The organism is Agrobacterium sp. LY4 (assembly GCF_001526585.1).
GTDB classification, from domain to species: Bacteria; Pseudomonadota; Alphaproteobacteria; order Rhizobiales; family Rhizobiaceae; genus Agrobacterium; species Agrobacterium leguminum.
The window spans coordinates 1-57,671 of the sequence record NZ_ASYA01000018.1; the positions used below are offsets into that span (position 1 = coordinate 1).

At 62.2% G+C, this 57,671-nt stretch carries 41 protein-coding genes and 1 pseudogene (1 of these 42 running past the window's edge); 25 read left to right on the forward strand and 17 right to left on the reverse strand.

The annotated features are described in order from the left end of the window. The 3 genes from L904_RS16275 to L904_RS16285 all read left to right on the forward strand — a co-directional run. On the forward strand, positions 1-4,185 hold a 4,185-nt coding region (locus L904_RS16275; RefSeq protein ID WP_156428579.1), incomplete at its 5' end, for a calcium-binding protein. A 106-nt stretch (positions 4,186-4,291) separates the two neighbouring features. Further along, positions 4,292-6,043 carry a type I secretion system permease/ATPase gene (locus L904_RS16280; RefSeq protein WP_059762598.1) on the forward strand — a complete coding sequence of 584 codons (1,752 nt, stop codon included), beginning with the start codon at positions 4,292-4,294 and terminating at the stop codon, positions 6,041-6,043. Between the two features lie 2 nt (positions 6,044-6,045). Then, the gene (locus L904_RS16285; protein WP_035260440.1) at positions 6,046-7,350 is read left to right on the forward strand and encodes an HlyD family type I secretion periplasmic adaptor subunit; all 1,305 of its coding nucleotides are present in this window, start codon (positions 6,046-6,048) and stop codon (positions 7,348-7,350) included. A 238-nt stretch (positions 7,351-7,588) separates the two neighbouring features. Here the strand turns inward: L904_RS16285 and L904_RS16290 are convergent, their stop codons facing one another. The 6 genes from L904_RS16290 to L904_RS27825 all read right to left on the reverse strand — a co-directional run bounded on the left by L904_RS16290 (position 7,589) and on the right by L904_RS27825 (position 14,981). Then, entirely contained in the window at positions 7,589-9,502 is a 1,914-nt protein-coding gene (locus L904_RS16290; protein WP_020811045.1) for a PhoX family phosphatase, read from the reverse strand. A 127-nt stretch (positions 9,503-9,629) separates the two neighbouring features. Next, a complete protein-coding gene (locus L904_RS16295; RefSeq protein WP_020811044.1) occupies positions 9,630-10,343 on the reverse strand; it encodes a 4'-phosphopantetheinyl transferase in 714 nt (237 codons plus the stop codon). Between the two features lie 84 nt (positions 10,344-10,427). Next, on the reverse strand, positions 10,428-11,183 hold the full coding sequence (gene dhbA / locus L904_RS16300) for a 2,3-dihydro-2,3-dihydroxybenzoate dehydrogenase (protein ID WP_020811043.1): 756 nt from the start codon (positions 11,181-11,183) through the stop codon (positions 10,428-10,430). Between the two features lie 13 nt (positions 11,184-11,196). Next, positions 11,197-12,066 carry an isochorismatase gene (locus tag L904_RS16305; protein ID WP_020811042.1) on the reverse strand — a complete coding sequence of 290 codons (870 nt, stop codon included), beginning with the start codon at positions 12,064-12,066 and terminating at the stop codon, positions 11,197-11,199. Positions 12,067-12,161: 95 nt separating this feature from the next. Beyond that, complete coding sequence (locus L904_RS16310; RefSeq protein WP_020811041.1) at positions 12,162-13,787, reverse strand: (2,3-dihydroxybenzoyl)adenylate synthase; 1,626 nt, start codon at positions 13,785-13,787, stop codon at positions 12,162-12,164. A gap of 18 nt (positions 13,788-13,805) precedes the next feature. Beyond that, a complete protein-coding gene (locus tag L904_RS27825) occupies positions 13,806-14,981 on the reverse strand; it encodes an isochorismate synthase MenF (protein WP_020811040.1) in 1,176 nt (391 codons plus the stop codon). A 99-nt stretch (positions 14,982-15,080) separates the two neighbouring features. Here L904_RS27825 and L904_RS16320 point away from each other — a divergent pair, with 99 nt between their 5' ends. Beyond that, complete coding sequence (locus L904_RS16320; protein WP_031234039.1) at positions 15,081-19,511, forward strand: amino acid adenylation domain-containing protein; 4,431 nt, start codon at positions 15,081-15,083, stop codon at positions 19,509-19,511. 60 nt (positions 19,512-19,571) lie between these two features. Further along, positions 19,572-20,918 (forward strand): condensation domain-containing protein, encoded by a 1,347-nt coding sequence (locus L904_RS16325; protein WP_020811038.1) that lies wholly within the window; start codon positions 19,572-19,574, stop codon positions 20,916-20,918. A gap of 201 nt (positions 20,919-21,119) precedes the next feature. Here L904_RS16325 and L904_RS16330 read toward each other — a convergent pair whose 3' ends face one another. The 7 genes from L904_RS16330 to L904_RS16360 form a co-directional block, all read right to left on the reverse strand. Further along, positions 21,120-23,957: a condensation domain-containing protein gene (locus L904_RS16330; RefSeq protein WP_020811037.1), complete on the reverse strand. Its 2,838-nt coding sequence runs from the start codon at positions 23,955-23,957 to the stop codon at positions 21,120-21,122. A gap of 62 nt (positions 23,958-24,019) precedes the next feature. Next, positions 24,020-24,298 carry a phosphopantetheine-binding protein gene (locus L904_RS16335; protein ID WP_020811036.1) on the reverse strand — a complete coding sequence of 93 codons (279 nt, stop codon included), beginning with the start codon at positions 24,296-24,298 and terminating at the stop codon, positions 24,020-24,022. Next, a complete protein-coding gene (locus tag L904_RS16340) occupies positions 24,291-25,130 on the reverse strand; it encodes a siderophore-interacting protein (RefSeq protein WP_020811035.1) in 840 nt (279 codons plus the stop codon). The genes L904_RS16335 and L904_RS16340 overlap by 8 nt, the downstream gene beginning before the upstream one ends. Positions 25,131-25,365: 235 nt before the next feature. Beyond that, a complete protein-coding gene (locus L904_RS16345; protein WP_020811034.1) occupies positions 25,366-26,319 on the reverse strand; it encodes an ABC transporter substrate-binding protein in 954 nt (317 codons plus the stop codon). 23 nt (positions 26,320-26,342) lie between these two features. Next, positions 26,343-27,407 carry an iron ABC transporter permease gene (locus L904_RS16350; protein WP_031234038.1) on the reverse strand — a complete coding sequence of 355 codons (1,065 nt, stop codon included), beginning with the start codon at positions 27,405-27,407 and terminating at the stop codon, positions 26,343-26,345. An 11-nt stretch (positions 27,408-27,418) separates the two neighbouring features. After that, entirely contained in the window at positions 27,419-28,432 is a 1,014-nt protein-coding gene (locus L904_RS16355; RefSeq protein ID WP_020811032.1) for an iron ABC transporter permease, read from the reverse strand. Beyond that, on the reverse strand, positions 28,429-29,229 hold the full coding sequence (locus tag L904_RS16360) for an ABC transporter ATP-binding protein (protein WP_020811031.1): 801 nt from the start codon (positions 29,227-29,229) through the stop codon (positions 28,429-28,431). The genes L904_RS16355 and L904_RS16360 overlap by 4 nt, the downstream gene beginning before the upstream one ends. Positions 29,230-29,443: 214 nt before the next feature. Between L904_RS16360 and L904_RS16365 the strand changes: the two genes are divergently transcribed. Further along, a complete protein-coding gene (locus L904_RS16365; protein WP_020811030.1) occupies positions 29,444-30,745 on the forward strand; it encodes an NtaA/DmoA family FMN-dependent monooxygenase in 1,302 nt (433 codons plus the stop codon). Positions 30,746-30,747: 2 nt separating this feature from the next. Here L904_RS16365 and L904_RS16370 read toward each other — a convergent pair whose 3' ends face one another. Continuing rightward, positions 30,748-31,524 (reverse strand): IclR family transcriptional regulator, encoded by a 777-nt coding sequence (locus tag L904_RS16370; RefSeq protein ID WP_031234037.1) that lies wholly within the window; start codon positions 31,522-31,524, stop codon positions 30,748-30,750. Positions 31,525-31,795: 271 nt separating this feature from the next. On the opposite strand from L904_RS16370, the pseudogene L904_RS16375 reads away from it, so the two are divergent. Beyond that, positions 31,796-33,888: pseudogene (locus L904_RS16375) on the forward strand (TonB-dependent receptor). A gap of 82 nt (positions 33,889-33,970) precedes the next feature. Here the strand turns inward: L904_RS16375 and L904_RS16380 are convergent. Beyond that, positions 33,971-35,086 carry an acyl-CoA dehydrogenase gene (locus tag L904_RS16380; protein ID WP_245267331.1) on the reverse strand — a complete coding sequence of 372 codons (1,116 nt, stop codon included), beginning with the start codon at positions 35,084-35,086 and terminating at the stop codon, positions 33,971-33,973. A gap of 168 nt (positions 35,087-35,254) precedes the next feature. On the opposite strand from L904_RS16380, the gene L904_RS16385 reads away from it, so the two are divergent. The 8 genes from L904_RS16385 to L904_RS16420 all read left to right on the forward strand — a co-directional run bounded on the left by L904_RS16385 (position 35,255) and on the right by L904_RS16420 (position 44,106). Next, positions 35,255-36,181 carry a LysR family transcriptional regulator gene (locus L904_RS16385; RefSeq protein WP_020811026.1) on the forward strand — a complete coding sequence of 309 codons (927 nt, stop codon included), beginning with the start codon at positions 35,255-35,257 and terminating at the stop codon, positions 36,179-36,181. 127 nt (positions 36,182-36,308) lie between these two features. After that, complete coding sequence (locus L904_RS16390; protein ID WP_020811025.1) at positions 36,309-37,370, forward strand: LacI family DNA-binding transcriptional regulator; 1,062 nt, start codon at positions 36,309-36,311, stop codon at positions 37,368-37,370. Further along, the gene (locus L904_RS16395; RefSeq protein WP_035263347.1) at positions 37,367-38,389 is read left to right on the forward strand and encodes an ABC transporter substrate-binding protein; all 1,023 of its coding nucleotides are present in this window, start codon (positions 37,367-37,369) and stop codon (positions 38,387-38,389) included. The genes L904_RS16390 and L904_RS16395 overlap by 4 nt, the downstream gene beginning before the upstream one ends. A 382-nt stretch (positions 38,390-38,771) precedes the next feature. Then, entirely contained in the window at positions 38,772-39,599 is an 828-nt protein-coding gene (locus tag L904_RS16400; RefSeq protein ID WP_020812117.1) for an ABC transporter permease, read from the forward strand. Next, on the forward strand, positions 39,596-40,375 hold the full coding sequence (locus L904_RS16405; RefSeq protein ID WP_003520907.1) for an ABC transporter permease: 780 nt from the start codon (positions 39,596-39,598) through the stop codon (positions 40,373-40,375). The genes L904_RS16400 and L904_RS16405 overlap by 4 nt, the downstream gene beginning before the upstream one ends. Then, a complete protein-coding gene (locus tag L904_RS16410) occupies positions 40,368-41,393 on the forward strand; it encodes an ABC transporter ATP-binding protein (RefSeq protein ID WP_035263349.1) in 1,026 nt (341 codons plus the stop codon). The genes L904_RS16405 and L904_RS16410 overlap by 8 nt, the downstream gene beginning before the upstream one ends. A 2-nt stretch (positions 41,394-41,395) precedes the next feature. Next, positions 41,396-42,316, forward strand: a complete 921-nt coding sequence (locus tag L904_RS16415) for a nucleoside hydrolase (RefSeq protein WP_020810832.1) — start codon at positions 41,396-41,398, stop codon at positions 42,314-42,316. Further along, positions 42,313-44,106: an adenine deaminase gene (locus tag L904_RS16420; protein ID WP_020810833.1), complete on the forward strand. Its 1,794-nt coding sequence runs from the start codon at positions 42,313-42,315 to the stop codon at positions 44,104-44,106. The genes L904_RS16415 and L904_RS16420 overlap by 4 nt, the downstream gene beginning before the upstream one ends. 26 nt (positions 44,107-44,132) lie before the next feature. Here L904_RS16420 and L904_RS16425 read toward each other — a convergent pair whose 3' ends face one another. Next, positions 44,133-45,056: a LysR family transcriptional regulator gene (locus L904_RS16425; RefSeq protein ID WP_020810834.1), complete on the reverse strand. Its 924-nt coding sequence runs from the start codon at positions 45,054-45,056 to the stop codon at positions 44,133-44,135. A 92-nt stretch (positions 45,057-45,148) separates the two neighbouring features. On the opposite strand from L904_RS16425, the gene L904_RS16430 reads away from it, so the two are divergent. Beyond that, entirely contained in the window at positions 45,149-46,396 is a 1,248-nt protein-coding gene (locus L904_RS16430; RefSeq protein ID WP_003520902.1) for an MFS transporter, read from the forward strand. Between the two features lie 24 nt (positions 46,397-46,420). Here the strand turns inward: L904_RS16430 and L904_RS16435 are convergent, their stop codons facing one another. Next, positions 46,421-47,593 carry a M20 aminoacylase family protein gene (locus L904_RS16435; RefSeq protein WP_031234004.1) on the reverse strand — a complete coding sequence of 391 codons (1,173 nt, stop codon included), beginning with the start codon at positions 47,591-47,593 and terminating at the stop codon, positions 46,421-46,423. Between the two features lie 311 nt (positions 47,594-47,904). Here L904_RS16435 and L904_RS16440 point away from each other — a divergent pair, with 311 nt between their 5' ends. From L904_RS16440 to L904_RS16480, 9 genes are all read left to right on the forward strand, one after another. After that, positions 47,905-48,612 carry a phosphoribosyltransferase gene (locus L904_RS16440; RefSeq protein WP_020810836.1) on the forward strand — a complete coding sequence of 236 codons (708 nt, stop codon included), beginning with the start codon at positions 47,905-47,907 and terminating at the stop codon, positions 48,610-48,612. A gap of 207 nt (positions 48,613-48,819) precedes the next feature. Continuing rightward, positions 48,820-49,875, forward strand: coding sequence for a dipeptidase (locus L904_RS16445; RefSeq protein WP_035263351.1), 1,056 nt, complete (start codon positions 48,820-48,822; stop codon positions 49,873-49,875). A gap of 49 nt (positions 49,876-49,924) precedes the next feature. Beyond that, positions 49,925-51,565 carry an ABC transporter substrate-binding protein gene (locus tag L904_RS16450; protein ID WP_020813227.1) on the forward strand — a complete coding sequence of 547 codons (1,641 nt, stop codon included), beginning with the start codon at positions 49,925-49,927 and terminating at the stop codon, positions 51,563-51,565. 18 nt (positions 51,566-51,583) lie between these two features. Then, a complete protein-coding gene (locus L904_RS16455; protein WP_020813226.1) occupies positions 51,584-52,651 on the forward strand; it encodes an ABC transporter permease in 1,068 nt (355 codons plus the stop codon). After that, entirely contained in the window at positions 52,648-53,580 is a 933-nt protein-coding gene (locus tag L904_RS16460) for an ABC transporter permease (protein WP_003523147.1), read from the forward strand. Before L904_RS16455 ends, L904_RS16460 begins: the two co-directional genes overlap by 4 nt. Next, positions 53,577-54,413 (forward strand): ABC transporter ATP-binding protein, encoded by an 837-nt coding sequence (locus tag L904_RS16465; RefSeq protein WP_020813225.1) that lies wholly within the window; start codon positions 53,577-53,579, stop codon positions 54,411-54,413. Before L904_RS16460 ends, L904_RS16465 begins: the two co-directional genes overlap by 4 nt. Next, positions 54,410-55,159: an ABC transporter ATP-binding protein gene (locus L904_RS16470; RefSeq protein ID WP_031234518.1), complete on the forward strand. Its 750-nt coding sequence runs from the start codon at positions 54,410-54,412 to the stop codon at positions 55,157-55,159. Before L904_RS16465 ends, L904_RS16470 begins: the two co-directional genes overlap by 4 nt. A gap of 177 nt (positions 55,160-55,336) precedes the next feature. Further along, positions 55,337-56,239, forward strand: a complete 903-nt coding sequence (locus tag L904_RS16475; RefSeq protein ID WP_020813223.1) for a LysR family transcriptional regulator — start codon at positions 55,337-55,339, stop codon at positions 56,237-56,239. 180 nt (positions 56,240-56,419) lie between these two features. Then, positions 56,420-57,671, forward strand: partial view of an ABC transporter substrate-binding protein gene (locus tag L904_RS16480; protein WP_031234517.1) — the 5' portion only. 284 nt of this gene lie beyond the right edge of the window; the window shows 1,252 of its 1,536 coding nt (coding positions 1-1,252); its start codon is at positions 56,420-56,422; the stop codon falls past the right edge of the window.

Consider the following 57,671-nt stretch of genomic DNA (forward strand, 5'->3'; position numbering starts at 1 on the left):
CACAAATATGCCGACGGCAAGCTGATGGGCAGCCAGCCCGTCGGCGCGACCTATGATATCGGTTCGGCCGGCTTCCTGCTGTTTGCCGATAACGACAAGGAAACGGCGCCCTTCTCGCTGTCTTCCGTGGCGTTTCTCGAAAAAACGCTGTCTTCCGCCGAAGTGGCGGCACTTGGAACCGTCACGCCCAAGGGGCCGTTCCAGTCCACGCTTTCCGGCGTCAACATGGTTCAGTTCGATTTTTCCAACGGCACCTTCGCGCCAAGCTTCGGCTCGGGGTCCTTGTCCCAGAAGATCGGAACGGAATCCTCCGTTCAGCTGACGGGAGCCTATCGCGAGCATCAGGAAACCATCACCGGCGTCCATCTCGGAAAGCCGGACATTCAGTTCGTCGCCCGCGCCGGCAACGACCAGACCGTGACGGCGGCGACCGGCCTGCAAAAGATCAAGCTCGTCGCGGCCAATATCGACAAGCTCGGCCAGATTGCCAGCGTCGAGTGGCTGAATGAAAATGGCGAGATCGTCGGTCGCGGAACCAATGTCGAGGTCGAACTCGGCGGCGGTGTCCACCGGATGACGCTCGTTGCACGCTCCGACAAGGGCGTCGTCAGCACCGACGACGTCAAGATCGCCGTCAAGACCTCCGCCACGCTGCTTCACGACAATTTCGACGATGGCAATGCGAATGGCTGGTCCGATGCCGGTGCGAAATGGCAGGTCGTCGGCTCGGCGACGGGCAGGCAGGCTCAGGCAAATGCGACCATCGCCGCACCGGAAGGCGCTCTGCGCGCCTATCGCGATGCGGACGGCATCAAGCTGTGGCAGGGTGAAGGCTCGCGCGGCTGGAGCGGATATACGGTATCGGCGACGATCCTGTCGGAAGACAACAAGCCTTTCGGTCTGGTTGCCTATTACACCGACGCAAATAATTACTACCTGCTGTCCTTCGACATCGCATCGAACAGGCGCGAGCTTGTCAAGATGCGCGATGGCGTGAGAACGGTGCTGGCGAGCGAGCAGGCCGGTGCGCCCTTCGACCGCGATGGCGTGGTGAAACTGGCAATCGATGGCGGCCGTCTTTTTGCATCGCTCGACGGCGAGGTTCTGTTCGGCGGCGTCGTTGAAGACAAGGCCTCGCCGCTTGCGGGCGGAAGCATCGGTCTCTGGGCCAATCAAACCAAGCAGGTCTTCTTTGACGATATTTTTGTCGAGAAGGGTGCATTCGCCGTCGATGCCGGCCGTTCGATACGGCTGGTCGACAGCGATGGCGATGGCAAGGTCGCCGTCGACCTCGTTGCATCGGCAAAAATCGGTGCAAGCGAGGCGGCGCGATTCGTCTGGTCTGAACAGGGCGTAAAGCTCGCCGATGGCGCAAAGAGCCGCGTTGAGCTAAGCCAGGGCACGCATCTGGTTCGCGTCGATATGACCGATGCCGGCCGCAAGGCATCCGATACCGTCACGGTCGAAATCATCGCCGCGAAGAATGTCCTTCTCAGCACCTCTTTCGCCGATGGCAAGGCGGCAAACTTCCGCTTCGTGGATGAAGGAGAGCTGGGCGCTGCCGCAAAGTGGGCCGTCGTCAACGGCGCCCTTGTGCAGAGCGCCAACCGCTACAGCCGTGAACTCGGCGGCAATGGCGATACCGCGCCGACGGCTGAATGGAACCTCAGCTGGAGCGCACTGGGTGACGGCATCTATGCCCTGCGCAAGGGAACCTACGCACTTTACGAGGGCGCGGGTTCCGACGAGTGGAGCGACTATTCCGTTCAGACCGGCTTCACGACGCAGTCCGGCGCGGTGGGTCTTCTGCTGCATTACCGTAACGATGGAAACTACATCAAGTTCGAGTTGGACAACCGCACCGGCCTGTCGCAGCTGTTTTCGATGAAGGACGGTATCGAACAGACCCTCTGGCAGGGGCCTGCCGTCTACAAGGTTGCGGCTGCGAATACGCTGCGTGCCGATATGGTGGATGATCGTCTGCAGGTCTGGCTGAATGGCGAGGCCCTGTTCACCAAGGCGATCGGCATCGACGGTCCGGGCAAGGGCACCTTCGGCCTCTATAACTGGCGCGCCGGTCAGGGCGTCGCCTTTGACGATGTTCTGGTAACCTTGCCGGGCGGCAAGGCGGTGACGATACCGGACGCGAGCGAGATCACCGGCACGCCCGGCCACGACCTTCTGGCCGGCACTGCCGCGGACGATATGATTGTCGGCCACGGCGGCAATGACGAGCTTCAGGGTTTCGGCGGCAACGACCGTCTGGATGGCGGCGAGGGTGACGATGCGCTCTCGGGCGGTACGGGCAATGACGCGTTGTCCGGCGGCGCCGGCAATGACGAACTGTGGGGCGATGCCGGCAACGATATGATCTCCGGCGGCTTCGGCGACGATTTCATCGAGGGCGGCAAGGGCAATGACCTCTTGATCGGCGGCGATGGTTCGGACAGATATCGTTATGGATGCGGCGACGGTTCCGACGAGATCCTGGAAACCGCCTCGGCCTCCGGCGCGGTTGACCGGCTGTCGCTGCACGATATCGCCAGAAGCGAGGTGGTGCTGCGCAAATACGGCCAGTCCGTGGAAATCGAGCTGGCGGATGGCGAGAAGCTGACTTTGCGCAATCAGCTCGCCGATGGCGGCATCGAAAGGCTGTCTTTCGCAGATGGCAAGGTTTTGAACCGCGACGACATCGTCAAGGCTCTCGTCAATCGCGGCCCGGCGGCAGCGAATGACCGGCTGGCGGCGGTGAACGAGGACGCGCCGTCCTTCGTCATCTCCTTCGCCACCCTGCTCGGTAACGACCGCGACGCCGATCTCGACGGCCTGACGGTCACCGGCGTCTCAGCGCCGGTCGGCGGCACGGCGGTGCTGGAGGAAAACGGCATCCGCTTCACGCTTTCGGCCGATTTTAACGGCGAGGCGAGCTTCCGCTACAGTATCGCCGATGGCCGCGGCGGCTCCAGCGAAGCGACGGCCGCCTTCACGGTCAAGCCGGTCAACGATGCGCCCGTGGTCGCGTCGGTCGCTGTCGTAACGGATGAGGACAAGGCCGTCAGCGGCAAGCTCGTCGCCACCGATATTGACGGCGACAGGCTCACCTTTGCCCTGAAGGGCGATGCCGTCAACGGCGCCGCCCGGATCGACGCGGAAACCGGCGCATGGACCTATACGCCCAAGGAAAATGTCAACGGAACCGGCAGCTTCACCGTTGTCGTTTCCGATGGCAAGGGCGGGGTGACGGAGAGCACCGTCACCGTCACCATCAAGCCGGTCAACGACGCGCCGGTTACGGTCGCCGATGCGGTTCGCGTGGGAGAAAAGGATCGCGGCGTCTTCGATCTCGTGGCCAATGACACCGATATCGAGGGCGACCGTCTGACGCTGGTCGGCTTCGCGGTGACGGCCGTGGCCGGTCTCGCTTTGACGAAGGAGCAGGCGGCGGCAGCCTTCTCCGTGGTCGACGGCAAACTCGTGGTCGATCCCTCTTCGGCCTTTGCAAAGCTGGAAGACGATCAGCAGGCGACCGTCTCGCTCACCTATCTCGTGCGCGACGCCAATGGCGGTGAATCGACCGGTACCACCACCGTCACCGTGGATGGTTATACCGAATATAACATTGTCGAAGGCGGCGATGGCGATGACGTGCTGATCGCAACCGGCGGCAAGGATATGATCGACGGCGGCGCCGGCGATGACCGGCTGTCCGCCGGCGGCGGCAATGACATGGTGGATGCCGGCGCCGGCAATGACCGGGTTATCGCCGGCGAAGGCAATGACGATGTTGACGGCGGCGCCGGCAACGACGTGCTGATGGGCGGCGCTGGCAATGACCTGCTTTACGGCGGCGCGGGCAATGACGAGCTGAGCGGCGGGTCTGGCAACGACGTGCTGGCCGGCGGCTCGGGCAACGATGTGCTGACCGGCGGCAGCGGCGCGGATACCTTCGTCTTTACGGCCGGCACCGGCCGGGATGTGGTGACGGACTTCCAGGCCGGCGCAGACGGCAAGGATGTCGTCATGCTCTCCAAGGATGTCTTTGCCGACTATCAGTCGCTGATCGCCTCCGGCGCCTTCACCGACGGTGAAAACGGCGCGCAGATCGCCTTCAAGGACGGCTCGACCGTCACCTTCGATGGCGTGAAGACCGAGCAGTTCGTCATCGACGACTTCCGCTTCGCCTGAACCATGAAGGCGCATCCTCCGGGATGCGCCTTTTTCTCGTTCGCGGGTGGTTGTCACGGGCGTGTCATCGCCGGTTGCCGCCGCCACGATCTCAACGGATAGTAAAATGCGTTATCGTTCCGCCAATAATAATGCTCGCCAGATCAAAGGCGTTTTCGCCGGCTGCGCCGGTGCTTTCATCGGCATCGGCCTGATGAGCGCTCTGGTCAATATTCTTTATCTCACCGGCTCGCTGTTCATGATGGAGGTCTATGACCGCGTCCTGCCGAGCCGCAGCCTGCCGACACTGGTGGCGCTGTTCGCCATCGTGGTGGTGCTTTATGCGTTTCAGGGGCTTTTCGATGCGGTGCGCGGGCGTTTGCTGGTGCGCATCGCCGATCGGCTCGATCAGCTTTTGTCCTTCCGGGTTTACGATGCGGTGATCGGCCTGCAACTGCGCATGCCGGTGAGCGGCCGCCAGGCGCAGCCGCTACGCGATCTCGACACGATCCGCTCCTTCCTGTCGGGAAGCGGGCCGACCGCGCTGTTCGATCTGCCCTGGCTGCCTTTTTACATCGCCATCTGTTTCGCTTTTCATTTCTGGCTCGGCGTCACGGCGCTTGCCGGGGCCGCCGTCCTCACCGTGTTCACGCTGATGACGGAGCTGGTCTCCAAGCGTCCCGTGGAAGAGGCCGCACAACATGCTTCCCGGCGCAACAGGCTGATCGAAGCCACCCGCCGCAACGCCGATATCATCGCCGTCATGGGCATGGGCGCGCCGCTACGGGATCGCTGGCAGACGGACAATCGCGCTTATGTGCGTGAGCAGCGCTCCGCAAGCGATATCGCTTCCGGCTTCGGCGTGGCGAGCAAAGTGCTGCGCATGGTTCTGCAATCCGGCATTCTGGCCGTCGGGGCCTGGTTGGTCATTAACGAGCAGGCGACGCCCGGCATCATCATCGCCGGCTCCATCCTGTCGGCGCGGGCGCTTGCGCCGGTCGATCTCGCCATCGCCAACTGGAAAGGTTTCATCGCCGCCCGGCAAAGCCGCCGCCGGCTTGAAAAAACTTTGACGCTGCTGCCGGAGGCCGCGATGCGCATGGACCTGCCCGCGCCGCAGGCGCTGCTGTCGGTCGAGCGCGTCAGCGCCATTCCGCCGGAGACGGCGGAGCCGGTTCTGCAGGATATCGCCTTCACGCTTTCGGCCGGCAGCGGCCTTGGCGTGATCGGGGCGAGCGGTTCCGGCAAGAGTTCGCTGGCGCGCCTGCTTGTCGGCCTGTGGCGGCCGCTCAAAGGCTCCGTCCGGCTGGACGGTGCGACGTTGGAGCAATGGCCGGCCGAGGCGCTGGCGCGCCACATCGGTTATATGCCGCAGGCGATCGAATTGCTGGACGGCACCATTGCCGAAAACATCGCCTCCTTCGACCGGCAGGCGAGTTCGGACAAGATCATCGCGGCGGCGCGCGCGGCGCGCATTCACGATCTCGTCGTCAGCCTGCCGGATGGTTATTCCACCGAAGTGGGCGAGACGGGGCGGCAATTATCGGCGGGGCAAAAGCAGAGGATCGCCCTTGCGCGGGCGCTCTATGGCGACCCCTTCCTCGTCGTGCTCGACGAGCCGAATTCCAACCTCGATTCCGAAGGTGAGGATGCGCTGACGGCGGCGATCCTCGGCATTCGCGAGCGCGGCGGCGTGGCCGTCATCATCGCCCACCGTCCGAGCGCGCTTCTGGCCGTGGACAAGGTGCTGATGCTCGCCGATGGCCGCCAGCAGGCTTTCGGTCCGAAGGAGGAGGTTCTCGCCAAGGTGCTGCGGCCGGTCGGCGGCGCGGCGGGCGCCCTCAAGGTCGTGCAGGCCGTGGAAACAGGAAAGGCATGAAGATGGACGAATGGCAGACACTCAAACGTTCGATCCGCAGCCACCTTCTCGTTGGCGGGCTCGGCTTTCTCACGCTGACGGGCCTGCTTGGCGGCTGGGCGGTTGGCACCGAGATCGTCGGCGCGGTCATCGCGCAGGGTTCGCTGGTGGTGGAAACCAGCCTGAAAAAGGTCCAGCATCCGGTCGGCGGCGTCGTCAGCGAATTGATGGTGCGCGATGGCGACCGGGTGAAGGCCGGGGATGTCGTCATGCGCATCGATGCGACGATGACGCGGGCCAATCTGGCCATCATCGTCAAAAGCCTCGATCAATTCATCGCCCGTAAGGCGCGGCTGGAGAGTGAGCGCGACCGGGCCGGCAAGGTGGTGTTCCCGCAGGTCTTGCTCGACCGGAGCGGCGATGCCGAGATCGTCGCGATGCTGGACGCAGAACAGCGTCTTTTCGAAACCCGCAGGGCTGTTCGCGAAAGCAAAAAACGCCAGCTCGAACAGCGTGTGCAGCAGCTTCGCGATGAGATCGCCGGCATGGAAGCCGAGCGCGCGGCGAATTTCCGCGAGCAGGGCATGGTGGATGAGGAGCTGATCCGCTTTCGCTCCCTGCATGAAAGAGGCTTGATGGAAAAAAGCCGGCTCAGCGCGCTGGAGCGTCAGGCGACGGATGTCGAAGGCGATATCGGCCGGCTGATGGCGGGCATTGCCGGGGTTGAGGCGAAGATCAGCGAAACCGCATTGCAGATCCTTCAGATCGACGAGCAATGGTCGGAGGAGGTTGGCACGGATATGCGTGAAATGGATGCCCGCATCGGCGAATATGTCGAGCGACGGGTGGCGGCCGAAGACCAGTTGAAACGTGTCGATATTCTCGCACCGCAGAATGGCGTCGTGCATCAGCTTTCAGTGCACACCGTCGGCGGCGTCGTGGCGCCGGGCGAGCAGATCATGATGATCGTGCCTGAAGTCGACAAGCTGGTGGTGGAGGCCAAGGTCGCGCCGCAGGATATCGACCAGATCTACTTCGGTCAGGCGACCAACCTGCGCTTTTCCGCCTTCAATCAGAAAACGACGCCGGAAATCACCGGAACGGTGGAGCGCATTTCGGCTGACGTGACGGTGGATCAAAAAACAGGCGCCAGCTATTACGTGGTGCGCGTTGCCACCTCGCCGGAGCAGATAAAGCGGCTGGGCGAATTCAGTCTCATGCCCGGCATGCCGGTGGAAGCCTTTATCACGACAGGCGAAAGAAGCGTGCTTTCCTATTTCCTCAAACCGCTGCTGGATCAGGCCAACCGCAGCTTCCGCGAGGTTTGAGGGCTTTCCCGCGTCGGGACTTATAGCCGGCGAAGGGGAAAGCCAGCTTGCCGGTTACCGAGGCCCGCCCTGTGGTTCAGGGCAGGCCGAAATGGATCACATAGAGGCCATAACGGCGTTTGAAGCAGCCGTCCGATTGTCGCAAAAGAAAACGCCGTGCGTCCTTGGGGTCGCACGGCGTTTCCATTTATTGTACCGAACCGCGGGTTTGCCGCGGCCCGGTTCGTTTCAGCATATGTCAGCCGATCTTCACATTGTCATCGCGCTTGATGGCGATGAGGGCCGAGCGCGGCAGTTTGCCTTCGCCATCCGGGAAGGGGGCGTCGGGGTGCTGGATGCCGACGAAGTGGGTGCGCTTGTCGCCGGACCATGTCTGGCCGGTGACTTCGGAACCCTTCGGCGCGGTGAGGAAACGCTCGATGCGGCCGGTGGCCGGGTCGCCCGCCAGCATCTGGTTGTTGCCCTGGCCGGCGAAGTTGCCTTCATTGGTGTCCTCGCCATCGGTCTGGATCCAGAGCAGACCGGTGCTATCGAACATCATGCCGTCAGGCGAGTTGAACATGTTGCCTTCGTTGATGTTCGAAGAACCCGCATAGGCGTCCTTGTGGACGGAAGGGTTGCCGGCCATGCAGAACAGGTCCCACTTGAACTTGCCGTCCGCATGGTCGTCGTTTTCCGGATACCAGCGCACGATCTGGCCGTATTCGTTCTTTTCGCGCGGGTTGGCGGCGTTGATTGCCATGGCGTCGCCGCCGGCATTGGCGCGCAGCTTGCCGTCCTTCATTTCGCCGCGGCGGCTGTTGTTGGTCAGCGCGCAATAGGCTTCGATGGCGACCGGGTTGATGGCGACCCATTCCGGGCGGTCCATGGTTGTTGCACCGACCTTGGAAGCGGCCTGACGGGTGAAGACGCAGATTTCGTCGATTTTCATGCCAGTGGTTTCAGGCGTCAGGGCGAGCCATTCGCCGGCGCCGTCATCGGAGAATTTCGCGACGTAAAGCGTGCCTTCGTCGAGCAGCTTCGAGGTGTCGCCGCCCGGCACGTAAATGCCGTTGGAGACGAATTTATAGAGGAACTCGCCACGCTCGTCGTCACCCATGTAAACGACCACACGGCCGTCACGGGCGATCACCACGGCGGCGTTTTCGTGCTTGATGCGGCCAAGCGCAGTGCGCTTGATCGGGGTGGAGGAGGCATCCGAAGGATCGATCTCGACCACGTAGCCTGCGCGGCGCGGCTCGTTGGGGTTCTTGGCAACGTCGAAACGCGCGTCGAATTTCTCATAGGCATAACGGGTCTCGGCGACGATGCCATAACGCTTGTAATCGTCAGGCAGCTTGAAGGCGGCGTCGGTGGTGCCGAAATAGCCGTTGAAATTTTCTTCGCAGGTGAGGTAGGTGCCCCAGGGCGTGCGGCCGGCGCCGCAATTGTTGAAGGTCCCGAGACAGTCGATGCCCTTCGGGTCAGCGGCAGTCTTGACGAGGTCGGAACCGGCGGCCGGGCCGGAAAGCTTCATCGGCGTATTGTGGTGGATACGGCGGTTGAAGGGGCTGTCGAGAACGATCTTCCAGCCGTCCTTGTCTTCCGCGACTTCCATGACGGTGACGCCCTGCATGTTCTGCAGGATTTTCACGTCGTCGGCCGTCTTCGGGTTGCCCTTGTCAGTGTGCGGAAGGTTGATTTCGGGGTTCACATATTCATGGTTGACGGCGATCAGCTGGTGGCTGCCGACCACAAAGAGTTCCATGCCGTCGGTGTTTTCACCGAAGACCTTGTCGGAGTTTTCAACGCTGACGCCCTTGGCGGGGTCGAGATCGGGAACGTTGGAGAACAGCGGCTGGCCCCATTTCGCCAGCGGTTTCCAGTTATAACCTTCCGGGACATGGATGGTGTTGTCGGTGGCGGCGGCAACCGGCTTGAAGGGGAAACGGCCGATGGCGGCTTCCTGCGCTTCGGCCGAAGTGCTGCTCATCAGGTTGCCGAGCGTGCCCATGGCGGCCGCGGCCGAACCGAAGGCAAGCACGCCGCCCAGAAAGCCGCGGCGGGAAATCGCGGTTTCGACAACGCAGTCGAAATCGGTTTCGGCCGGCGGCGGGTTCTGCAGTTCGTCCCACTCGTCCCAGGACAATTTGCTCGTATCGATGTCGGTCATAGTCTGTCTCCACCGTTGCTTGTTTGGAATCATTCCAGCAAGGTGCCTACCGTCCCAATATTTCATGCGGATGACGGAAAGAGCAGTATCGACGGTCATTTTCCCTGCGCCGGGGCCGCTTTTTTCGTCAGCGCCCGATCAGGATGCGGGTGACGAGAAAGCCGTCAAAGCGGCAGAAACGGAAGGGGATCTCCGTTCCTCTGCGCCATTCGCCGCCTATGTCGGCGGTCAGCCGCAGCGAGGCCGAGCCGTTGTCGTCGAAGCCGGATAATTCCGCCGCCTCGAAAAAGAAAAACCGTTTCACTGTCGGATAAAGCGCCTTGAACAGGCTTTCCTTGGCCGAAAAAATCAGACCGGTCATGAAGGGGTCTATGGCGTTGCCGAGGCTGTGGCGTTCATTCGCCGTCAGGGCCTGCGTGGCGATATCGCAGGCCTCCTCCTCGGTCAGGAGCCTTTCAATATCGATGCCGATGCCGCGGAACCGCCCGGAAGAGCCGGCAAGGGCAATCGCCCGCTCGTGGCTGTGGGAAATCGCGCCGATCACGCCTTCGGGCCAGAGGGGCGCGCGGTCCTCACCCATGCCGGGAAAGGTGGAGCGGCCGGTGAGGCGGCGGATGGCCTCGGCCGCGCATCTGCGCCCGGCGATGAATTCCGCCTTGCGTCTGGGCAGGGCGCGTAAAAGCTGCGGCGGCAAGGGAGGGACCTCGCCGCCGCAACCCTCATCGGCGCTGTAACGAAGGGTGACGCAATGGCAATCGTAGCTGTCGTCCGGCCAAGGCCAGATGGCCTCCGGTGGATCGCCGGAGACGGCTTTGCGATGAAACGCCGTTGCAATGGCCATGTCCGTCACCTTCATCCAGCAGCCTAGATCATGATGTGAGCGGGATGGCGAAACCGCTCACGCTTTTCGCCCTCCCGCTCCCGTTCAGGCCGCAAGCGTTGCGCCGCCATCGACGACGATCTGCTGCATCGTCACATGGCCTGCCTGATCGGAGGCGAGGAACAGCACCGTATCGGCGATATCGTCCGGCCTCGCGATCTTGCCGAGCGGAATGCCGAGCTTGAACTGCTCGGGCAGGCCGGCGACCAGCCGGTCCTTGCCGGAAGGATCGCTCAACATGCCGGCAAGCATCGGCGTATCGGTGGAGCCGGGGGAGACGACATTGCAGCGCACGCCATAGGGCGCAAGCTCAAGGGCGGCGCAATGGCTGAGGCTGACCAGCGCCGCCTTGGAAGCGCAATAGGCCATCATGCCGATGCGCGGCACAACGGCTGCGTTGGAGCCGACATTGACGATAGCGCCTCGCCTCTGCCGCTTGAAGGTGCTGCTCCATTGCCGCAGCATATAGAACGGCCCGGCGGCGTTGACATCCATGCAGGCTTTCCAGTCCGCCGGCGTCAGGCTCTCGCTGTCGCCGAGCCGTAAAATGCCGGCGGCATTGACCAGAATATCGAGCCCGCCCCATTCGCTCTCGATCGCCTTGCTGGTCGTCTCCACTGCCGCCGCGTCGGTGATGTCGAGCGCGATCTGGCGGAAGGGGGCCTCCACCGTGTCAGCCAGAAGGTCGACGCCGATGACCTCGGCCCCTTCCTCGATGAAACGTTCGGCGATGCGGCGGCCGATGCCCTGGGCCGTGCCCGTCACCAGCACGCGCCGTCCGGTAAATCTCTGTTGCGTCATCTTGTCCGTCCGCTCAGGCTGCGAGCCGCTTTTCTTCGATCAGCGTCCACCAGGCGGAAAGTGTTGGCACACGGGCCAGCTCATCGAAGCCGACGGTGACACCGCGCTCCTTCAATTCGCCGGCGAGCTTCATCACCTGCAGCGAATCCAGCCCGTAGAAGATCAGGTTTTCATCGGGGTCGATGTCGCTTTCATCCTCCACCATCTGCAGGACGCGGGCTTTCAGCCATTCGCGGGTGCCGGTGGCCTCGCTTGCGCCGACAAGGCTTGCGGTGTCGATCACCACGCCGCAACGCGTCGCCACATATTGCAGCGCCATGCGGTGTTCGGCCTCGGAAAAATCGGCGACGCCGTCACCGATCATGAAGGGCTGAATATCCTTCATGAAGGCTTCCACCGCCGTCATCATGCAGCCGATATGGGCGTAAACGCCACCGACGATGATCTGGTCGCGGCCCCAGCCTTTCATGCGCTCGGCAAGGTCGGAACGCTGGAAGGCGCTGTAGCGCCATTTGGTCAAAACCACGTCGTCGGGCGTCGGCGCGAGCTTGTCGACCACCTTCTGCAATTCGGGATCAACGACGGTGAGCCCCGGTCCCCACATGTCGTTCAGCAGCGCGCGGTCGCCGGGCGGCTGGTTATGCGGCTGGGCGGTATAGATGACGGGCACACCGTTCTGCACGGCCCATGCCTTCGCCTTGGCGAGATTGTCGATGAGGGTGGTCATCAGCTTGCCGTCGGCCTGGTAGAACCGCAGGAAATAACGCTGCATGTCGTGGATGAGAAGCACGGCGCGTTTCGCATCGGGCTGCCACTTTGTCTTGTTGGCCGGAAAGCTCGCGGCGACCGGCATCGGATAGTCGGAAATGGTGGGGATCGTCATGATGACCTCGGTTTTTTGCTGCGCCGGCTCGGGCGGCGCGTAATCTTTGGAATGGGGACGCCCTTTTGAGCGTCCCTTTCGGTTGGCGCTGCGTGTCAGGCGCTGATGGCGACGGGGGCTGTCAACAAATCGCGAAGGCGCTTCTTGTCGATCTTGCCGACGGCGGTGAGCGGCATGGCCTCGATGAAGCGCACGCGGTCCGGCAGCTTGTAATCCGCGACGCCAAGACCGGCGAGATGCTGGCGGATCGCCGGCGCCTTAAGCGCGGGATTGCGGGATACGACGAAGACGCAGCTTTTTTCGCCGAGAAGTTCGTCCTGCATCGCCACCAGCGCCGCATGGGTGACGTCCGGATGCCGAAGGATCAGGTTTTCCACCTCTTCCGAAGCGACCTTTTCGCCGCCGCGATTGATCTGGTCCTTCACCCGGCCAACGACCCGCAGATAACCTTCGGGCGTGCGCTGCACGACATCGCCGGAATAATAGAAGCCGTCCTTGTCGAAGACCCGGGCGCTGTGTTCGGGCGCGCGGTAATAGCCCCGGAACGTATAGGGGCCACGGGTCGCCAGCATGCCGGCTTCGCCCTCGGGCACGTCGTTGCCGTCCTCGTCAACGATGCGGATTTCGTCGTCCGGGCTGATCGGCCGGCCTTGCGTGGTGAAGACGATATGGTCGGGGTCACCGAAGCGGGTGTAGTTCACCAGACCTTCCGCCATGCCGAACACCTGCTGCAGGTCGCAGCCCAGCACCTCCGGCACCTGGCGGGCGAGCGCTTCGGCGAAGCTTGCGCCGCCGACCTGCAGGAGCTTGAGCGACTTCAGCCGTTCGCGATGGGCGGGAGCCGCCTGCAGCCATAGCGCCACCGCCGGCGGCACCAGCGGCACAATGTCGACGCCGTGTTTTTCGATCAGATCGAAGCAGGCAAGCGGCTCCGGATTGGCGGCCATGACCACGGCACCGCCGGCGTGGAACACACCGAGCGCGCCGGGCGAACTCATCGGGTAATTATGCGCCACCGGAATGGCGCATAGGAAACGGGTCTGCGGCGAAAGTTCGCAAATATCCGCGCTGGCCCGGGCGCTGTAGTCGTAGTCGTTATGCGTCCGGGGGATCAGTTTCGGCGTTCCGGTGCTGCCGCCGGAAAGCTGGAACAGCGCCACCTCATCGGCGGCGGAAGGGGCGTAAGCCGGTGGATTTTCGGCCGGGGCCGCCAGCTTCTGTTCCAGGCTGCGCTGCGGATCGGTTTCGCCGAGCAGCAGGGTCACGGCAAGCTTTGGAGAGGCCGCCTTCAGCGCCTCCACAAATGCGTCATCGGCGAAAAGCTCGTGCCTGCGCGAGGCGATCACCAGCTTCGGCGCGATCTGCTCCGCATAGGATGTCATTTCCAGCCGGCGATGGCTGAAAAGCGCGTTGACGGGGGCGGCGCCGATTTTGATGAGCGCGAAAAAGACGAGATAGAACTCGGCTATGTTCGGCAATTGCACCAGCGCCGTATCACCCCGGCCGATGCCTGCGGCGGAGAGATGTCCGGCCAGATTGGAGGATTGCCGGTCGAGATCGGCATAGCTGAAACGACGGTCGCCGCAGATCAGCGCTGTGGCGTCCGGCCGGCGCTCCACCTGTTCGGCGAGAATGCCGCTCAGCGGCCGGTCGATCCAGTAGCCGCGTTCGCGGTATCGGCGAACGAAATCCTCGGGCCAGCGTTGGAATTCGATTGTCATGGTTTGTCCCTGGAAAAATTAGGCCGCAAGACCGCAGGCGTTCAGCATGGTCTTGAGCTTGGTCTGCACCTCGGCCCATTCGGCTTCGGGCTCCGAGGCCTCCACGATGCCCGCGCCGGCGAAGAGCCGCACGGTTTCCCGCTGCACGGTGCCGCAACGGATCGTCACCACCCATTCGCCATTCCCTTGCGAATCCGTCCAGCCGACCATGCCGGTGAAGAGGCCGCGCTCGAAAGGCTCGACGAAGCGGATGAGGCGATGGGCGCGCTCGGTGGGGAAGCCGCAGACGGCTGGCGTCGGGTGCAGCAGGCAGGCAAGCTGCAGCGCATTGGTTTCCGGATCGGCGAGACGGCCTTCGATGCGGGTCGAAAGATGCCAGAGCGCCGCCGTGTTGATGAGGGAGGGTTTTTCGGGAACATCGAGTTCCGCGCAGACCGGCGAAAGCAGCGAGCGGATATCCTCGATGACGAGGCTATGCTCGTAATGGTCTTTTTCCGAAGCCGAGAGCCGATCCGCATTGGCCTTGTCCGCCGCCGGATCGACCACGCGTTTTGCCGATCCCGCCAGCGGGTTCGAGGTGATTTTCTCGCCCTGCTTGCAAATCAGAAGTTCCGGGCTGACGCCGATCAGGTCGCCGCCATCGGGCAGCGGAATGCGGAACTGGTAACCTTCGCGGTTCTGTTTGGCGAGGCTCGCCAGCAATCTTTCGACATTGACCTCGGAGGCGAAAGTCAGTTCACGCATGACGGAAAGCACCGCCTTGCGGACTTCGGAATGGCGGAAATTGACGATGGCATGTTCGACGGCATGCTTGAAACCGCTCTCGTCCGGCAGGCTGTTCTGGCCGACAAGTGCGGGCATGGCCGAATCGGCGACGATCGGTTCCGCATCCTTGGAATTCCATTCATAGTTGTATGGAATATACAGGCATGAAGGTTCGCTGACATCGAAGGGGATAGCGCCGATGGCGATGGGGTTCTCCTGTCCCTCCCGCTGCGCACACTCGAAGGCGCCGGCCAGTGCCTGCTGCAGCGGGCTGGCAATGTCTTCGCCGCCCCGGGCGGGAATCGCTATCTTTTCGCGAATGCCCTTGGCGCGCAATTGCCCGCTGCCGGAAGTAAACAGAAATTCTCTATTAAATTCAGTAATTTCGTCGGATTCGACGTCATTCGTCCTGAGTGCTCCCGTTTTCATGGGATGCCTCCTGTGCGAGTGGTTGACGATGGCTTATACTTGAGTATGCTAATCATGTTTTGTCAACCGGTTCAAATTCACATGCTAAATTTAACCCCCATGCAGGTGGCCTATTTGGTCGGCCGCGAGGCGGATGGAATACTCGGGAAAGTTACGCCGCATCTCTACCTCGAATTCGACGGGCAGGCGGTGGATACGGAAAAACTGGCCGTTGCCGTGGAAAGGCTCTGCCGGCGTCACCCCATGCTGAGCCTCAGGATCGATGTTGAAGGCCATCAGTCCGTCGATCCTGCCGGCCGGCCGCTCCGCCTCGATGTAGAGGACATGGCCGCGCTCGATTCGGAGGCGCTTGCACGCCGTCTTGAGGCGAAACGCGAGGAATGGAGCCATCGCCGGGCCGATCTTCGCGTTGCCGCACCGGCGGCGATCTCGCTCAGCCTGTTGCCGGGGGGGCGTTGCCGTCTGCATGTGGACACGGACATGCTGGCCGTCGATCCGGCCAGTGTGCGGATCGTGATGGAAGACCTTGCCCGTTTTTACGAGACGGCGTCAGGCGCAGACGAAACCCGGACTTTCGAATCGGTGACCCCGTCGTTTTTCGACTGGGCGGAACGTCTCATGTCCGATCCGGACTTGCGGGGCTTGCGCGAAAGGGACCGCCTGTGGTGGCGGCAACGGCTTGCCGATGTTCCGGACGCGCCGCCGCTGCCGTTTCTGTCCGATGACCCCTTGCGCGCCGTTCACACGGACCGGCTCGCCACGCTGCTTTCTGTGGCCGAGCGCGGCAGTCTGGAACAGACGGCGCGTCGTTTTTCCGTGACGACATCGACCCTTCTGCTCGGTGTTTTCGCACTGGCGCTGTCGCAGGCGTCGGGCGCGGAAAAATTCCGGCTTTCCGTGCCGGGTTTCTGGCGCGCGCCGCTGGTGCAAGGGGTCGATGAAATCGTCGGCGAGTTTTCCAACGTGCTCGTGCTCGGCGTCGATATCAGGCCTGAAGAAACGCTCGAGGCGCTGCTCGGCAGGCTGTTCGATGAGATGAACGGGCTTCTCGCACACCAGTCCTATCCGGGCGTCAGCGTCATGCGCGATCTCTCCCGCCAGCGCGGTGGATTGCAGACCTCACCGGTGGTTTTCACCGCAGGAGTCGATCTTCCGGGTGGGGAGCTGTTTTCGGAACGGGTGGGGCGAGTGTTCGGTCCGATGGTCCACACCGTCTCGCAGGGGCCGGGGGTGGCGCTGGATGCGCAGGTGGCGGCGGTGGATGGCGGTCTGCTGATCAACTGGGATGTGCGGCTCGATGCGCTGCGGGAACGCTGGCTGCGCGCCTTGTTCGAAACCTACGTCGCTCTTCTTCGCCGGATTGCCGAAAGCCCCGATCTCGCTTGCGAAAGCGTGGAGCGATTGGTCGCGCAGCGGCCGGAAACGGCAGCCGAGGCAAAAGGAAAACCCATGGAACGTCCCCTCTCACCCCTGCAACAGGCCTATCTGCTCGGGCGCGGCACCCATCTGCCGCTGAGCGGCGTGGCCATGCAGGAGTTTCGCGAATATCGCGGCGATATCGACCCGGAACTGCTGCGCTCGCGGCTTGCCGCGATGGTTGCGAGACATGAAAGCCTGCGCACCCGCATCGATGAGCGACGGCTGGTGCAGATGGTCTCCGATGAGCCGAAGATCAATCTCGATCTCGTCGATCTTTCGGCCCTGTCTCTTCCGCAAGCCGAGGCAAGGATCTACGCGGTGCGACGGGATTTCTCCCATGCACATTTCGATCTCGCAGTCTCGCCATGGCAGGTCACGGTGTTTCTTATGCCGGATGCAGGGCCGACGGGGCATAAGATCGTGGTCTTCCTGCGTTTCGACGCGCTTATCCTTGATGGGCGGGCCATTGCCAGCCTCGCGGCGGAACTCTTCGATGGTGCCGTGCCGCCGGAAGCCGCCGCAACGGCCGAAACGCCGAAGGAGGATATCTCGGCGGCCCGTGCCGGGGATGCCGCCTATTGGGCTGAAAAGTTGAAAGATGCCGAGGTGCCCTCGCAACTGCCGTGGAAAGCACCGCTCGAAACCATTCCGACCTCGCGTTACAGCCGCCAGAGCCTGACTGTCGAAAAACAGCGTTTCACGGCCTTTTCACGCATCGGTGCGAAAGAGCGGCTGTTCAAGAATTCGGCGCTGACGGCCGTTATTCTCGATGTGCTCTCGCTCTGGCTCAACGAAGGCGCGCTCGTCGTCGGCATTCCCGTCGCGCCGCAGGTGGAAGGCGCCTTCGCCAACCACTCCAGCTTCATCGCCCTTCAATGGGATGCGGCCAAGAATAGCTTTGCGGAGCGGGCGGCAGGCCTCCAGACGGATGTGCTGGAAGGGCTGAACCATCTCGCCTTTTCGGGTATCGATCTCAATCGTGTGCTTCTCAATGCCAATCCGGGTGGGCTCGCCTTGCCGGTGGTGATCACCAACGGTCTGACCTGGCCGACGCTTTCGTCCGAATCGACGATGCAATGGACCGGCGGGCTTACCCAGACGCCGCAAGTGGCGCTGGATTTCCGCTTTTCGCAGAATCCGCAGGGCGATCTCGTGCTCGATATCGACTATGCCGAGCAGGCGATCGATGCGGCGACGGTGGCGGATATTCTCGCCGCCATCGAGCGTGCGATTGTCGGGATCGCGGATAGAGGCGCTTTCTCCTTCAACGCACGCGATATTGTCGACCTGTCCCACTACCGGCTGAACGGCGACGAAGGAAACTTCGTCTGCCCGCCATTTCTGGAACGGATCGCCGGCCATCTTTTCGAGGGCGACCCGTCACGCACGGCGCTCGTCAGCGGCAAGCGGCGCATCGCCTATGGCGAACTCAGTCAGATGGTGGCAAGGGCGATGGCGGGCCTCAGGGCGCGCGGCATCGGCCGGGGCGATGTCGTGGCCGTGTGCCTGCCGCGCAGCCCGGAACATACGGCCATCACGCTCGCCGCAGCGCTGATGGGGGCTGTCTGGGTGCCGGTCGATGCCGGCTCGCCGGAAGATCGCCTGCGCTATCTGCTGACCAATTGCCGCCCGGCCGTCATCGTTGCCCGCAGCGTTCCGCAGGGTTTCGACGCTGTCGATCCGGCGGCGCTTCTGTCCGCGCCCGCAACGGTTGGCGCACCCGTTATCATGGCGGAGGTGGCGGCGCTCTCCCGAAGCGAGGAGCCTGCCTATTATCTCTACACGTCCGGCACGACAGGCAAACCGAAATGCGTCGTGCTTTCCAATCGCGCTACGGCCAATGTCATTGGCAGCACGCTTGCGGAATGGGCGGTGACGGATAGCGACGTGTTCATCTCCGTCACACCGCTGCATCACGACATGTCCGTCTTCGATGTTTTCGGCGCGCTCGTCGCGGGAGCGACCCTGGTGCTGCCGGAACCGGGCGAGGAAAAGGATGCGGTGCGCTGGAACGAGCTGGTGGCCGAGCATGGCGTTACGCTCTGGTGCTCGGTGCCGGCCATCCTCGAAATGCTTCTCTCCTGCCGCCGTGGCGACCAGCTTGCCTCGCTGCGGCTCGTCGCGCAGGGCGGCGATTACATCAAGCCGATGATCATCGAAGAGCTTCGCAGATTGAAGCCCGGCCTGCGGCTGATATCGCTTGGCGGGCCGACTGAAACGACGATCTGGAGCATCTGGCACGAGATCGTTGCCGAAGATGTGGCGGCCGTGCCCTATGGCCACCCGCTGCCCGCCAATCGATATTTCGTCCTCAACGATCAGGGCGGCCATTGCCCGGCCGGTGTCGTCGGCCGCATCCATACGGCCGGCGTGAATGTCGCCATCGGTTATCTAGAAGATGGCGCGATTACCCAGACGGATTTCGTGACGGTTGCCGATCCGGAAGGAAACCCCGTGCGCGCCTTCCGCACCGGAGACCGGGGCCGTTACCGGCCGGATGGCAAGATCATGTTTGCCAGCCGCGTCAATGGTTACGTCAAGGTGCGCGGCGTGCGCGTTTCGCTGCCGGATGTGGAAAACGAGCTTATCCGCCATCCTTCCATCCAGCGGGTTCTGGTGGTGGATTACGGCGTCGAACAAAAGGGCGAGGCGGCCATCGGCGTGCTGTACGTCGTTGCGCCGGGCCTTGAACTCTCGACCGCCGATCTGCGCAATTTTGCCCGCCAGCATCTGCCGGAATCGCATGTGCCCGGCCGGTTTCTCAAGGTCGACGATCTGCCGCTCTCGGCCAATGGCAAGCCGGATCGCCGTCGCGCCCGCGAATTGCTGACCGGTGCTGCGGAACCGGCAAAAATCTCCGCCCCTGCGGCTCCCGCCGTCGATCAGGGCGACCGCCGGGTGCTGGATATCTATCTCGGCGTGCTGGGTAAAAAACCGGCGAATGTGGATGCGAACAGCGACCTGCTGGCGCTCGGTCTTCTGCCTTCGCATCTGAAAACCGTCTCGGCTGAAATCCGCACTGCCTTCGGCGTGGAGCTCACACCGCAGCAGCTTTTGCGGTGCCGCAACGCCAGACAGGTGACTTCGCTCCTGGCCGCCCGGGCGGCGTGAACCCAATCATTTCGGGCGGCACTTCGCGCCCGATAACGGAAATTGTGCAAGGAAAAACAGATGGCGCATATCGATCCTGCCGGCGGCTGGCTTCCACTGACGCAGCCGCAACTCGATTTCTGGGAGGAGTTTTCCTTCCATCCCGACGAGCCGGTTTCCACCGTCGCCCATTACATCGATCTTTCGGGTGCGGTGAATGAAAGCGCGCTCATCGAGGCGATCAAACGCACCGTGCGCGAATCCGAAGTCCTGTCGATCCGTTTTCGCATCGGCGACGACGGCGAGACGCCGCAGCAATGCTGCGATCCAAGCCATGCCCCGGTGGTGGAGCTTGTCGATCTCCGTGGCGATTCCGCTCCTCTGGAAGAGGCGCTGCGGCGCATGAACGCGGATGTGGAAGCAAGGCTCGATCTCAGAACCGACAGGCTTTCGGCGCAGCTGCTCTACCGTATCGCCGACGATCGCTATCTCTGGTACATCCGCGCCCATCATATCGTCGTGGATGGTTATGGCCTGACGCTGGTTGAGCAGCGCTGCGGCCAGCTTTACGGGCACTATTGCGGCAAAGGTGAAGCGGGTCCGGATTTCCACCCCTTCGGCGATTTCCTTGCCGAAGAGGATGCCTATAAGCAAAGCCGGCGTTTTGAAAAGGACCGCGATTTCTGGGCGGCCTATCTTGCCGCACCCGCCGATCTGCCGGTGCTGGACAAGGATTGCGAGGATTATGGCGGCGGCGGCCTGCATACGGACGCGGCCTTGCCGCAGGGTTTCAGCACGCGGTTGCAACAGGTGGCGGGCGCAATGGAGATCGGCTGGCCGGACCTTCTGGTGCTGCTTTCCGGCCTTTATCTCCACCGTGTCCTGCCGCGGCCGGACCGCGATGTGCTGACCTTGTGGCTGCCCTTCATGAGCCGCTGGGGCAGCGTCGGCGCGCATATGCCGGCCATGCTCGTCAATATTTTGCCCTTCCATCTCACCATCGAGCCGGGAGAGAGCCTCGGCGCATTTCTGACGCGCAACGCCGCCAATCTGCGAAAGCAGCGCCTGCATGGCCGCTACCGCATCGAGCAGATCGCCGCCGACCGGGAAATCCCGAAGGGCCGGCGCTTCTTCTTCTCGCCGCTCATCAATGTCCTGCCTTTCAGCGCGCCGGTCTTTGCCGGGCTTACCGTTGTCAGGCACATCCTCGCCAACGGTCCCGGCGACGGGTTCAACCTGACCTTCCGTGGCGAGGATGACGGCAGCGAGCTGAACCTGCATATCGATGCGGATTCAGCGCTGACGCAAGCGGAGGATTTCGCCCGTTACCGCGAGGAGTTGCCATTGTTCCTCAATGCCATGCTACGCGAAGAGGCGCTGACGCTTGCGGCGGCTGAGGCGTCCACGGCATTCCGTCTGGCGGTTTGAGGGGAAGGCCGATAACGCTTACCCGATACTCTACATCATCCTCGGCCTTGTGCCGAGGATCTAATCACGTCCAATAAGTCGAGGCGCTGCAGATGCTCGGGACAGGCCCGAGCATGACGGAGGTGGGCTTTCAGGATTTTGCCAACAAATTGAACCCGGCTCCGCTAAGGCGAAGCCGGGTTTTTCTTGCCCAATTCCAGCTCAGGCGAGCGTTGTCAGCACGCGGCTCGAAGCGCCGGCTTCGGCAAAGCGGCTGAAGACGCCGCTGGTGGTGTTGCGCAGCCGCTCGACGTCCTGCGGTCCGTAGCGGTCCGAGCGGTAGCTCATCAGCACGCGAATGGAACGCTCGCCGCCGATCGTCTCTTCCATCACCTCGAATTGCAGCCCGAGCATGGATTCATGCTTGTCGGGATCGATCTGGCGGAACTCCACCGGCTTGCCATCCGGCCCGGCAAGGGTGCCGTTCAGCTTGTTCTTGGCGTGGATCTGGATGAAGACCTCGAACAGATGATCGCGGCCGGGCGTCATGCCCAGCGCTTCCTCGACGAGATCGATCGGGATTTCGCTGTGTTCCAGCGAGCCGTTGATGGTGTTCTTCACCGAAGAAATCAGGTCGCCGACGGTCATGGTCTCGCCGAAACGCACGCGATGGGCGACAACCGTGGTGAAATAACCGATCGTATCGAAATAACCGCTATCGGTGCGGCCCGAAGCCGAGGTGCCGACCACGAGATCGCTCAACCCGCCGAGATGGCGCAGCGATGCGGCAATGGCGGCGTAAACCACGTTGAACAGCGAGGCGCTGTTCTGCTTGGCAATGGCGTAAAGCCCGTCGCTGACATGTTTTTCGAGCTTGAACTCAATCCAGCCGCCTGCCGGTGCTTCGTCCTGCGATGCCTCGTGCGGCGTGCCGTCCTGTCCGTTGAGGGTAAGGCCTTTTGGCGCATCCCGCAGCATATCGGTCCAATAGGCAAGGTGGCCGGCATTGACGCCTGACGCGACCTGTTTTCTCGCAAATTCATGGAAGGGCGCCGGCTTGGTGGCAAAGACCGGAGCCTTGCCCGCCGCCCTTGCCCGATAGGCTTCGGTCAGCTCGTCCATCATCAGGTTCACCGACCATTCGTCGAGCACGATGTGATGGAAGAGGAAGGAAAGCACCTGGCGGCCGGTCTGCGCATCCTTAAGGAAGCGCAGCCGCATCGGCAGTTCACGCGCAAGATCGAACCGCCAGCCGGCCTCCGCGTGCCGGTCCACACCTTGGCTTTCTTCGCTGGTCCAGAACCATTTGTAACCGGGCAGATCGTGCATCGGCACGATCTTCTGCAGAACCGTATCGTCTTCGACGTAGAAATGGGTCCGCAGGCCGGGATGGCGCTCGATGATATCGAGGAAGGCGCATTCGAAGGCATTCTCATCCACCGGATCGAGGAAATCGAGCGCGAAGGGAATGTTGAAGATTTCGCCGAAACCGAAGGCGGCATAGGCCTTCCAGAGCGACATCTGCGCCAGCGAAAGCGGTGCGGTGAGCGAGCCGCTCGCGGTCGCCTCGGCCTGCGCGGGTGCTGCGGTTTCGAGCCGGGTCGCCTGTTTTGCGAGCGAGGCGGCGGTCGGGTAGCTGAACAGGTCGTTGAAGCGCAGCTCGATGCCGTGATTGCTGAGAAGTCGTCCGATGATGCGCGTCGCAATCAGCGAATGGCCGCCGAAATCGAAGAAATCGTCATCCGGCCCCATGTCGGGCGAGACGAGCGCTTCACGGAATTCCGCAAGGATCGTTGCGACGGTGTCGTCGTCGTTCTCACCGGAAGCAGCGGGCGAAAGGGCTGCCTGCTGCGGTGCTGTCGCGGCATTTTGAGGGACGATGCCGGAAAAATCCGCACCGCCTTCGAGATGGCTGACGAAGCGCTCCAGCAGGAAGGCTGTCGCATGCGGCGAGGTCTCCCTGCCGCCCGTCAGTTCGAGGCGGATGTCGCCGGCGGCTGTCGGACCGGCGGCAAGCGTCAGGCCGAGACCGGATTGCAGGGAGGCCAGGGGCAGGTGCTCAAACTGGAGCCCATGCTCCGATATGGCCTGAACGGGTGTCGCAAGCGCCTGCAGCGTGAAGGTGGCGGTTCCGCCCTCATTGTCGTTTCGCTGCTCCAGACCGGACAGCACGGCTTTTTCAGCCTGTTCGGGCGTTTGGTCGCGGGAGATCGCTACCCGTGCCGCAGCCTCGGCTGACATCGGCATTGAAGCGCCGACGCCGGGCTGCAGGCGGAGGGTTACGGTCTCGGGACCGCCGTTTTTCGCCAGGAAAAGGGCAAAACGCGATCCGGCGCGGGCCAGAAGCGCATTCGTCGCCGTGGAGCTGTTGAGGCCGAGCAGGGTGGCGGGAAGATCGACGCCGTGGCTGTGGCTCGCCGGCCTGTCGATCCCGTTTTGCCGCAGCGCCACGACGGTCGAGCCGGAGGCCGGACGTTGCAGCCATTGAAGCGGAAGCGGGTCGAGGCCGTCACTTTCGACCGCGCGCGGCGAAAGCGGTTTCGGTGTCTCACCGGCATAGGCCGCCGTAATGCCTTCCAGCAGGATTTGCGGCGAGAGGACTTCGCCGAGCAGGCCGTGGACCAGAAATGCCAGCAGGATTTCTCCTTCGCTTAAGAGCACGACGGCCTGAAACGGCGGGTCGGTCTCGGCATCGAAGGGCCTTGCCTGCAGGTCGTGCAGCAAGGTCAGGGCCTCGCCCGCCGATGGGACATGCAGCAGCTGCACGATGGATGCGGACGGGGCCTCGATGCTCTTGGCAAGCGTGCCGTCCTCGCCGAAGGCAAAGCGTGCACGAAGTTCGGGCCAGACCTCGCAAACCGTCTTCAGCGCCGAGGTCAGACGCAGCAGATCGCACTCTTCACCGATGCGATAGGCGAGAAGGGCCCGGAAGACCTGATCGGGATCCTGAAACTGCTCGAACCAGACCCGTTCTTCGTATTGGCTCGGCGGGGCTGCATCTCCCCTGTCGAAAGTTTCTTCGATGCGACGTGCGAGCATACGCGTATTGTCTGCTGCCATGGTCCTCTCCTTGGAAATATTCGGGAATCGCGCTCCGGCGCGAAAAGTGCTGTGTCGTGGGATCAATGTCCCGCGCGCGACCGTTCGATGAGCGCCTGCCAGGCGGCAAGCGTGGGCTGCCGGGCCAGATCGTCATAATCGAGCCGTGTCCCGGCAAGCTGGGAAAGCGGCGGCATCAGCCGCATGAGGGCAAGCGAATGAAGCCCGCGACCGAACAGGTTGTCCCCCGGTTCGATGTCGCGCACTTCATCGTCGAGAACCCTGGCGATAAGGGCCTTGAGTTCCGTCATCATCGTTTCCGCCTCCGGCATGGCGTCCGCCGCGATTGCCGGTTCATTCATCGAAATGATCGTGAACGCCGCTGGCGCCGCGCCGCCAGTAACCGGAAGCGCGAGTCCATTTGGGGTTGGCGCCGAATTCTTCGACCAGAAGGGCGCGAACCTCCTTTGCAGCCTTCGATTCGCAGGCGACCCAGCTGAAGAAATCGCCCTTCGGCAGGTCGAGCTTGCGCAGAGCGCCCACCAGCGCGTCGTGGTCGGTTCCGTTTTCCGTCTTCTGCGTCACCCAGACGATAGACGCATCCGCCTTCGTCGTGAGTTCCAGCCGGTCGGCATCCGTCTCGACCTCGATCAGCGCCACGACTCGGGTGCCCTCAGGCATTTCCTCCAGCCGCCGCGCCAGCGCGGGAAGGCCGGTATCGTCGGCAATCAGCAGGTGCCAGTCGTAGGTGAAGGGAACGGTGAAAGAGCCGCGCGGACCGGCGATCCACGCTTTGTCACCCGCTTTGGCGGCTTTCGCCCAGTTGCTGGCGGGGCCGTCGTGATGGGTGGCGAAATCGATGGCGAGCTCGCCTTTTTCGGCATCGAAGCTGCGCGGCGTGTAGTCACGGGCCAGCGGGCGCGGCGCGCCTTCCGGGAATTCAATGCCGTTCGGGCCGATCACCGGCAGGCTCGGTTCGGTTTCGCCGGGCTGGGCAAAGAACATCTTGACGTGGTCGTCGAAACCGAGGCTCGCAAAGCCCGCCAGTTCCGGCCCGGTCAGGACGATGCGGACCATGGACCGGCTGAGCTTTTCGATACGCGCGACATTGAGCGCGCGCAGCGCGACGGCGTGGCGATGGCGTTTGGGAGTGCGGTCCGGAATGGGGGAATCTATGGTTTCTGGCATGCTCATGCTGTTGTCTTTCCTGGGATATCGCCGACGGGTTCGGCGGTCTCGCTGTCCCGGGTCGGCGTGCCGGACGATCGCGCGTTGGGAATCTTAATCCGGCGCGATATTCCGGCGTCGTTGCGTCAAGATGCGCGAACCATAACAGGCGGTTTCGGCCCCGGCAATATAACTTTCTCCAAAAACTCAAGTTTATGCCCGGCACATAAATCGTGCCGGGATTGGCTTTGGATAACGCCGTTCAGCGGCGGCCTGCCCAGCTTTCCACCTCATTCAATGTGTGCAGGGCGCTCGGAATGGAAGGTGTCGTGACCCTGGTGGAATCGAGGAAAACGATCCTTTTCTCGCGCGCCGGTTTTACGAAACGCTCCCAGCCGGGAATGATCTTTTCAAGGGCGGCGCGCGTTCCGGCCTCGCCGCGGGCGGGGCTGGTATAGCTGTTCATCACCACCAGCAGATCGGGATTGAGCTTGCCGAAGGCATCGGCGCTCAGCGGCATCATCAGGGTCGAGCCCATTCCGCCCGAAGAGGCGGCGTTGTCGATCTTCAGGCGGGTATAACCCAGATCTTCCAATGCCTGCACCGCGCCGGACATGTCGCCCACCGCATTGATCTGGTCGGTCAGCAGGATCGCGAGATAGGTCTTGCCCTTGATATCGTCGCCCAGCGTCTTTTTGACGGCGGCGAGCTTCGTGTCATAGGTCTTCCGGCGCTCGGCAAAGACATCGCTTCGCCCGACCAGGGCGGCAAGGTTTTCTTCGACGCTGAAACCGTAGGCATGGCCGGTGCTGACTTTTTGCAGATAGACGGGGGCGACGGTGGAGAGTTGTTCGGCCTTGCCGCCATCCATTTCCGTGGCGACGATCAGGTCCGGTTGCAGCGCCCGCAGTTTTTCGAGGTCGATCTGGCCGACCGCGCCGAAACCCTTCGGTTTCGTGCGGCCCTCACCGAGAACGGTGTCGACGAAATCGACGGCGGTGGCGAATTTGCCGTCGCTGTTGCGGCCATAGGCGCCGACCACATTGGCGTCGAGATCCATCAGCGGCACGCCGAGCAGCGGCTCGTGCATGACGACGATGCGCTGCGGCTTTTCCGGAACGGAGACGGTGCGGCCGGCGGCATCGGTCACGCTGCGCTCGGCGGCGAGACTGGTTCCGGCGGCCAGAAGTGCGGCGATGAGGATGGCAATTCGCATGGCATTCCCTTTATTCGATGTCTTCAGTGGCTATTGGTTCTGCGCAGCGCCTGAAGGCGCAGCGTGAGGATGAAAAGCGGCACGCCGATCAGCGTCAGCGCAAGGCCGATCGGCATCGGCGTATCGGCCACCAGCCCGCGCGACAGCGTATCGGCGGTGACGACCAGAATGCCGCCGGTAAGCCCCGACAGGAAAAGCCTGGCGCGGCCGACGGCGGGCGAAACGAAGGTGGCCAGATGCGGGGCGATAACGCCGAGAAAGGTCAGCGGGCCGACGGCGGTAACCGAGGAGGCGCTGAGGATGACCGCAAAAACAATGACGAGCGGGCGCGAATGCCTGACGGTTTCACCGAGCGCCATGGCCATTTCATTGCCGAGATCGAAGACCGCGAGCGCCCGGCCGATGAGAAAAATACCCACGAGGCTTGCGCCAAAGAGGGGCGCGAAAACGAGGATGGTCGACCAGCTTGCCTGAAACAGCGAACCCGCCATCCAGTCGGCTAGCGACAGCGAGGTTTCGGCCGGCGTGTAGAGCAGAAGCACGGAGGAAACGGAGGAAAGCGCCGATTCAATTGCGATGCCCATCAGCAATATGGCAAGGCCGCTCGAGCGTTCCCGTCCGACGAGGGCGATGAGAAGGAAGGCGACAGCCAGACCGCCGCCGACGGCCGCAAGCGCCACCAGCGTCTTGGGTGCGGCCGGCACCAGCACCAGAAGCAGCATGATGGTGGTCATCGACCCCTGGCTCAGACCGAACAGGCCGGGATCGGCGAGCGGATTGCGGGCGACGGATTGCAGCATGGCGCCTGCCAGCGCCACGCTCCAGCCGGCCATGAAACCGAGCAGGATGCGCGGCAGCCGCACCGTCCACAGCGCATAGGCCTGATCGTCGCCGAGATGCCCGCCCACCAATCCGCGCAGGAGATCGGCGAGGCCCGTTTCGGTATTGCCGAGGCTGACGGACAGGGCGGCGAGCGCCAGCGCCAGCACCATCAGCGCAAGGCTGGCTTTCAGATTGCCGATGCCGATCTGCAGGCCGCTCGGCAGCCGCAGCACCGCTTTGCCGTCGGTGGCGAAATGCCGTTTCATGAAAGCCCCCTTCATGACAGCCCCCTCGCCGAAGGCGACAGGTAGAAGCGCTTGACGATGACGATGAAGACGAGGCCGCCGAGCAAGTCCATGAACAGCCCGGTATTGACCACATAGGGCGCAAACAGGGTTTGCGCGCCAAGATCGGCCAGCACGCAGAGGCCCGCGCCGACAAGCGCGGAGGCCGGCAGGGCAAGCGTGAAGTTCACGCCAACCAGCGGCCGGATCATATGCGGCACGATGAGGCCGACGAAGCCGATGGGGCCGCAGATCGCCACCGCCGAACCCGATGCCAGCATGGTGGCGAAGAGCGCGATGCGGGAAATGCGCGTGACATTCACACCGGCGGAGGCGGCCTTTTCCGCGCCCAGCAGAACCAGCGTCAGCGGCCGGGCGACCGCCCACAACATGACGAGCGCAATTGCGCCGATCCACCAGAAATCGAACAGGCGCTCGGCATAGACGTGGTTGATATTGCCGCCCACCCAGCTGAGGAACTCGGCCCGGCGTGTGGGATTGGAGAGAAGCAGGGCGTTGGTCACGCCGATCAGCAGCATGGAAACCAGCGCGCCGGAAAGGATGAGCGACAGGCCGCGCGGATCGTTCGCCCGCCCGGCGAGACGCGCGACGATGAAGCAGGCGGCAAAACCGAAGCCGGCGCCTGCGAGCGCGGCAAGGCCCTGTATTTCCGGAGAGAAATCGAACACCAGCGCGCCGGCAATCACAAAAAGCGTCGCACCGGCATTCAGCCCCAGGGTGGAGGGTGAGGCGAGGGGATTGCGCGCAAGCCCCTGCAGCACACAACCGCTGACGGCCGTAGTCGCCCCCACATAGATGGCAATCAGCGAGCGTGGGATTTGCTGATAGAGAAGCACCGACTGCTCATAGCTGTCGGCCTCGCCGCGCCAGAGCGTCGCCAGTATTTCGGCAGGCGGCATGTCGCCGGACATTACCAGCAGATTGATGGCGAGGATGGCGGCCAGCAGCAGCGCGGCGGCGAAAATCAGCGTTATTTTCGGGGTCATGCCGGAATGGCCTGTTCCTGCCGCTCCAGCCGGGGCACGCAGATGAGCCGCCCCTGCCGGGAGAAGATATCGGCTTCGAGATCGAAGACCTCGGCGACATTTTCGGGTGTGACCGCTTTGGCAACCGGCCCGGACGCCAGAACCCGCCCGGATTTCAGCATGATGACATCATCGGCGAAGGTGGAGGCAAGGTTGAGATCGTGCAGCACGACGATGACGGTCTTGCCATGCCTGTCGGTCAGTTCGCGCACGAGGCCGAGAACGGCATATTGATATTTCATGTCGAGATGATTGACCGGTTCGTCCATCAGGATCACGTCCGTATCCTGCGCCAGCACCATGGCGATGAAGGCGCGCTGGCGCTGGCCGCCGGAAAGCGTGTTGACCTGCGCTTTCGCCTTGTCTTCCAGCCCGACGGTCTTCAGCGCCTCGGCAAAAAGCGCGCGGTCGCGTTCGGTCGGGCCGCCCGCAAGGCCGTAACGGGCGTAACCGGCAAGCTCGATCAGCTCACCGAGCGTCATATAGTCAGGGCAATGGCACTCCTGCGGCAGATAGGCGATGCGCCGCGCCAGTTCGCGGCGTCCGATCTCGCCGATCGAACGCTCGCCGAGCCTTATTGCCCCCGATGACAAAGGCACGAAACCCATGATGGTCTTCAACAGCGTCGACTTGCCGCAGCCATTGGGGCCCACCAGCGCGGTGACGCGGCCTGATCTGAAACGGGCGGAAAGCCCCCGCAGGACGGGAACATGTCCATAGCTGGCGTGAAGGTCCGTGGCGTCAAGCACCGGATACAACTCCTGTTATTCATACACCCATGCGTCGAGACGCCGCACGGTCGTTATAAGTATTTGAATTTAAATATCGAACCCGTGGAAAAAGCATTTCTTTCCGGCAGGCGCGACGGTGTGGTCTTGAAGCGACACTAAACTATAGTAAAACTCTCCACAAATCGAAATTTGCCGATTCAACGTGCGGATTTCCTGCCGGTTATTTCAGTCGAGGTGCATCATGTCAGTCGCAGCCAAGCTTCATGTCGGCATGTCGCTGGCCCCAACCTGGCTCAGCGGCGAGGCATGGCGGCGCGCGGACAGCGATATAAACGGGGTGTTTTCCAGCGATTATTTCGTCGATCTGGCGCAGCGCGCGGAAGCTGCCCATGTGGATTTCGTGTTTCGGCCGGATACGCTTTTTCTGCGCACCGAGGGGCTGGAGACCGGCGGCGGATTTGCCAGCATGGATCCGACCATGCTTCTTGCGGCCATTGCGCGGGAAACCAGCCATGTCGGGCTGTTGTCCACCGTTTCGACCACATTTCTGCCGCCCTATGTGGTGGCCCGCCAGATACAGTCGCTGAACTGGCTGAGCAACGGCAGGGCGGGGTGGAATATCGTCACGGCGCTTGAGGGGCACGAAAATTTCGGCCTGAAAGAGATGCCTTCGCCGCAGGAACGCTACGAGCGCGCCGCCGAATTCACGCAGGTGGTGAAAGCGCTATGGGCGAGTTTTCCGAACGAAGCCATCAAACTCGACCGGGAAAGCGGGCGGTTCGCCGATTCCTCGCTGGTGCGGCCGGTGGCGCATGAGGGCAGGCACTTCAGCGTCAAAGGCCCGCTCAACCTGCCGTCCCATGCCAGCCGCATTCCGCTGGTGCAGGCGGGCGCCTCTCCAGAGGGGCGTGATTTCGCTTCGTCGGTGGCCGACGCCGTCTTTGCCTCGACGCCGGATATGCAGGCGGCCATCGAACTCAGGGCGGATTTGCGGCGGCGTGCCGAGGGGCATGGCCGAGACCCCAACGGCGTGAAGCTGATGCCGGGCCTCAGCCTCTATCTCGCGGAGACCGGCAGGGAGGCGCTGGAACTCTTCGCGGAGACCCATGCCCGCGCCAACCGCGCCCGCGCCTTTGCCTCCATTCGCGATATGACGGGTCTTGATCTCACGGACTGGCCGCTCACGCGGATCGTCACCGCCTCCGACCTGCCGCCGCCGCCGGAGACACCGAGAAGCCGCACCCATGCCGGCCTGCTACGCCGGCTGATCGAGCGGGAGACGCTGAGTGTTGCGGAATTATTGCGACGTCCGGAAGTGATGGGGTCGGGCCATTGGCAGATCATCGGCACCGTTGAAGATGCCCTTGAGGCCATCCGCGAATGGGCGGCTGCCGGTGCGATCGACGGTTTCGTCGCGGTGCCCGGCGGTTCGGTGGCGTCCATGCGGCTGGTGCTGGAGCGGCTGTTGCCGAAGCTCGCCGATGCCGGGCTTTTCCGCACGGCCTATTCCGGCCGCACCTTTGCGGAGCATCTGGCCGAATAGGCTTACGCTCCGCCGGACTCGGCCGTCGCCTGTCCGGCTGCTTCGATCAGCCGGGAAAAATGCCGTTCGGTCTCGGCGGTGGCCACGAAGGATACGGTGGTGACGACACAACAGAGTTCACCCTGGGCGTCGAAAACCGGCGCGGCCTTACCTGTCAGGGCGGAGAACAGATGTTCATTGAGTTCCGCGCCACCCGCTTCGCGGATGGTTTCCAGAATGCCGGCATCGGGACGGGAGCCGCGAAAGGCGGCCGGTTGCAGCCTGCGCACGGCGGCTATCCTGTCCGGCGGCAGGTAGGCCTGAAAAACCAGCCCGCAGGCGCTGTTGTCCAGCGGCAGAACATCGCCGAGCGCCACGGTGCTGATGGAAAAGCTGGCGCTTCTCGCCCACCGCACCACGGTCGGGCCGCGTTCGGTCCAGATCGCCACGCCGCAGCTGGCGCCGATCCTGGAGGCAAGCGCATTCATCTGGCGGCCGGCGGTTTCGACCGGATTGATTCGCCTGAGCGCGCTGATGCCTATTCCGAGCGCCGCGGGTCCGAGATCGTAACTGCCGCTTGCGGGGTCCTGTATCACCAGCCCCTCCCGCACGAGGCTTTGCATGTAGCGATGCGCGGTGGAGCGGCCGGTGCCGGCGCGTTTGGCCAGTTCGCCAAGTGCCAGCGCGCTGTCCGATCTGGCGAGAAGATTGAGGAAACGCGCCGCGATCGACACCGACTGAATGAGGGCAGAGCGCTTTTCGCCCTCGTTTTCCGGCAGATTGTCCGAATCGTCATCCATGGCGTTCAAGCGCGTGCCCCCCGTTTTGTTGAGCATGCCTAACGCATCGGGCCGGAAATCGGAATCGATTTCTGCGGACGGAACCATGCTGTTCCCTTTCGAAACGCTGCGGGTGAGCAAGCGGCGGTCGGTAAACTTTGTTGTAAATATGGCACATCCCGTTACGGAAGCCTTTTTGTCCGCAATACAGAACGCATTCTCTATTGCGAAACGGATAACGCTTCCGTTACTTGAATATGACTTTAATATTCATGTTTATTAGGGGTGTGTGATGGGGTTTAGCTCTAACGGTCGTTTGATGAGCGGGGTCAGCGCTCTGACGCTGGCGACATTGTTTGTGACGCCGGTTCTCGGTCAGGATCAGCAGGCGACGACGGCGGGCACCACCGTCCTGAAGCCGATCGTCGTGACCGGTGAAAAAGTGGCGCGCGACATGAAGAACACGGCGTCGTCCGTTTCGGTCATATCCGGGGATAAAATCAAGAAGGAAAAGACCGGTGACCCGACCGTATCGGAAGCGATCAAGGATATTCCGAACGTCGTTTACACCGACAATGTCAGCGCCCCGATCATTCGCGGACAGGATACGCAGGGACCGAATACCGGCTCCATCGCCTTCTTCACCGGCACGGTGCCGCGCGCGACGATCAATGTCGACGGCCATTATCTCGGTTATAACGAGTTCATCTATGGCGCGAGCTCCATCTGGGATGTCGAAAGCATCGAGGTGTTCCGCGGCCCGCAGACCACCTCGCAGGGCGCCAACGCCATTGCCGGCGCGATCCTCGTCAACACCAAGGACCCGACCTTTACGCCCGAAGCCAGCTATCAGGCGGAAATCGGCAATTATCACCAGAAGCGCGGTTCCTTCGCCTTTTCCGGTCCGCTGATCGAGGATGAGCTTGCGGCGCGTATGGCGATCGATTATTCCGGCCGCGATACCTTCATCGACTACATCAATTCCGCCTTCGCCCATGAGGGAACGGACCAGAACTTCAAGGAGTTCAACGGTCGCTTCAAGCTTCTGTGGGAGCCTTCTGAAATACCTGGCCTTTCGACAAAGCTGACCTATTCCTACAATGCCTCCAACCGGCCGAGCCAGGAAGCGGCTTCGCGCCCATTCGAGGACCTGAACCACGTCACCACGACGATGCCGAATTTCAGCCAGTACACCAATACCGGCATTCTCGACATCAATTACGATTTCGAAAACGGCGTGAAACTGTTCAACCAGAGCAGTTCTCCTCGTCCATTGCCAAGCGCCGGGTCGGCATTGCGAATACGGGTGATGCCGATATCGACCTGAAGAACACGTCCCACGAAACACGCGTGACCTTCGGTGATCAGGAAGACGTGCTGAGCGGTGTCGCGGGTATTTATTACGCACATACGAAAGCCGACGAGGTGCTTTATCTGCGTGGAACCTCGCGTTTCAACGATACCAAGGACAATCTCGGCCTCTTCAGCGAGTTGAGCTATCGCCTGACCGATCAATGGACCCTGACGGGTGGTCTGCGCTACCAGCAGGACCAGATTCAGCGCGCCGGTTACCGGACGCTGAGCGCCACCAGCAGAAGCTCGGTCAATTATGACGAAACCTTCTCGGAAATCCTGCCCAAGGCGTCGCTGGCCTACGCCATCAATGACGACTGGACGGTGGGCGGTCTGATCAGCCGCGGTTACAATCCCGGCGGCGTCGCATTCGACCTGACGACCAGCAAATGGCGCACCTTCGACAAGGAAACCATCTGGAACTACGAGCTGTTCACCCGCGCCAGCCTGCTGGACGATACGCTGACGGTAAACGGCAACCTGTTCTACATGGACATGAAGAACGCCCAGTTTAACGTGCCGGTGGTTGTCTCCACGGGCATCAGCGAGTCCTACACCGTCAATGCCGAGGAGGCCCATGCCTACGGTCTGGAAATCGGCGTGGATTATCAGGTCCTCGACAATCTGACGCTGAAGGCCAGCGCCGGTCTGCTGAAGACGAAGATCGACGAGATTTCCAGCAATGCCGCCTATGTCGGCAAGGAATTCGCCAAGTCGCCGGGTTACAGCTTCACCGTCGGCGCTAGCTGGGACGTGACGGATAAATTCACCGTTTCGGGGCAGGTGCGCCATCTCGACGGCTATTATTCCGACACGGATAACAAGGCCGTTTACGCGATCGATCCCTATACGATCGCGGATGTGCGGGCGAGCTACAAGTTCCAGGAGGAGCTTGAATTCTACGCCTACGTCAAGAACGTCTTCGATGAGCGCGCACCGACGCTGATGAAGGAAAACCGCGGAATTGGCGGCATCGAGGCGAGCATGACTGAACCGCGCATGTTTGGCGTCGGTATTCGCGGCACGTTCTAAGCGATTGCCGGATTTGAACAGCAAAAAGGCCTTCGAAGTGATCTTCGAAGGCCTTTTTTTGATGAACGACGCGGATAAAGCCTCAGAAAAACGCCTGAATGCCCGTCTGCGCCCGGCCGAGGATCAGCGCATGGACATCATGCGTGCCCTCATAGGTGTTGACCGTCTCAAGGTTCTGGGCGTGGCGCATGACGTGATATTCGATCTGAATGCCGTTGCCGCCATGCATGTCGCGGGCCTGGCGGGCGATATCCAGCGCCTTGCCGCAATTGTTGCGCTTGATGATGGAGATCATTTCCGGCGCCATTCTGTGTTCGTCCATCAGCCGGCCGACGCGGAGCGATGCCTGAAGGCCGAGCGCGATTTCGGTTTGCATGTCGGCGAGCTTCTTCTGGTAAAGCTGCATGCCGGCGAGCGGCTTGCCGAACTGCTTGCGGTCGAGACCATATTGCCGGGCGCGGAACCAGCAATCTTCTGCCGCTCCCATCACACCCCAGGAAATGCCGTAACGGGCGCGGTTGAGGCAGCCGAACGGGCCTTTCAGGCCGGAAACATTGGGCAGCAGCGCGTCTTCGCCCACTTCCACACCGTCCAGAACGATCTCGCCCGTAATGGAGGCGCGCAGCGACAGCTTGCCGCCGATCTTGGGGGCGGAGAGGCCCTTCATGCCCTTTTCCAGCACGAAGCCCCTGATCTGGTTGTCATGGGCTTCCGATTTCGCCCAGACGACGAAGACATCGGCGATTGGCGCATTGGAAATCCACATTTTCGAACCGCGCAGGCGATAGCCTCCGGCGACCTTTTCGGCGCGGGTCTTCATGCCGCCGGGATCGGAGCCGGCATCCGGCTCGGTCAGGCCGAAACAGCCGATCAACTCGCCCGAGACGAGGCCGGGCAGGTATTTCTTCTTCTGCTCGTCCGAGCCATAGGCGAAGATCGGATGGATGACGAGCGAGGACTGCACGCTCATCATCGAGCGGTAACCGCTGTCGATCCGCTCCACCTCGCGGGCGACGAGGCCGTAAGCCACATAGCTGGCATTGGCCGCGCCATATTCTTCCGGCAGGGTGACGCCGAGCAGGCCGGTGCGGCCCATCAGGCGGAACAGTTCCGGTTCGGTGGTCTCGGAAAGATAGGCTTCGGAGACACGCGGCAAGAGTTCCGATTTGCCGAAGGCGGCGGCGGCGTCGCGGATCATCCGCTCGTCGTCGTTCAGTTGGTCTTCGAGCAGAAAAGGGTCCTGCCAATTGAATGCTGCGTGTTCGCTCACGTGATGCCTCCGGATTTGCTGGCCGGATTATTGGTATTCGAGCCAGTCGGCACAAGCCATGTTTACTCATTTTTGCATTACATATAGTAATGGCTCATGACGTCTCTCAGCCGCAAACTCCTGCCATCCACCAGTGCGCTCGCCGCCTTCGATTCCGTGGCCCGGCTCGGCAGCTTTTCCGCCGCCGCCGATGAGCTTGCCCTGACGCAGGGGGCGATCAGCCGGCAGGTTATGTCACTGGAAGAACAGCTTGGCGTGCGCCTGTTCGAACGCGGCGCACGCGGCGTGGCGCTGACGACAGAGGGCCGCGCCTATGCAAAATCGATTGCCTCCGCCCTTGGCGAGATACGCTCCGCGTCGCTGCAGATCATGACCAAAACGCATGGCAATACGCTGAACCTCGCCATGCTGCCCACCTTCGGCACCCGCTGGCTTCTGCCGCGTATCCCGGATTTCGTGGCGAACCACCCTGAAATCACCATCAATTTCGCCACCCGCATCGGGCAATTCGATTTCGAGCGCGAGCAGCTCGATATGGCGATCCATATCGGCCAGGCCGACTGGCCGGGGGCGGAAAGCACCTTTCTGATGCATGAAATGGTTGCGCCGGTGTGCAGCCCGCAATTCCTCAGCGCCCATCCCGTGGAAAAGGGAGAGGATATCGCCGCCCTGCCGCTGCTGCACATGGCCTCGCGGCCGGGCGCATGGGGGCACTGGTTCGAAAGCCTCGGCCTGTCGCTCGCCTTGCCGCAGGGCATGCGCTTCGAGCAATTTTCCAGCGTGGCGCAGGCCTGCATCGCCGGGCTCGGCGTGGCGCTGATGCCGCTTTTCCTGATCGACAACGAACTGAAATCGAGGCAACTGGTGAAAGCCTTCGATCATCAGGCCAGAAGCCCCAGCTCCTATTATGCCGTGGCGCCGCTTTCGCGCGCCAATCACGTACCGGTCGTGCTGTTTCGTGACTGGCTGGTGCGACAGGTGGAGGCATACCGCGCAGCGAACAGCGAAGCCTCGCAAAAATAATCGCACTTTTTTCGGGCAGTTAGACTTTATGCCCGGGTTTTCGCCGATTTTGCCCTCCGCCGGACTCGACAGGGCGGCCTTGCTCGATTATCGTGATTAAACGTTTAATCAGCCCTTCCGGACCATCATGGCGTCTTCACGGCCTGCCACCAATCTGAGCGCGATAGCAGCGGCACTCGGCGTGTCGGCGGCAACCGTGTCCAATGCGCTGTCGGGCAAGGGCCGCGTTTCGCCGGAGCTGGTGGAGCGCATTCGCAAGACGGCAAGCGAGCTGGGCTATGTGCCGAGCTCGGCGGGCAGGGCGCTGCGCACCGGCAGAAGCGGGGTTCTGGGGCTGGTTCTGCCGGATATTGCCAATCCTCTTTTTCCGCAGATCGCGCAGGCCATCGAAAAGGCGGCCGTCACTGCCGGTTACGGCGTGCTCATCGCCGACTCGCGCGGCGAGATCGCCATGCAGACGGATGCGATCAACCGGCTGATCGAGCGCGGTGTGGATGGCATGGTCATCGTTCCCCGTCGCGGCACGCGCATTGCCGATGTCGATTGTCCCGTCGCGGTGATCGACAGCCCCTCGACACCCGGCAACACGGTCGCTGCCGACCATTGGGATGGCGGCCGGCAGGTGGGCGAATATCTGGCGGGGCTTGGCCATCGCAAGGTGGTGCTGGTGGGCAAGAACCGCGATTCCAACGTGCAGAACGACCGTCTTGGCGGCATTCGCGATGGTCTTGGCAAGGCGTGCGTAACGCAGACGCTCTGGGTGGACGCTATTGAACAGGCGGGTGGCGCGGGTTGCCGGCTTGGTCTTGCAGAGAAGGTTGCCGAAGGTTTCACCGCCTTTGCCGCCGTATCCGATCTGCATGCGCTGCGCGTGCTCACAGAATTGCAGCGCGAGGGCATCGAGGTGCCGGAAGAGGCCAGTGTCACCGGCTTTGACGATCTCATCTTTTCCGCCGTGGTCACCCCGCCCTTGACGACCATGCGCATGGATATGGGCCGTATCGCCGATCTCGCCGTCGGCGCGCTGCTGCGCGCAATCGACGGCGCGGGCGAAAACGGCATCGCCGTCGATGTGACGGCGGACATCTCGAAAGTACCGATGGCGCTGATCATGCGCGGCTCCACCGGCAAGGCAAAGCATGATGCGATTGAAGCCAAAAAAACGACAGCAGGAGAACTCACACCATGAAAAAGATCATTCTTGCATCGGGCGCCGCCCTGATGTTGACGATGGGCGCCGCGCAGGCGCAGGACAAGACGCTGACCATCTCGGTCTACGCCTTCGCGCAGGACGAATTCAAGGAGCTGGTCTATACGCCGTTCGAAAAGCAATGCGGCTGCAAGCTGGTCGTTGAGACCGGCAACAGCGTTGAGCGTCTGGCCAAGATGGAGGCCAACAAGGCCAATCCGGTGGTCGATCTCGCTATCGTTTCCATGGCGGATGCGCTGTCCGCAACCCGCAAGGACCTGATTCAGAAGATCGACGCGTCCAAGGTTCCGAATATCGAAAAGCTCTATGACATCGCCAAGGATCCGAATGGCGACGGCATGAGCGTCGGCGTCAATTTCTACGCCACCTCCATCGTTTACCGCACCGACAAGATGAAGATCGACAGCTGGGCCGATCTTCTGAAGGACGGTATCGTCGACCACGTCGCCTTCCCGAATGTCACCACCAATCAGGGCCCGCCGGCGCTTTACATGCTCGGCAAGGCCATCGGCAAGGATACGCCCGATCTTGCCGGCGCCATCGAGGCCGTGGGTGAAAAGAAGGACGATATCGTCACTTTCTACGTCAAATCCTCGCAGCTCGTACAGCTCATGCAGCAGGAAGAAATCTGGGCAGCGCCCATCGGCCGCTTCTCCTGGGCGCCTTTCACCAAGCTCGACCTGCCGCTTGCCTGGGCAACGCCCAAGGAAGGCCAGACCGGCGGCATGAACGTGCTCGTGGTGCCGAAGGGCACGAAGAACGAGGAACTTGCGCTGCAATTCATGGATTTCTGGCTCTCCACCGACGTTCAGAAGGCGCTGGCCGAAAAGCTGGTGGACAGCCCGACCAATAGGGAAGTCAAGGTTTCCGACGAGGTGGCGAATAACATCACCTATGGCGACGAAACCGCAAAAAGCCTGCAGCTCATTCCTTCCGACGTGACGCTGGATAACCGCGACAAGTGGCTGTCGGAGTGGAACTCCAAGGTCGGTCAGTAAGTCCTTCACCGTTTGGAATGGGGCACTGAACGTCCGTCAGGGCGGCTCCATTCCCGGAAAAGCGGTTCGGTCGTCCCCTGACCGCTTTTCCACTCTTTTGATCGTAGGCCGGCGCGTCTGGCGAACCCAATGGCATCAAGCTCAATGATTTCGTGTTTTGGCCCACCGCACACTCCCTCATTCCTGTGCTTGTCACAGGAATCCAGCCGACACGCGTCTGCGTGGCGGGATGAGTCTTTTCAGCCCAAAGACTTGGGCTGGCTGGATTCCTGTGACAAGCACAGGAATGAGGGAGGTGGTGATTGGCCTCAACTCTTGCTGCATTCGCCAAACTCCAACCACAGCCGGTGCACACCGCCGCTGCCGTTCAGGGAATAAACCCATGTTTCAGAACCGGGCCGAAGCGCTGGCGCTTGCCTTGCCCGCCGCAATTTTCGCGGCGGCGGTCTTTCTTGTGCCGGTCTTCATCCTGCTGTCGGAGGGTTTTCGCACCGCCGATGGCTGGACATTGGCGGCTTACGCCGATTTCTTCACCGATCCGCTGAACCAGACGGTTTTCCTGCGCACACTGAAGCTCGGCGCGCTCGTTACCATCGTCTCGGCGGTGGTGGGTTATGCGGCGGCCTTCGCCATCGTCAACCTGTCGCAGGGCGCGAAGGGGCACGTCGTCAATCTGGTCGTGCTGCCGCTGATGATTTCCCCGGTCGCCCGCACCTATGCCTGGATCGTCATTCTGGGTCGAACCGGCATCGTCAATCAGGCGCTGCAGGCCGTCGGCTTCAGCGACGGGCCGATCCGTATCCTGTTTTCCGAAACGGCCGTCTTCATCGGCCTTCTGCAATTGTTCCTGCCATTGATGATCATCTCGCTCATCAGCGCGCTTGAGAATATGCCGAAGGATACGATTGCGGCTGCCCGCGTTCTCGGCGCAAGCTGGCTGCAGGTGTTCTGGAAGGTTATCCTGCCGCTCACCAAGGAAGGGCTGGTCGTCGGCGGCACGCTGGTCTTCACCGGTTCGCTCACGGCCTATATCACGCCCGCCATTCTCGGCGGCTCCAAGGTGCTGATGCTGGAAACCCTGCTTTATCAGCAGGTGACGGTTTCCAACAATTTCGTCGCCGCCAGCGTCATCGCCTTCATTCTGATCGTCATGAGCTTTGCCGCCAATATCCTGCTGAAGCGCATCGCCACCGCGAGGAACAAGAAATGACCCGGCAGCTCTTCATTCCGCTCACGCTTCTGCTTGTCGTCGGTTTCCTCATCGGGCCGTTCCTCATCATCGTTGCCGCCTCGTTTTCGGCCGGCGATACGCTTGCCTTCCCGCCGCAGGGTTTTTCGCTGAAATGGATCGCCAAGGTCTTCACGGTCGAGAGCTTCCGCGAAAGCTTTGCGATGTCGATGTTCCTCGCCATCGGCGGCACGTTTGCGGCGCTCATCCTCGGCATTCCCGCCTCCTACGCCATGTCGCGCTACAAGCTGCCCTTTAGTGAGACGGTGCGCACCATCGTTTCCGCACCGATCATCGTGCCCGGCATCATCGTCGGTCTCGCGCTGCTGCGTTATTTCGTCGTGCCCTTCGGCATCGGCATCACGCTTGCGTTGTTTCTCGCCCACACCGCGCTCATTCTGCCCTATGCGGTGCGGGTGGTATCGGCCAGCCTCAACAATCTGCGCTCGGATATCGAGGAGGCGGCGGTGCTGCTCGGCTCGTCGCGGGTCGGGGCGTTTTTCCGCGTGGTGCTGCCGAATATTCGCGGCGGCATTCTCTCAGCCTTCATTCTCGGTTTCGTGACGAGCTTCAACCAGGTGCCCGTGTCGCTGTTCCTGTCCGGCCCCGGCGTTCGCACGCTGCCCATCGATATGCTGGGCTACATGGAAATCGTCTTCGATCCTTCCGTTGCAGCCCTTTCTTCGCTGCTCGCCTTCCTTTCCATCGGCATCGTCTTCATGGCCGAACGTTTTCTGGGGTTCTCCCGTTATGTCTGACGCAAATTACCTTTCGCTCAAAAAAGTCTCGCTCGCCTATGGCGGCAATGTCGCCGTCAAGGACCTCGATCTCGATATCCGCAAGGGCGAGCTGCTCGCGCTTCTGGGGCCTTCCGGCTGCGGCAAGACCACGACGATGCGGGCCATTGCCGGGCTGATGCCGGTGGCGGGCGGGCGCATCGATCTCGATGGTGTAGACATTACCCGTGTGGCCGCCAACAAACGCGCCGTCGGGCTGGTGTTCCAGTCCTATGCGCTCTTCCCGCATCTGACGGTCTACGAAAACGTCGCCTTCGGCCTGAAGCTCAAGGGCATGAACGGCAAGGCGCTGGAAGACAAGGTCGCCTCCGGCCTGAAATCGGTGGGCTTGTCCAGCTTCGCCTCGCGAAAGCCTGCGGAGCTTTCCGGCGGCCAGCAGCAGCGCGTGGCGCTGGCGCGCTCCATGGTCATGGAACCGAAGGTGCTCTTGCTCGATGAGCCGCTCTCCAACCTCGATGCCCGCCTCAGGCTTGAAATGCGCACCGAATTGCAGCGCGTGCAGAAGGAAACCGGCGTGACGATGATCTTCGTCACCCATGACCAGATCGAGGCGCTCGCGCTGGCTGACCGCATCGTCGTCATGAAGGGCGGCAAGATTGAGCAGATCGGCACGCCGGAAGACATCTACAACGCGCCGGTTTCGTCCTTCGTGGCGGATTTCGTCGGCTTTGAAAACATCTTCGCGCTGGAAGGCGGCGCGCTCAAAACCGCAAATGGCACAACACCGCTTCCCGGACCAGTCCTTTCAGCATCCGGACTGGCCTGGCGGCCGCGCATGGTCACCCTCGGTTCAGGTCCTTTCCAGGGAACCGTGCGCGGCACCTCCTTTGCCGGCAACAGCCGCGAATATCTGCTCGATACGCCGCTCGGCCCCATCAAGGCGGAAACGGACGCCGCCCTGACCTCCCACGCAATCGGCGATACGCTCGCCTTCGACCTGCCGGTCGAAAAGGCGGCAAGCCTCAAGGTGTTCAACTGATCATGGGTGTGTGGATCGATACCGATATGGGCTTTGACGACATCGCCGCCATCATGGTGGTGCAATCGTCGGGCCTTGCCATTGACGGCATTTCGCTGGTCTTCGGCAACACGACGCTTCTGGCGGTCTGCCGCAACGCTGCAGGCGCCGTCTCAGCCTTCGGCTGGTCGATGCCGATCCATCGGGGCCGCGCCATGCCGGTGCTCGGTGCACTCGAAACCGCGCAATGCATTCTGGGCGATAACGGCATTCCGACCGTCGGCCAAAGCCTGCCGGATGCGCCGGCCGTGCCGAACAGCGATGCCTTTGCCGCGCTCTGCGGCTGGCTGGAGGGGGCCGGCGAGAAGCGCATTCTCGCACTCGGACCGCTCACCAATATTGCCGCCCTGTGCCTTGCCCGGCCCGATCTTGCCGCCAGAATTTCCGATCTCACCTGGATGGGCGGTGGCGTGACCAGCGGCAACCACACGGCCTCGGCCGAATTCAACGCCTTTGCCGATCCGGAAGCGCTGGCGATCGTGCTCTCCCACGGCCTGCCGTTGCGCATGGTCGATCTGGACGCCTGCCGCAAAGTCACCGCCTCGCCGGCCGATGTGCTGCCGATCCGCAATGCCGGCGGCAAGAATGCCGGGCTGATTGCCGATCTGCTGGAAGGTTTCATCGGCATCGCCACCAGCCGTGGCAGAGCCGCTATGGCGCTTTACGATCCCGTGGCCGCCGTCGCCTTTACCTCCGGTCTCATCGGTTGGCGTCATGCGCGGATTGATGTCGAGCTTCAGGCGACGCTGACGCGCGGGCGAACCGTGGTCGAGACGCGCGCTCAGAAAGCGAAAGCCTTCAACGCGCATTTCGCCGAAACGGTGGATGCCGAAGGCGCGAAGACGGCGATTCTCGAGGCGCTGCGCCGGGAGGCCGCCCGATGAGCGCGAACTCTCCGACACGCGAGCCTGCCGATCTCACCGATGATGCGCTGCGCAGCCGCGCGGTCGCCGCCGCACGCGGCGATGCGCCTTTCGATGTCCTCATCACCGGCGGAACACTGGTGGATGTGGTGACGGGAGAGCTTCGCGCCGCCGATATCGGCATCGTCGGCGCTCTGATCGCCAGCGTGCACGAGCGGGCAAGCCGGAGCGACGCTGCACGGATCATCGATGCGGCAGGCGCCTATATCTCACCCGGTCTCATCGACACGCATATGCATATTGAAAGCTCGATGGTTACACCGGCCGTCTATGCGGCGGCCGTGGTCGCCCGTGGCGTTACCACCATCGTCTGGGACCCGCATGAATTCGGCAATGTGCACGGTGTGGAAGGGGTGCGCTGGGCGGCGAAATCCATCGAAAACTTGCCGCTGCGCGCCATTCTGCTTGCACCGTCGTCAGTGCCGTCAGCACCGGGGCTGGAGCGCGGCGGCGCAGATTTCGACGCCGGAATTCTCGCTGATATCCTCTCCTGGCCGCAGGTCGGCGGTGTTGCGGAAATCATGAACATGCGCGGCGTCATCGAGCGCGATCCGCGCATGAGCGGTATCGTGCAGGCCGGGCTTGCCTCGGAAAAGCTGGTCTGCGGCCATGCACGCGGCCTGAAGGGCGCTGATCTCAATGCCTTCATGGCGGCGGGCGTTTCTTCCGATCACGAGCTGGTCTCGGGCGAAGACCTGATGACGAAACTGCGGGCAGGAATGACCATCGAGCTGCGCGGCTCGCACGATCACCTGCTGCCTGAATTCGTGGAAGCTCTGAATACGCTCGGCCACCTGCCGCAGACGGTGACGCTCTGTACCGACGACGTCTTCCCTGACGATCTGCTGCAGGGCGGTGGGCTTGACGATGTGGTGCGCCGTCTTGTCCGTTATGGCCTGAAGCCCGAATGGGCGCTGCGCGCCGCAACGCTCAATGCCGCGCAAAGGCTCGGCCGTGCCGATCTCGGCCTCATCGCCGCCGGCCGTCGCGCCGATATCGTCGTCTTCGAGGATTTGAGCGGTTTTGCCGCCCGCCACGTTCTGGCCGGGGGCAGGGCGGTTGCGGAAGGCGGGCATATGCTCGTCGACGTTCCGGCCTGCGATGCGGCGGCGCTCGAAGGCTCGATGAAACTGCCGCTGCGCGCAGCCGATGATTTCCGGGTTGCCTGCGAAGGCGCGAAGGTGCGCCTCGCCACCATCGACCGCCCGCGCTTCACGCAATGGGGCGAGGCGGAAGCCGAGGTGAAGGATGGTTTCGTCGTTCCGCCCGAAGGTGCGACGATGATTTCCGTCACCCATCGCCACGGCATGGCCGAGCCGATCACCAGAACCGGCTTTCTCACCGGCTGGGGCAACTGGAACGGCGCCTTCGCCACCACCGTCTCGCATGACAGTCACAACCTCACCGTTTTCGGCGGCAATGCCGAGGACATGGCGCTTGCCGCCAATGCGGTGATAAAGGCCGGCGGCGGCATGGCTGTCGCTTCCGAAGGCAAGGTGACCGCACTTCTCCCGTTGCCGCTTTCCGGCCTGGTTTCCGATGCCCCGCTTGAAGACGTGGCAAAGGCTTTCGAAGAATTGCGCGAAGCCGTCGGCAGGGTGGTGGAATGGCAGCCGCCCTATCTCGTCTTCAAGGCCTGCTTCGGCGCCACGCTCGCCTGCAATATCGGCCCGCACCAGACGGATATGGGCATTGCCGATGTGTTGACGGGCAGGGTGATGGAAAGCCCGGTGATTGCCGTTCTCGAATAGCGGCGGCCCCATCTGCGGGCTGCGGTTTATTCGACCCCGGGCACGTCAGGCGTCTGTGTTTCGCGCGCGGCAATGCGCGCCGCCAACACGAAATTCTTCACCACCGGCGATGTCGTTCCGCGCCGATAGGCGAGCGATATGGAAAGCCGCGGCGGCGGGCCGCTGGAGGGTAATAGGACGATGTTCTGCATTTTGACCTGCGCGACGGATTCCGGAAGAAGGGAAACCCCAAGTTCGGCCGCGACCAGCGACAATATCGAGGCGATTTGCGGTGCCGCCGGCCCGAGGCGCGGCGTGAAACCGGCCTCCTGGCATGCTTTTATCGATGCATCGTGAAGGCTGGTGCCGACGTTGCGTGGCGTCAGAATGAAAGGGTCGTCGCGCAATTCCATCAGGTCTATGGCGGTGCCGCGCCGTGCGAGCGGATGGGATGCCGGCAGGGCGACCAGAAGCGGTTCGTCGGTGAGCACTTCCTCGAGCAATGTATCGGGATCGGATTGAGAAGGGCGCAAAAGCGCCACGTCCAGCCGATCTTCGAGCAGGGCCGGCGTCAACGCCAGGGCGGCTGCCTCCATCACCTGAAGTTCCACGTCGGGATATTGGCGTCTATAGGTGCGGATGCAGGCCGGAACCAGAGGGTTGAGCGCCGCCGTGCCGGTAACGCCTATTCTCAGAATGCCGGTTTCGCCGGCCGCCGCCCTGCGTGCGAGCCGGACACCTTCGCCCACCTGATGCGGAATATGGGTCACCGCAGCACGAAAGGCATGGCCCGCCGGTGTCAGTTCCGCGCCATGCGCGAGACGCCGGAAGAGCCGCACGCCGATTTCCTGTTCCAGAACCTTTATCTGCTGGCTGAGCGGCGGCTGCGCGATTCCCAGATGTTCTGCCGCCCGCGTAAAACTGCCTTCATTGGCGATGGCCAGAAAATAGCGGATGTGCCTGAGTTCCATGATATTAGATCCAGATATGATGGGAGCGCCTTCCATATATTAGAATGAAAGACGGAGCTGCGCTATAGCTGGGAGCGAAAAGGACAAACCCGATGCGCCAGCTCAAAAAACAGGATTTCACCCCGCCGATCGTCATGACGGAGGAGCCGCCGGATGTGCTCTGGATACGGCAGGGAAGCCGCCAGTTTCGCCGGGCGAGCTGGGCGCTTTTCCTCGCGGGCTTCGCCAGCTTTTCGCTGATCTATTGCGTGCAGCCGCTGCTACCGGAATTTCCGGCGGAATTCGGCATCAACCCTGCAACCGCATCGCTCGCTTTGTCGCTGACGACGGGAACGCTTGCCTTCGCCATTCTTCTCAGCGGTGCCTTTGCCCAGCTCTTCACCCGTCGAAATCTGATGTTTGTTTCGATGATGCTGGCCGCCATCGCCAATATCATTGCAGCAAGTACGCAAGGCTGGGCATGGCTGCTTGCCGCTCGCGCGCTGGAAGGCTTCGTGCTCGGTGGCGTTCCGGCCGTCGCCATGGCCTATCTTGCCGAGGAGATCGAACCTTCCAGCCTCGGCAAGGCGATGGGGCTTTATGTCGGCGGCACGGCCTTCGGCTCCATGGCGGGACGTGTCGGCATGGGGCTGGTGTCGGCCTATACCTCCTGGCAGGTGGCAATGTATGCGCTGGGGGCGGTCTGCATCCTCGCGGCCATCGGCTTCCTGCTGCTGCTTCCGCCCTCGCGGAATTTCCGGCCGCAGCACATGCCGCTTAAAAATCATCTGAGAATATGGGCGCAACATCTTGGGAACCCGGAACTCCGACGGTTCTATTTCCTCGGCGCGATGCTGACGAGCGTGTTCACCACCGTTTTCAACTATTGCGCCTTTCGCCTCGTCGCGCCGCCTTATGAATTGGGCCGCACGGCCGTTAGCATGATTTTCCTGACCTTTGCCCTGGGTATCGTCGCGTCCTCCTATGGCGGGGCGCTGGTCGACCGGTTCAGTCGGCGGATCATGCTGGTGGTTGCCTTTTCCACCATTCTTGCCGGTATCCTGCTCACATTCGCCTCAAGCATCATCCTCATCGTGGCGGGGATTGCGGCGATAACCATCGGATTTTTCATCGGGCATTCGGCTGCCAGCAGCGGAGTGGGCGCGAATGCGGGTGCCGCCAAAAGCCATGCTTCCGCGCTTTATCTGCTGTTTTATTATTGCGGAGCGAGCATTACCGGCTGGGTCGGCGGCTGGTTCTGGATCCATGCCGGCTGGCCCGGCATCATGGCGATTACCGCCGGCTGCGCGCTTGCCGGAATTTTAGCCAGCCTCGCTCGTCCGGGCGCGCGGCGCGCCTGAGCGGCCATCGCGCCGGCCGGGGCGTCACTCCGCCGCCAGTTCCTGCTCCACCAGCGTTGCCCAGAACGCCACGCCCGACACGATGGCCGCATCGTTGAAGTCGTAGGAGGTGTTGTGGTGCAGCGCGCCATCCACCGCCGGGCCGTTGCCCAGCCAGACATAGCAGCCGGGCGCTTCGCCCGCGAAGAAGGCGAAATCGTCGCCGGCGGTCGAGGGCGGGAAGGCGTTGCGGGTCCTGTTGCCGAAGACGGTTCTTGCGGCGCGCAGCGCCCGTTTCGTCGCATCCGCCTCGTTGATGACGGGTGGAATCCGGCGGATGAATTCGTAATGCGCCTCGATGCCGAACATCGCCGCCGTGCCCTTCGCCAGCCTGCCGATTTCCGCTTCGAGCTGGTCGCGCACGTCAGCCGCATAAGCGCGCGCCGTGCCGCCGATTTCGACGAGATCGGGAATGACGTTGAGCGCCTTCGGGTCGCCCGCCTGCACCGAACAGGCGCTGACCACGGCGGGTTGCAGCGGATCGACGACGCGGCCGACGATGGTTTGCAGCGAGGCGAGGAAGGTGCCCGCCGCCGTCACCGGATCGCGGCCGAGATGCGGCTTGGCGCCGTGGGTGCCGATGCCTTTGAACGTGACGCGCCAGCTGTCGGAAGAGGCGAGCTGCGGGCCTTCCACCACCGCCATTTCGTCGATGCCAAGCCCCGGCATATTATGCAGGCCATAGACCGCATCGCAGGGGAACAGGGTGAAAAGCCCGTCCTCCACCATTTTTTTCGCGCCGCCACGGCCTTCTTCGGCGGGCTGGAAAATGAAATGCACGGTGCCGGAAAAATCGCGGGTCTTTGCAAGGTAACGCGCAGCACCCAGCAGCATGGCGGTGTGGCCGTCATGGCCGCAGGCATGCATCTTGCCGGGAAATTTCGATTTATAGGGCCGGTCTGGCACTTCCGGCATGGCAAGCGCATCCATGTCGGCGCGCAGACCGATGCTGCGGGTGCCGTTGCCCACCTGCAGCGTGGCGACCACGCCGGTGCCGCCGAGACCGCGATGCACCTTCAGCCCGGCACGCTCGAGAAGATCGGCGACGATGGCACTTGTTCTTTCCTCTTCGAAGCCCAGTTCGGGATGCGCGTGCAGGTCGTGGCGAAGCTCCGTCAGGAATGGCAGGTCCTCGCCGATGCGGTCCAGCAGTCTCATGGGCAGCTTGTCCTTGAATATGGGAAAAACCCGCGTCATAGGTGGGTTCATCCGAATGCCTGTTGCTTTTTTCTCTTCTAGAGCATTTCCAGCAAAAGTGTGTAGCGGTTTTGCGTTCGGAAATGCGTAAACCAAAGAGCTACGGTATTTCCGTGTTTCGGAGAAAGACGGAAATACCCTAACGGAAAAAGCCAATGAAATGAACCCGCGGCGTCTCTGGGGTTGCTAAAATGACTAATCTGCCAAACGGGATTGGCGTGGCCGAAAACCGCCATCGACTTGCGCCATCCCGGTTCTGAAAGGAAAAACCGATGCCGTCATCCGCATCGCCTGCCGCCCATTCCCCCGCCGCGCCGCATGAGTTCTGGCAGGAGATCCATCCGCGCCGCAGCTTCGAAACGGCCGGCCCGCATTCCGCCTTCTTTCCGGCGGAGCTGGATGACGGAAGGCAGATATGTCTGCCGATAAGGCCGCTGGCGGATGGCGAACATGCGCTCGCTTCGCTTATCGTCAATCAGGCCTCTTTTGAGGTGCTCGAGGCGCTGGCGGCCGACCTTGCCGCACAGCTTCTTCCCTTCAAGCCCGATATCGTCATCGGCCTGCCGACACTGGGACTGACGCTCGCCGCCGCCGTCGCCCGGCATCTCGGCCATTCCCGTTACGTGCCGCTCGGCACCTCGCGCAAATTCTGGTATCTGGAGGAATTGTCGGTGCCGATGTCCTCCATCACCACAAGGCAGGAAAAACGGCTCTATATCGATCCGCGCATGCTGCCGCTCATCGAGAACCGGCGCGTGGCGCTGGTGGATGACGTGATCTCCAGCGGCAGCTCCATCATAGCGGGTCTTTCGCTTCTCGCCGCCTCCGGCATTCGGCCCGCCGTCATCGGCGCGGCCATGCTGCAATCGGATCGCTGGCGGGAAAAAATCGCGGCTTTCGGGCCGGAGTGGCCGGAGCGGGTGAGGGGTGTTTTTTCAACGCCGCTGCTCACGAAAGCGGAAGGCGGCTGGCGCGCCTGACGAAGCGCAAATTCCGGCAAAAGGCAAGTGGTGATAATTTCACCGCTGCCTAATTTGTGTCTTGCGAAGCTCGAAGAGATCGTCCTAAGATCGCCTCCGACAGACAATAGCGGTCGGCGAACAATGCGCCGGTTTGCTTTCGCGCGGTGTCATTCCGGCGTCTGCCCGCCCCCGTTTTGTTCTTTCCGATGACTGGAATTTCTTCCCATGCACGCAGTGTTCGACGGTCATAATGATGTGCTGCTTCGGTTGTGGCGCAACAGCAAGGCCGGTGCCGATCCGGTGGCCGAATTCAGGAACGGCACACGGGAAGGCCATATAGACGGACCGCGTGCGAGGGCAGGCGGTCTCGGCGGCGGCATCTGCGCGATCTATATTCCCTCCGGCGATCTCATTCTTCAGGAACCGGATGAAAGCGGCCATTACAACACGCCGCTCGCCTCCCCACTGGAGCGCCAGCCTTCGCTCGATATCGCCATGGAAAAGGCGGCGATTGCGCTGAGGCTCGACCGTGCCGGCGCGTGGCGGCTTTGCCGCTCCACGGCCGATATCCGCAAGGCCTTTGCCGAGGATATCTTCGCCGCCGTGCTGCATATGGAAGGCTGCGAGGCGATCGGGGCCGATCTCGACGCGCTGGAGGTGTTTTATGCCGCCGGCCTGCGCTCGCTCGGCCCGGTCTGGAGCCGGCACAATATCTTCGGCCATGGCGTTCCTTTCTCTTATCCCATGTCTCCCGATACGGCGCCCGGTCTCACCGACGCCGGTTTTGCGCTGGTGAAGGAATGCAACAGGCTCGGCATTCTCATCGACCTCGCGCATATCACCGAAAAAGGTTTCTGGGATGTGGCGAAGACCACCAACCAGCCGCTGATCGCCAGCCATTCCAATGCGCATGCGCTTACCCCCGTGGCCCGCAATCTCACCGACAGGCAGATGGATGCCATCAAGGAGAGCGGCGGGCTGGTGGGTCTCAATTACGCTGTGACCATGCTGCGCGCGGATGCGCGCGACATTGCCGATACGCCGCTTTCCGACATGGTGCGCCATATCGATTACATGGTGGAGCGCATGGGCATCGATTGCGTGGCGCTGGGATCGGACTTCGACGGCGCGACGATACCCGTCGGCGTTGCCGATGCGAGCGGCAATCACAATCTGGTTGCGGCGCTGAAATCGGCGGGCTACGGTGATGGAGAACTTGCTAAAATATGCCGGGAAAACTGGCTGCGTGTTTTGTCTGAGGCCTGGCACGAGGCGGCCTGAGAAGAGCTGAAGCGAACCAAATCAAGCTTATAACAAAAGGGGAGATCCTATGATCAAATCGCTCAACAAATCCATGCGTATTCTCAGCACCAGCGCCGCTTTGTCGCTGATGCTGCTGGCGGCGCCCCATGCGTTTGCCGCAACGCCGGCCGATACGCTGGTCGAAGGTTTCGCCATCGACGACATCATCACGCTCGATCCGGGCGAGGCATTCGAACTTTCCGCCGCCGAAGTCACCGGCAATACCTACAGCAAGCTGGTTTCCATCGATCTCAACGACACGTCCAAGGTGATCGGCGATCTGGCCGAAAGCTGGACGACGTCCGACGATGGTCTCACCTATACGTTCAAGCTGAAATCCGGCCTGAAATTCGCGTCGGGCAATCCCGTCACCGCAGACGACGTTGCCTTCTCCTTCGAGCGCGCCGTGAAGCTCGACAAGTCGCCGGCATTCCTGTTAACGCAGTTCGGCCTCAGCGGTGACAATGTCACCGAAAAGGCGAAGGCCGCGGATGCGAACACCTTCGTTCTGACGGTCGACAAGCCCTATGCGCCGAGCTTCGTGCTGAACGTGCTGACCGCAACCGTCGCTTCAGTGGTCGACAAGAAATTCGTGACGGAAAAGGCCAAATCGGTCACGCCGAGCGCCGATTACAAATACGACACGGATTTCGGCAACGAGTTCCTGAAGACCGGTTATGCCGGTTCCGGCCCCTACAAGATCCTCGGCTGGAAGGCCAACGAGGCGGTGATCCTGGAAGCCAACCCGAATTATTACGGCGAGAAGCCGAAGCTGAAGCGTGTGGTCTATCGCCACATGAAGGAAAGCTCCGGTCAGCGTCTGGCGCTTGAGAACGGCGATATCGATGTGGCCCGCAACCTTGAACCGGGCGACATGGAAGCCGTTTCCAAGAAGGAAGGCCTTGCCGTCACCTCCGCGCCGAAGGGCACCGTCTATTATTTCAGCCTCAACCAGAAGAACGAGAACCTGAAGAAGCCCGAAGTCATCGAAGCCTTCAAATATCTCGTGGACTACGACGCCATCGGTGCGACGATCATCAAGGGCATCGGCGAAGTTCACCAGACCTTCCTGCCGAAGGGCCAGCTCGGCGCGCTTGACGAGAACCCCTACAAGCTCGACGTCGCCAAGGCGAAGGAGCTTCTCGCCAAGGCCGGCCTGAAGGACGGCTTTACCGTGTCCATGGATGTGCGCAACACCCAGCCGGTGACCGGCATTGCCGAAAGCGTGCAGCAGACGCTGGCGCAGGCCGGCATCAAGCTGGAAATCATTCCAGGCGACGGCAAGCAGACGCTGACCAAATATCGCGCCCGCACCCATGATATCTACATCGGCCAGTGGGGTTCGGACTATTTCGATCCGAACTCGAATGCGGAAACCTTCACCATCAACTACGACAATTCCGACGAGGGCAAGAACAAGACGCTCGCCTGGCGCAATGCCTGGGACGTTCCTGATCTGACCAAGGAAACCCAGTCGGCGCTTCTGGAGAAGGACAGCGCCAAGCGCGCCGCCATCTATGAGAACCTGCAGAAGGAAGTTCTGGCGAAGGGTCCCTTCGTCATCATTTTCCAGCAGACGGAAGTGGCGGGATATTCCGCCAAGCTGAAGGGCCTGAAGCTCGGACCGAGCTTCGACACCAACTTCGTCTACACCATTTCCAAGGAATGATCCGGAAGGATCGGTCTCTTGAGCATGGTTGAAACCAACAGCAGGGCGAGGCACGGCAAACGCCGTGCCAATGCCCGCGTGAAAGCCGTTCTCGGCTTCGCCGTCACCGTCATCACCACCTTTCTGGGGCTGATGGCGGTCACATTCTTCATTGGCCGCGTCGTGCCGATCGATCCTGCGCTGGCGATCGTCGGCGACCGTGCGCCTGCGCATGTGGTCGAGCGGGTGCGTGAGCAGCTCGGCCTCAACCTGCCGCTCTGGCAGCAGTTCTTCCTTTATCTGAAACAGGCGCTATCGGGCGATTTCGGCACCTCCGTCCTCACCACCAATCCGGTGATGGAGGATATAAAGCGGGTGTTTCCGGCGACGATTGAACTCGCCACGCTCGGCACCATCATCGGCGCCGTCTTCGGCATTCCGCTCGGCGTGCTTGCCGCCGTCAAGCGCGGCAGCTTTGCCGATCAGGTGGTGCGCGTCATCGGCCTCATCGGTTATTCCGTGCCGATCTTCTGGCTCGGCCTCCTGGCGCTGCTGGTGTTTTACGCCCGGCTGCAATGGGTTGCCTATCCCGGCCGCATGGATATCGTTTATGAATTCACCTTCACGCCGGTCACGGGCTTCTTCCTGATCGACGCGATCTGGCAGCGGCAATGGGACGTGTTGTGGGATCTCTTCCGCCACATCATCCTGCCGGCCTGTCTGCTCGGCTATTTTTCGCTGGCCTATATCAGCCGCATGACGCGCTCCTTCATGCTGAACGAGCTTGGCCAGGAATATATCGTCGCGGCCCGTGCCAAGGGGCTTTCGGAAACACGCATCATCTGGTTCCACGCGCTGCGCAACGCCGCCGTGCCGCTGGTGACGGTGATTGCGCTCTCCTATGCCGGTCTCTTGGAAGGTTCGGTGCTGACCGAAACCATCTTCGCCTGGCCGGGGCTCGGCCTCTACATCACCAATTCCCTGCAGAATGCGGATATGAATGCCGTTCTCGGCGGCACGATCGTGATCGGCGCCATCTTCGTCGGCATCAATCTCTTCTCCGATCTGCTTTACCGGACGCTCGATCCAAGGACGCGCAGCCGATGACCCTTTCGACCGATACGATCAAACCCTATAGCCGCGAATGGCTGCTCTCCGACCGGCCGGCCTCGCGCAAGCAGGCGCGGCTTGGCCGCGCCTATGTCATCTGGCGGCGCTTTTCGGAAAACCGTCTGGCGCTGCTTGGGCTGGCCATCATCATCGCGCTGCTGTTCGTGGCGCTGTTTGCCGATGTTCTGGCCCCGCACAACCCGGTGCAGGGCGATCTGCGCAATGCCCGGCTGTTGCCGCCCGGTACGGAAGGTTATCTGCTTGGCACCGACGATCAGGGGCGCGATATTCTCTCGCGCCTCATTCACGGTTCGCGGCTGACGCTGTTCGTGGTTCTGCTGGTCGCCATCATCGCGGCCCCCGTCGGCCTCATCGTCGGCACGGTTTCCGGTTATGCCGGCGGCTGGGTGGATGCGGTGCTGATGCGCATCACCGATATTTTCCTAGCCTTTCCGAAGCTCGTTCTGGCGCTGGCGCTGGTCGCGGCGCTCGGGCCGGGCATTGAAAACGCGGTGCTCGCCATCGCGCTCACCTCATGGCCGCCCTATGCGCGCATCGCACGCGCCGAAACCATGACCTTCCGCAATTCCGATTTCATCGCGGCGGTCAAACTCATGGGTGCGTCGCCCTTCCGCATCGTCCTGAAACACGTTATGCCGCTCTGCCTGTCGTCGCTCATCGTGCGCGTGACGCTGGATATGGCGGGCATCATCCTCACCGCCGCCGGCCTCGGCTTCCTCGGTCTCGGCGCACAGCCGCCGCTGCCGGAATGGGGCGCGATGATCGCTTCCGGCCGCCGCTTCATCCTCGATCAATGGTGGGTCGCGGCCATGCCCGGCGTGGCGATCCTCATCGTCAGCCTCGGTTTCAATCTTCTGGGCGACGGTCTGCGCGATGCGCTCGATCCCAAGGAGGCGGGCCAATGAGCGCGCCGCTTCTGACCGTAGAGAACCTGCGCGTGTCCTTCCCCACCCGCACCGGGCTCGTGGAGGCGGTGCGCGGCGTGTCCTTCACGCTCGGGCGCGAGCGTCTCGGCATCGTCGGCGAATCCGGCTCGGGAAAATCGCAGACAGGCCGCGCCATCATGGGGCTGACGCCGAAAAATGCGCGTATCGAGGCGGATGCGCTGCGCTTCGGCGACATCGATCTGCTCAAGGCGTCTGCAAAAGAGCGGCGGATCATGCGCGGCAAGCGCATGGCCATGATCCTGCAGGACCCGAAATATTCGCTGAACCCGGTCATGACCATCGGCCGCCAGATCATGGAAACCCTGCGCACCCATGAAAAGATCGGCGGCAGCGAGGCGCGCCAGCGCACGCTCGCCATGCTGGAAGCGGTGCAGATCCGCGATCCCGAACGTGTCTTCGATCTTTACCCGCACGAGGTTTCTGGCGGCATGGGCCAGCGTGTCATGATCGCCATGATGCTGGTCTGCGGCCCGGAGCTGCTGATCGCCGATGAGCCGACTTCGGCGCTCGACGTGACCGTTCAGCTCGAAGTGCTCGACATTCTCGACAAGCTGGTGCGGGATCGCGGCATGGGGCTGATCTTCGTCAGCCACGATCTGCGGCTGGTATCGTCTTTCTGCGACCGTGTTCTCGTCATGTATGCCGGCAAGGTGGTGGAAGAGCTTGCTTCCGCCAATCTGAAAGAGGCAAAGCACCCCTATACGCAGGGCCTGCTGAACTGCCTGCCGGAAATCGGCGGCCACCGGCATCCGCTGCCGGTTCTGGAACGCAAGCCGGAGTGGCGCGCATGAGTTCAGTTCTTTCCGTTCGCGACATGGTGGTCGATTTCGACGGTTACATCGCGCTCGACAGCGTCAGCATCGATGTGGCCGAGGGTGAATCTTTCGGCATTGTCGGCGAATCCGGTTCCGGCAAATCGACACTGCTGCGCGCCATTGCCGGCCTCAACCATTTTGATGAAGGCTCCTTGATGGTCGCCGGGCGCTCCTATTCCGGCAAGCACCGCGACAAGAGCTTTTATAGCGATGTGCAGATGGTGTTTCAGGACCCCTATGGCTCGCTTCACCCGCGCCAGACGGTGGATGCGCTGCTGCTCGAACCGCTGGTCATTCATGGTCTCGGCAATCGCGAGCAGCGCATTGCCCGGGCATTGGATGAGGTCGGCCTCGGCACCGGCTTCCGCTTCCGGTATTCGCACCAGCTTTCCGGCGGCCAGCGCCAGCGCATCGCCATTGCGCGTGCGCTGATCGTCGAGCCGAAAATCCTGCTGCTGGATGAGCCGACTTCGGCCCTCGACGCTTCCATTCAGGCGGAAATCCTCAACCTGCTGGAACAGGCCCGCAAGGATCGTAACCTGACCTTCGTCATGGTCAGCCACGATCTCGGTGTCATCAGCCACATGTGCGATCGCCTTGCGGTGATGAAAAGCGGCAAGGTGGTGGAAATGCTGGAAGCCGAGGCGCTGGAAAGCCGCGAATTCAGTGCGGATTATACAAGGCAGCTGCTGGTGGCGAGCGAGGGCTTCAAGCGCGCTTGAGGTGCCGCTATAGTCGGGTCAAATGACATCTTCCGTCATTCCGGCCTTGAGCCGGAATCCAGCGACCGCGCGTCTGCGCGGTCAGAGACTCTATTGCGATCAAGGACTTGATCGCGCTGGATGCCGGGTCAAGCCCAGCATGACGGACGGTGTCGGCCAAAACAAGGTATCCAGACCATGCAACTGCGCGCATTGATGTATTTCGACGAACTGGTTCGCACCAATTCCATGCGCGCCGCGGCGGAAAACCTGAATGTCGCGCCGACGGCGGTGAGCCGGCAGATCGAAAATCTCGAATATTATTTCGGTTCGCCGCTGGTGGAGCGCTCCAGCCGGGGTGTGAAACTGACCGCTGCGGGAGAGCTGCTCGCCGCCCGCGCCGGCAAGACGCTCCGGGAACTCGACCATGTGCACCAGCTGATCGACGATCTGAAAGGCCTGCAGCGCGGCCGCGTCACGGTCTATGCCAATGGCGCGACGGTGGCCAATCTTCTGGCGCCGGTGCTGGCGCAGTTCAGCCTGAAATATCCGAAGCTGCGCTTCGAGGTGCATATTACCAGCGCCCGGCAGGCAATGGAGGCGCTGGGTGCTGCGGAAGCCGATCTGGTCGTCAGCCTGTTCGCGCCGAAGCTTTCCGGCGTAAAAGTGCGCTCGCGCACCCGCATCAGCTACGATGCGATCTTCCCGGCCGGCCATGCGCTCGCTGCCCAGCCGGAAGTCTCGCTCAAAGAGCTGGCCAGCCTGCCGCTTGCTTTGCCGGATAAAAGTTTCGCGGCGCGTCAGGCCTTCGACACGCTGTTTGCCGATGCGGGCATCGAGCTTGATCCTGTTTTCATCACCAGCTCTTTGGAAATGCTGAAGGAGCTGGTGCTGGGCCACGCCGCCGCCACGCTGTTGCCGGCGCTTTCGGTGGCGCGGGAAATCCGCAGCGGCCAGATGGTCGCCGTTCCGTTGGCCGGGAAAAAAGGCATCCATACCCAGATCGATCTCTGCGTTGCGCCCGACCGGCAATTGTCCTTCGCCGCCTCCAAGCTCGCCGATTTCATTGAGCGCTTCATGCGCGAGGCGACGGCGGGATAAGCGAGATGGCCGGCAATCTGCCCGAAAGGTTGATTTCCATCTGCATTTCCGTGTAGCCATTTCAGCTACACGGAGCACACAAAAATCGAGATTGTGTGTGCGCCTGCAACATGACACTCTTTTTGCAACGGGCGGTCTTCCGAGGGCAAAAATGCCCCGGCCGCCAGACAGGGGACAATGATGCCACGCACTTATCTTTCGCAGGCGGCAACGCTTTCGCGCCGTACCGCGCTGACCCTTGCATTGGGCACGGCGCTCTGGCTGCCGCTTTCGGCAAAGGTTGCCGAAGCCGCGCCGAAAACCGCGCTGACGCTTGGCATGGCCGTCGAGCCGGCCGGCCTCGATCCGACCATTGCCGCCCCCGTCGCCATCGGCCAGGTCACCTGGCAGAATGTCTTCGAAGGTCTGGTGAAGATCGACCGCGAAGGCAAGGTAAAGCCGCAGCTTGCCGAAAGCTGGGAAATTTCCCCTGATGGCAAAACCTATACGTTCAAGCTGCGCAAGGGCGTGACCTTCCATGATGGCGAGACCTTCGATTCCTCTGTCGCGAAATTTTCGCTGGATCGGGCGCGTGGCGAAAGCTCGGTCAATCCGCAGAAACGCTTCTTCGCCGCCATCGACAGTATAGAGACGCCGGATGCCGCAACGCTGGTGCTGAAGCTGAAGCAGCCGGCCGGCAGCCTCCTCTACTGGCTCGGCTGGCCGGCCTCCGTGATGGTGGCGCCGAAAAGCGCCGAGAATAACCGCACCACTCCTGTCGGTACCGGCCCGTTCAAATTCGTGGCCTGGGCCAAGGGCGACAAGGTCGAGTTGCAGAAGAACGACGCCTATTGGGACAAGGCCGTGGCGGTAAAGCTGGAGAAGGCGACCTTCCGTTTCGTCTCCGACCCGCAGGCGCAGGCCGCCGCACTGAAATCCGGCGATATCGATGCCTTCCCGGAATTCGGCGCACCGGAACTGATGACCTCCTTCGATGGCGACGCGCGCCTCGGCACCTTCGTCGGCAATACCGAGCTGAAGGTCGTGGCCGGCATGAACAATGCCCGCAAGCCTTTTGACGACAAGCGCGTGCGCCAGGCGCTGATGATGGCGGTTGATCGCGGTACTGTCATTGAAGGCGCCTGGTCCGGCTTCGGCACGGCCATCGGCAGCCATTACACCCCGAATGACCGCGGCTATATCGATACGACCGGGGTACATCCTTACGATATCGACAAGGCCAAGGCGCTGCTCGCGGAAGCCGGCTATCCGGATGGTTTCAGCTTCACCATCAAGGCGCCGCAGATGGCCTATGCCCAGCGCACCTCGCAAATCCTGCAGGCGATGTTTGCCGAACTCGGCGTGACCATGACCATCGAGACCACCGAGTTTCCGGCGAAGTGGGTTGCTGATGTTCTCAAAGGCGCGGATTACGACATGACCATCGTTGCCC

Excerpts from the sequence above, each read along its gene's own strand:
- L904_RS16385 (WP_020811026.1), top strand. The coding sequence starts at position 35,255 with ATGACGTCTCTCAGCCGCAAACTCCTGCCATCCACCAGTGCGCTCGCC.
- L904_RS16380 (WP_245267331.1), bottom strand. The coding sequence starts at position 35,086 with ATGATCCGCGACGCCGCCGCCGCCTTCGGCAAATCGGAACTCTTGCCG.
- L904_RS16295 (WP_020811044.1), bottom strand. The coding sequence starts at position 10,343 with ATGGCCATTGCAACGGCGTTTCATCGCAAAGCCGTCTCCGGCGATCCA.
- L904_RS16285 (WP_035260440.1), top strand. The coding sequence starts at position 6,046 with ATGGACGAATGGCAGACACTCAAACGTTCGATCCGCAGCCACCTTCTC.
- dhbA (WP_020811043.1), bottom strand. The coding sequence starts at position 11,183 with ATGACGCAACAGAGATTTACCGGACGGCGCGTGCTGGTGACGGGCACG.
- L904_RS16410 (WP_035263349.1), top strand. The coding sequence starts at position 40,368 with ATGTCTGACGCAAATTACCTTTCGCTCAAAAAAGTCTCGCTCGCCTAT.
- L904_RS16435 (WP_031234004.1), bottom strand. The coding sequence starts at position 47,593 with ATGAGACTGCTGGACCGCATCGGCGAGGACCTGCCATTCCTGACGGAG.
- L904_RS16475 (WP_020813223.1), top strand. The coding sequence starts at position 55,337 with ATGCAACTGCGCGCATTGATGTATTTCGACGAACTGGTTCGCACCAAT.
- L904_RS16440 (WP_020810836.1), top strand. The coding sequence starts at position 47,905 with ATGCCGTCATCCGCATCGCCTGCCGCCCATTCCCCCGCCGCGCCGCAT.
- L904_RS16430 (WP_003520902.1), top strand. The coding sequence starts at position 45,149 with ATGCGCCAGCTCAAAAAACAGGATTTCACCCCGCCGATCGTCATGACG.
- L904_RS16470 (WP_031234518.1), top strand. The coding sequence starts at position 54,410 with ATGAGTTCAGTTCTTTCCGTTCGCGACATGGTGGTCGATTTCGACGGT.
- L904_RS16365 (WP_020811030.1), top strand. The coding sequence starts at position 29,444 with ATGTCAGTCGCAGCCAAGCTTCATGTCGGCATGTCGCTGGCCCCAACC.
- L904_RS27825 (WP_020811040.1), bottom strand. The coding sequence starts at position 14,981 with ATGAAAACGGGAGCACTCAGGACGAATGACGTCGAATCCGACGAAATT.
- L904_RS16290 (WP_020811045.1), bottom strand. The coding sequence starts at position 9,502 with ATGACCGACATCGATACGAGCAAATTGTCCTGGGACGAGTGGGACGAA.
- L904_RS16310 (WP_020811041.1), bottom strand. The coding sequence starts at position 13,787 with ATGACAATCGAATTCCAACGCTGGCCCGAGGATTTCGTTCGCCGATAC.
- L904_RS16395 (WP_035263347.1), top strand. The coding sequence starts at position 37,367 with ATGAAAAAGATCATTCTTGCATCGGGCGCCGCCCTGATGTTGACGATG.
- L904_RS16425 (WP_020810834.1), bottom strand. The coding sequence starts at position 45,056 with ATGGAACTCAGGCACATCCGCTATTTTCTGGCCATCGCCAATGAAGGC.
- L904_RS16320 (WP_031234039.1), top strand. The coding sequence starts at position 15,081 with ATGCAGGTGGCCTATTTGGTCGGCCGCGAGGCGGATGGAATACTCGGG.
- L904_RS16420 (WP_020810833.1), top strand. The coding sequence starts at position 42,313 with ATGAGCGCGAACTCTCCGACACGCGAGCCTGCCGATCTCACCGATGAT.
- L904_RS16460 (WP_003523147.1), top strand. The coding sequence starts at position 52,648 with ATGACCCTTTCGACCGATACGATCAAACCCTATAGCCGCGAATGGCTG.
- L904_RS16280 (WP_059762598.1), top strand. The coding sequence starts at position 4,292 with ATGCGTTATCGTTCCGCCAATAATAATGCTCGCCAGATCAAAGGCGTT.
- L904_RS16390 (WP_020811025.1), top strand. The coding sequence starts at position 36,309 with ATGGCGTCTTCACGGCCTGCCACCAATCTGAGCGCGATAGCAGCGGCA.
- L904_RS16340 (WP_020811035.1), bottom strand. The coding sequence starts at position 25,130 with ATGAGCATGCCAGAAACCATAGATTCCCCCATTCCGGACCGCACTCCC.
- L904_RS16330 (WP_020811037.1), bottom strand. The coding sequence starts at position 23,957 with ATGGCAGCAGACAATACGCGTATGCTCGCACGTCGCATCGAAGAAACT.
- L904_RS16445 (WP_035263351.1), top strand. The coding sequence starts at position 48,820 with ATGCACGCAGTGTTCGACGGTCATAATGATGTGCTGCTTCGGTTGTGG.
- L904_RS16400 (WP_020812117.1), top strand. The coding sequence starts at position 38,772 with ATGTTTCAGAACCGGGCCGAAGCGCTGGCGCTTGCCTTGCCCGCCGCA.
- L904_RS16450 (WP_020813227.1), top strand. The coding sequence starts at position 49,925 with ATGATCAAATCGCTCAACAAATCCATGCGTATTCTCAGCACCAGCGCC.
- L904_RS16405 (WP_003520907.1), top strand. The coding sequence starts at position 39,596 with ATGACCCGGCAGCTCTTCATTCCGCTCACGCTTCTGCTTGTCGTCGGT.
- L904_RS16325 (WP_020811038.1), top strand. The coding sequence starts at position 19,572 with ATGGCGCATATCGATCCTGCCGGCGGCTGGCTTCCACTGACGCAGCCG.
- L904_RS16415 (WP_020810832.1), top strand. The coding sequence starts at position 41,396 with ATGGGTGTGTGGATCGATACCGATATGGGCTTTGACGACATCGCCGCC.
- L904_RS16465 (WP_020813225.1), top strand. The coding sequence starts at position 53,577 with ATGAGCGCGCCGCTTCTGACCGTAGAGAACCTGCGCGTGTCCTTCCCC.
- L904_RS16355 (WP_020811032.1), bottom strand. The coding sequence starts at position 28,432 with ATGACCCCGAAAATAACGCTGATTTTCGCCGCCGCGCTGCTGCTGGCC.
- L904_RS16335 (WP_020811036.1), bottom strand. The coding sequence starts at position 24,298 with ATGAATGAACCGGCAATCGCGGCGGACGCCATGCCGGAGGCGGAAACG.
- L904_RS16345 (WP_020811034.1), bottom strand. The coding sequence starts at position 26,319 with ATGCGAATTGCCATCCTCATCGCCGCACTTCTGGCCGCCGGAACCAGT.
- L904_RS16350 (WP_031234038.1), bottom strand. The coding sequence starts at position 27,407 with ATGAAACGGCATTTCGCCACCGACGGCAAAGCGGTGCTGCGGCTGCCG.
- L904_RS16305 (WP_020811042.1), bottom strand. The coding sequence starts at position 12,066 with ATGACGATCCCCACCATTTCCGACTATCCGATGCCGGTCGCCGCGAGC.
- L904_RS16370 (WP_031234037.1), bottom strand. The coding sequence starts at position 31,524 with ATGGATGACGATTCGGACAATCTGCCGGAAAACGAGGGCGAAAAGCGC.